This window comes from Streptomyces sp. NPDC059816 (genome assembly GCF_042732055.1).
In the GTDB taxonomy this organism is placed as follows: Bacteria; Actinomycetota; Actinomycetes; order Streptomycetales; family Streptomycetaceae; genus Streptomyces.
The window spans coordinates 1-52,106 of the sequence record NZ_JBHWIQ010000039.1 but is presented as its reverse complement, the minus strand read 5'-3'; the positions used below and the strand labels follow the sequence as shown (position 1 = coordinate 52,106).

Annotated in this window: 23 protein-coding genes and 2 pseudogenes; 6 read left to right on the top strand and 19 right to left on the bottom strand. The window is 70.6% G+C overall.

What is annotated here, in order from left to right; all coding sequences use genetic code 11:
* Positions 1-10,169, bottom strand: a 10,169-nt coding sequence (locus tag ACFV88_RS33430; RefSeq protein WP_385495893.1) for an amino acid adenylation domain-containing protein, incomplete at its 3' end; no start/stop codon positions are given.
* A 99-nt stretch (positions 10,170-10,268) separates the two neighbouring features.
* A pseudogene (locus ACFV88_RS33425) lies at positions 10,269-10,751 on the bottom strand (phosphopantetheine-binding protein); the annotation flags it as partial.
* Positions 10,752-11,054: 303 nt separating this feature from the next.
* Here ACFV88_RS33425 and ACFV88_RS33420 point away from each other — a divergent pair.
* Positions 11,055-11,342 (top strand): hypothetical protein, encoded by a 288-nt coding sequence (locus ACFV88_RS33420; protein ID WP_385495894.1) that lies wholly within the window; start codon positions 11,055-11,057, stop codon positions 11,340-11,342.
* A gap of 15 nt (positions 11,343-11,357) precedes the next feature.
* Here ACFV88_RS33420 and ACFV88_RS33415 read toward each other — a convergent pair.
* From ACFV88_RS33415 to ACFV88_RS33405, 3 genes and pseudogenes are all read right to left on the bottom strand, one after another.
* Positions 11,358-12,410: pseudogene (locus ACFV88_RS33415) on the bottom strand (AMP-binding protein); the annotation flags it as partial.
* Complete coding sequence (locus tag ACFV88_RS33410) at positions 12,299-16,435, bottom strand: amino acid adenylation domain-containing protein (protein ID WP_385495890.1); 4,137 nt, start codon at positions 16,433-16,435, stop codon at positions 12,299-12,301. The pseudogene ACFV88_RS33415 and the gene ACFV88_RS33410, both read right to left, overlap by 112 nt.
* A gap of 108 nt (positions 16,436-16,543) precedes the next feature.
* A complete protein-coding gene (locus ACFV88_RS33405; RefSeq protein WP_385495889.1) occupies positions 16,544-17,776 on the bottom strand; it encodes a cytochrome P450 in 1,233 nt (410 codons plus the stop codon).
* Between the two features lie 180 nt (positions 17,777-17,956).
* On the opposite strand from ACFV88_RS33405, the gene ACFV88_RS33400 reads away from it, so the two are divergent.
* Positions 17,957-18,847, top strand: coding sequence for a TIGR03621 family F420-dependent LLM class oxidoreductase (locus ACFV88_RS33400; RefSeq protein WP_385495888.1), 891 nt, complete (start codon positions 17,957-17,959; stop codon positions 18,845-18,847).
* Positions 18,848-18,925: 78 nt separating this feature from the next.
* Here ACFV88_RS33400 and ACFV88_RS33395 read toward each other — a convergent pair whose 3' ends face one another.
* The 12 genes from ACFV88_RS33395 to ACFV88_RS33340 form a co-directional block, all read right to left on the bottom strand.
* Positions 18,926-19,441, bottom strand: coding sequence for a hypothetical protein (locus tag ACFV88_RS33395; protein ID WP_385495887.1), 516 nt, complete (start codon positions 19,439-19,441; stop codon positions 18,926-18,928).
* Between the two features lie 22 nt (positions 19,442-19,463).
* Positions 19,464-20,612 carry a tryptophan dimethylallyltransferase family protein gene (locus ACFV88_RS33390; protein ID WP_385495892.1) on the bottom strand — a complete coding sequence of 383 codons (1,149 nt, stop codon included), beginning with the start codon at positions 20,610-20,612 and terminating at the stop codon, positions 19,464-19,466.
* 21 nt (positions 20,613-20,633) lie between these two features.
* Entirely contained in the window at positions 20,634-23,039 is a 2,406-nt protein-coding gene (locus ACFV88_RS33385; protein WP_385495886.1) for a nitric oxide synthase oxygenase, read from the bottom strand.
* Between the two features lie 365 nt (positions 23,040-23,404).
* Positions 23,405-24,493 (bottom strand): cytochrome P450, encoded by a 1,089-nt coding sequence (locus ACFV88_RS33380; protein WP_385495885.1) that lies wholly within the window; start codon positions 24,491-24,493, stop codon positions 23,405-23,407.
* 256 nt (positions 24,494-24,749) lie between these two features.
* Positions 24,750-25,583: an ABC transporter permease gene (locus ACFV88_RS33375; RefSeq protein ID WP_385495884.1), complete on the bottom strand. Its 834-nt coding sequence runs from the start codon at positions 25,581-25,583 to the stop codon at positions 24,750-24,752.
* Positions 25,580-26,590 carry an ATP-binding cassette domain-containing protein gene (locus ACFV88_RS33370; protein WP_385495883.1) on the bottom strand — a complete coding sequence of 337 codons (1,011 nt, stop codon included), beginning with the start codon at positions 26,588-26,590 and terminating at the stop codon, positions 25,580-25,582. The genes ACFV88_RS33375 and ACFV88_RS33370 overlap by 4 nt, the downstream gene beginning before the upstream one ends.
* A complete protein-coding gene (locus tag ACFV88_RS33365) occupies positions 26,580-27,065 on the bottom strand; it encodes a DNA-binding protein (RefSeq protein ID WP_385495882.1) in 486 nt (161 codons plus the stop codon). Before ACFV88_RS33365 ends, ACFV88_RS33370 begins: the two co-directional genes overlap by 11 nt.
* A gap of 171 nt (positions 27,066-27,236) precedes the next feature.
* The gene (locus ACFV88_RS33360; RefSeq protein WP_385495881.1) at positions 27,237-28,352 is read right to left on the bottom strand and encodes a histidinol-phosphate transaminase; all 1,116 of its coding nucleotides are present in this window, start codon (positions 28,350-28,352) and stop codon (positions 27,237-27,239) included.
* Entirely contained in the window at positions 28,349-28,585 is a 237-nt protein-coding gene (locus tag ACFV88_RS33355) for an MbtH family protein (RefSeq protein WP_385495880.1), read from the bottom strand. The genes ACFV88_RS33360 and ACFV88_RS33355 overlap by 4 nt, the downstream gene beginning before the upstream one ends.
* A gap of 51 nt (positions 28,586-28,636) precedes the next feature.
* Positions 28,637-29,395 carry a thioesterase II family protein gene (locus ACFV88_RS33350; RefSeq protein ID WP_385495879.1) on the bottom strand — a complete coding sequence of 253 codons (759 nt, stop codon included), beginning with the start codon at positions 29,393-29,395 and terminating at the stop codon, positions 28,637-28,639.
* Positions 29,385-43,673 carry an SDR family NAD(P)-dependent oxidoreductase gene (locus ACFV88_RS33345; protein WP_385495878.1) on the bottom strand — a complete coding sequence of 4,763 codons (14,289 nt, stop codon included), beginning with the start codon at positions 43,671-43,673 and terminating at the stop codon, positions 29,385-29,387. Before ACFV88_RS33345 ends, ACFV88_RS33350 begins: the two co-directional genes overlap by 11 nt.
* 79 nt (positions 43,674-43,752) lie before the next feature.
* On the bottom strand, positions 43,753-44,820 hold the full coding sequence (locus tag ACFV88_RS33340; RefSeq protein ID WP_385495891.1) for a cytochrome P450: 1,068 nt from the start codon (positions 44,818-44,820) through the stop codon (positions 43,753-43,755).
* Between the two features lie 271 nt (positions 44,821-45,091).
* Here ACFV88_RS33340 and ACFV88_RS33335 point away from each other — a divergent pair, with 271 nt between their 5' ends.
* Positions 45,092-45,895 carry an alpha/beta fold hydrolase gene (locus ACFV88_RS33335; protein WP_385495877.1) on the top strand — a complete coding sequence of 268 codons (804 nt, stop codon included), beginning with the start codon at positions 45,092-45,094 and terminating at the stop codon, positions 45,893-45,895.
* A gap of 142 nt (positions 45,896-46,037) precedes the next feature.
* Here ACFV88_RS33335 and ACFV88_RS33330 read toward each other — a convergent pair whose 3' ends face one another.
* Positions 46,038-46,970: a streptomycin biosynthesis protein gene (locus ACFV88_RS33330; protein ID WP_385495876.1), complete on the bottom strand. Its 933-nt coding sequence runs from the start codon at positions 46,968-46,970 to the stop codon at positions 46,038-46,040.
* Between the two features lie 735 nt (positions 46,971-47,705).
* Positions 47,706-47,993 (bottom strand): hypothetical protein, encoded by a 288-nt coding sequence (locus ACFV88_RS33325; RefSeq protein WP_385495875.1) that lies wholly within the window; start codon positions 47,991-47,993, stop codon positions 47,706-47,708.
* Between the two features lie 292 nt (positions 47,994-48,285).
* Here ACFV88_RS33325 and ACFV88_RS33320 point away from each other — a divergent pair, with 292 nt between their 5' ends.
* The 3 genes from ACFV88_RS33320 (at position 48,286) to ACFV88_RS33310 (ending at position 51,799) form a co-directional block, all read left to right on the top strand.
* Positions 48,286-49,446, top strand: coding sequence for a TetR/AcrR family transcriptional regulator (locus ACFV88_RS33320; protein ID WP_385495874.1), 1,161 nt, complete (start codon positions 48,286-48,288; stop codon positions 49,444-49,446).
* Entirely contained in the window at positions 49,443-50,075 is a 633-nt protein-coding gene (locus ACFV88_RS33315) for a transcriptional regulator (protein WP_385495873.1), read from the top strand. Before ACFV88_RS33320 ends, ACFV88_RS33315 begins: the two co-directional genes overlap by 4 nt.
* 77 nt (positions 50,076-50,152) lie before the next feature.
* On the top strand, positions 50,153-51,799 hold the full coding sequence (locus ACFV88_RS33310) for a pyruvate, phosphate dikinase (RefSeq protein ID WP_385495872.1): 1,647 nt from the start codon (positions 50,153-50,155) through the stop codon (positions 51,797-51,799).
* Positions 51,800-52,106: the final 307 nt, after the last annotated feature.

Sequence of the window (52,106 nt, the reverse complement as noted above, 5' to 3'; positions counted from 1 at the left end):
GACACCCGCGACCCCACCGGATCACTCGCCAACCCCCCAAGCGACCCCACCGAAACCACCGACCCCAACACATCCGACACCACACCCACACCCCCAGGGACCAACACCACATCCATCACATCCACACCACCAGAACCCACCGTCACCACCGCATCCCAACCCCGCGACCGAGCCCAAACACACACACCCTCCGGATCCACCCCGCCGCCTGCCCCACCCAACAACTCACGAACACGCTCAACCGGCTCGCCCGCGGCCACCGCCCGAGCCGCCGCAACCTCCCCCACCAACCGAGCATTCGGCACCCCCGACACCCGCACCGGCAACGACACATCACCCAACGCATCCCAATCGTCAACATCCCGACCCCACACCAGGACGGGTGTCCGAGCAAGAGAAAGCGGCTGGGCAGGAGCCTTGTGGAGGACCACGTCGAAACGGTGTCGGGTCAGTTCGTTGTGCGCCACACCCCGCTTCCACCGCACATCCACACCCACCGCCTCCGACCGCCCAGCCGCCCAAACAGCGAAGAAACCCGGATCAAGCAACAACTCCTTCTCCGTCACCACAGCCTGCTCAACCGCCGCACGCAAACGACCCGCATCCCCCACACCCACCTGACGAACCTGAACAGCAGTCTGGAAAGCCCGCAACAAACCCCGATGCCGCACATCCCCGACAAACAACCGACCACCCTCAGCCAGCAACCCGAATGCTTGATCCAACACCCGTTCCAAGTAACTCCAACCCGGAAAGTACTGCACAACCGAGTTGATGATCACCGTGTCAAACCCACCCGCCGGAAGCCCCGACACATCATCAGCGGCCTGGCACCGCACCACCACATGATCCCAACCCAACCCCGCCACCTGACCACGCAACCGCTCCACCACCGACGACGAAAAGTCCGTCGCCCAATACGACTCCACCTCCCCCGCCACGTGCCCCAACAACAACCCAGAACCAACACCGATCTCCAACACCCGGCGGGGCGCAAAATCCCTGATCCTCTCCAACACCTGGTCACGCCACTCCCGCATCTCCGGCAAGGGGATCGGCTCACCCGAGTACGAGCTGTTCCACCCCTCGAATCCCTCCCCCAGCACACTCGTCCCGGCCTCGCCGTCTTGAACGGCCTGGCCGTAGACCGAGTCGTAGATCTCCCGCCATTCGTCGACCTGCTCCCCGGTGGCACCGTCCGCGCCTGCCGACGAAGGGACGACGTAGGCGACGAGTCGGGTGTCGTCGTGGTGCGGGCGGGCGACCACCAGAGCCTGGGACACACCCGGCTCCGCCTCCAACGCCGCCTGCACCTCACCCGGCTCGATACGGAAACCACGAATCTTCACCTGATCATCAGCACGCCCCACAAACCGAAGCTGACCATCCACATCCCAACGCACCAGATCGCCCGTCCGATACATCCGCTCACCGGGACCACCGAACGGGTTGGCCACGAAACGATCAGCGGTCAGACCCGGTCGGCCCGCGTACCCACGCGCCAACCCGGGCCCGGACACATACAACTCCCCCGACACACCAGCCGGAACAAGCCCGAGACGTTCGTCCAGCACGAACAGCCCCGCCCCCGGTACCGCCCGGCCAATCGGAACACCCCCACCCACCACCAACGGATCACTGATCGCCGCAGCCACCGTGATCTCCGTCGGACCATACGCATTCACCAACCGACGACCAGAACCCCAACGGGCAACCAACTCCGGCGGGCACGCCTCTGCACCCACCCCCAAAGCCACCAAGTCCTCCAACCGCTCCCACGCACCCTCAGGCAACGTCGCCACCACCGACGGCGGCAAAAACGCATGCGACACCCCACCCCGCGCAAGAGCCTCCTCCAACTCCACCCCCGCCAAACCAGAACCCTCCGGCACCACCAACTCCGCACCCGAACCCCACGCCAACACCAACTCCAACACCGACGCATCAAAACTCAACGACGCCGTACGCAACACACGACCACCAACACCAACCCCCATCCGCTCCACCAAACCCGCAGCCAACCCCGCCACACCCGCATGCGTAACCACCACACCCTTCGGACGCCCTGTCGAACCAGAGGTGTAGATCACATACGCCGGATGCGAAGGCAACAACGGCACCACCCGCTCAGCATCAACGACCTCCGCACCAGACAGTCGATCCGTGTCGACCTCGTCCAGCAGGACAACGTCCACAGACAGGGCATCCGGCAAACTGCCCACCGCAGCACGCGTGGTCAGCACCAGACCCGGCTGTGCGTCCTCCAACAACCAACCGATCCGCGCCCCCGGATACTCCACATCCACCGGCACATACGCAGCCCCCGCCAACACCACACCCAACACCGCAACCAACTGCTCCACACCAGCAGGCACCGCAACCGCCACCACACCACCAGGACCCACACCACCATCGATCAACCAACGAGCCAACCGATTCACCCGCCCACCCAACTCCCCATACGACCATTCCTCTCCGCCACACACCACCGCCACCGCATCCGGGCACTCCCGCACCCGCCCCACAAACAACTCCGGCAACGTACTCAACACAGGCGCAACACCAGACGCCGACCAACCCAACAACCGCTCCCGCTCACCCACACCCAGGACCTCCAGCTCACCCACCCGCGAGCCGGTCTCCGCAACCGCACCGGACAACACCCGAACCAACCGAGCCCCGAACAACTCCGCCGTGTCGCGGTCGTAAAGGTCCGTCGCGTACTCGATGAACCCCGACATCCCCGCCGGGCGGCCATCCTCGTCGAAGACCTCCGACACACTCACCGTCACATCGAACTTCGCCGTCCCCGTCCCCACCGACTCCGTCCGCACACCGAGCCCCGGCAACTCAAACCGCGCCTCCTCATTGTTCTGCAACACCAACGCCACCTGGAACAAAGGATGCCGACCACCCGAACGCACCGGATTCAGCCGCTCCACCACCAACTCAAACGGCACATCCTGATGCGCAAACGCCTCCAAGCACCCCTCACGCACCCGCCCCAACAACTCACCGAACGACGGATCACCCGACACATCCGTCCGCACCACCAACGTATTGACGAAGAAGCCGATGAGGTCGTCCAAGCCCTCGTCCATCCGCCCGGCGACCGGCGAACCGACGACGACGTCCGATCCCGCACCCAGCCGTGACAGCAGGCTCGCGAGTCCGGCGTGGAGCACCATGAACAGGGTGACGTCCGCGGACCGCGCGAGGTCCCGTAGCCCGGCATGCAGGTCGGCGTCGACCTCGAAGCCGATCACTTCGCCCTCGTACGAGGCCGAAGCGGGACGCGGCCGGTCACCCGGCACCGTCACCTCCTCCGGAGCGCCCTCCAACTGGCCCTGCCAGTAGGCGAACTGTCCACCCAGCACACTCGACGGGTCGTTTGCGTCCCCTAGCACCTCGTGCTGCCACACGGTGTAGTCCCCGTATTGCACCGGCAGCGCCGGCCATGCCGGGGCCTCGCCGCCTGCGCGGGCCGCGTACGCCGCCACCAGGTCCCGGGCCAGCGGGCCCGCCGACCACCCGTCCCCCGCGATGTGATGCAGTACCAGCACCAACACCGCGTCGTCGCTCCCGGTGACGTCGAGCAGGTGGGCGTGGACGGGGACGTCACGGTCGAGACGGAAGCCGTGCTGGATGGTCCCGGCGATGCGAGGAGTGACCGCCGGCTCCGCGACCGACTCGACGGTGAGGGGCACCCGAGCCTCGTCCATCGACAGCACGTACTGGTACGGCCGGCCCTCCCTCTCGGGAAAGACCGTGCGCAGCGCCTCGTGGCGGGCCACGACGTCATTGATGGCGGCTTCCAGCGCGTCGTGGTCGACGCCGCCGGTGAGACGGAGGGCGAAGGGCATGTTGTACGTCGCCGAGGGACCCTCGAGCTTGTGCAGGAACCACAACCGCTGCTGGGCGTACGACAACGGCAACAACTCCGGACGCGACCGCGCCTCCAACACCGGACGCACCCGTCCCCCACCCAAATGCCGAACCAACCTCCCCACCGTCGGCGCCTCGAACAACACCCGCAACGGCAACTCCACACCCATGACACGACGAACCCTGCTCACCAAGCGCGTCGCCAACAACGAGTGCCCACCCAACTCGAAGAAACTGTCGTCCAACCCGACCGACGGCACCCCCAGAACGTCCCCGAACAGGCCGCACAGGATCTCCTCCTGCGGGGTGCGGGGCGCTGTCGCGTTGTGCCCGGCGTACTGCGGTGCGGGGAGCGCCGCCCGGTCGATCTTGCCGTTCGGGGTCAACGGCAGCGCGTCCAGCAGAATGACCGTGGACGGCACGAGGTAGCCCGGCAGCACCTCCTGGAGGTCCGCGCGCAGCGACGCGGGCGTGGTCTCGGCGTCCGGCACGGGTACGGGAACCGCGTAGGCGGCGAGCCGGGTCTCGCCCCCGTGGACGAAGGGCGCCACGACGGCCTGTGCCACCGCGGGTAGCCGCCGCAGTGCCGCCTCCACCTCGCCCGGCTCCACCCGGAACCCGCGGATCTTCACCTGGTCGTCGGCCCGGCCCAGGTACTCCAACTGTCCGTCCGTGTTCCAGCGGACGACGTCGCCGGTGCGGTACATCCGAGTACCCGGCGCCTCGAACGGGGACGCCACGAACCGCTCCGCCGTCAGACCTGGCCGGCGGACGTATCCGCGCGCGAGGCCCGGGCCCGCCAGGTACAGCTCGCCGGGTACGCCCGGCGGCACGGGCGCCAGGCCGCCGTCCAGGACGAACACGCGGGCGCCGACGACCGGTGTGCCGATGGGGGCGTTCGCCTCGGTGAGGGGCGGGCTGGTGGTGGCGTAGACGGTGGCCTCGGTCGGGCCGTAGGCGTTGACCATCCGGCGTCCCGCGGACCAGCGGGCGGCCAGGGCGGGCGGGCATGCCTCGCCCGCGACCACCAGGGACCTCAGGTCGAGCAGGGCGGACTCGGCGGCGGCCGGGAGGGTGGCCAGGACGGACGGCGGGACGAAGAGGTGGGTGGCCCGGTGGGTGGCGAGCGCGGCGGCGAGCTGGTCGCCGACCAGGTGCTCGGTGCCGGTCTGCACGAGCGCGGCGCCGACGGTGAAGCCCGTCAGGAGTTCCATCACGGACACGTCGAAGTTGGACGAGGTGAACTGAAGGGTGCGGCTGCCCTCGCCGAGGCCGAAGCGTTCGGCGGTGGCGGTCAGACCTGCGAGGCCGGCGTGGGTGACGGTCACGCCCTTCGGGGTGCCGGTGGACCCCGAGGTGTAGATGACGTACGCGGTGTTGGACGGGGACAGGGGTGCCGTGCGGTCGCTGTCCCGGGGTGCCCGCGTCGGCTGCCGGTCCCACGCGGCGGCGGTGGCGGGGTCGTCGGTGAGGAAGAGCGGCGCCCGCACGTCCAGGGGCCGGGTGGCGAGCACCAGCGCGGGCCGGGCGTCGGAGACCAGGTACGCGATCCGCTCGGCGGGATGTCCGGGGTCGATCGGCAGGTAGGCCGCTCCGGCCTTGAGGACGCCGAGGACGACGGCGATCTGGGTGCGGGAGCGGTCGACGGCGACGCCGACCGGGGACTCGGGGCCCGCGCCCCGGGTGATGAGCCAGTGGGCGATCTGGTTGGCGCGCGCGTCGAGTTCGGCATAGGAGGCCGTGCCGTCGGCGTCGATCAGCGCGGGTGCGTGCGGGGTGGCGCGTACCTGCCTCGCGAAGAGTTCGGGCAGGGTCGCTTCCGGCTCGGAGCGGGGCGATGTGCTCCAGTCGGCCAGGGTGTGCCGTTCGGCGGCGTCGAGGATGTCCAGTGCGCCGACACGGCGGTGCGGGTCCTCGGCGGCGGCGGCCAGCAGGCGGGTCCAGCGGGCCGCGAAGGCGTCCACGGTGGTGGCGTCGTAGAGGTCGGTGGCGTATTCGATCGTGCCGGAAAGCCCGGCGGGCCTGCCGTCCTCGTCGAAGCTCTCGACCAGGTTGAGGGTGAGGTCGAACTGTGAGCCGCCGGGGGCCGGGGCGAGGAGCCGGGTGTCCAGGCCGGGCAGTTCGAAGCGCAGGTCCGCGTTGTTCTGGAGGGCCAGCATGACCTGGATGAGGGGGTGGTGGGCGGTGGAGCGCTGCGGGTTGAGCTTCTCCACCAGGTACTCGAAGGGGATGTCCTGGTGGGTGTAGGCGGTCAGGCTGGTCTCCCTGACCTGCGCCAGCAGATCGATGAACGCGGGATCGCCAGAGGTGTCGGTGCGCAGGATCAGGGTGTTGACGAAGAAGCCGACCAGTTCGTCCAGGTTCTCGTCGGTGCGGCCGGCGATGGGCGAGCCGACCGCGATGTCGTGCCCCGCTCCCAGCCGTGTGAGCAGGGCCGCGAGGCCGGTGTGCAGGACCATGAACAGGGTGGCGTCCGTCGAGCGGGCCAGCTGGCGCAGCGCGGCATGCGTCGGGGCGTCGAGCGTGAATCCGGTCTCGGCGCCGCGCTTGGACGCGACGGGGGGCCGCGGCCGGTCCGTGGGGAGGCTCACGGCCTCGGGCAGGCCCGCCAAGTGCGCGGCCCAGTAGGCCGCCTGGCGGGAGAAGAGGGCGTCGGGGTCGGTGTCGTCGCCGAGCAGTTCGTGCTGCCAGAGGCTGTAGTCGGCGTACTGCACCGGCAGCGCGGACCACCTCGGCCGTTCACCCCCGCGGCGGGCGGTGTAGGCGCTCTTGAGGTCGTCGGCGAGCGGGCCGAGCGACCAGCCGTCCCCTGCGATGTGATGGATCGTCAGAACGAGGACGTGGGCGTCCGGGCCGGTGCTCAGCAGCCGGGGGCGAACAGGGATCTCACGGTCGAGCTCGAAGCGGTGGCGGACGCACTCCTCCACCCGTGCGTCGAGCCCGTCTTCGGGGACCGGCTCCGGTGTCAGTTCCAGGCGCGCTTGCGCGACGTCCCGTACGTGCTGGTAGGGCTGTCCGTCGGTGTCGGGGAAGATCGTGCGCAGCGGCTCGTGCCGTGCGATGACGTCGCCCAGCGCGGCTTCCAGGGCGGTCACGTCGAGGGTGCCGGTGAGCTTGAGGACGAGCGGCATGTTGTACGTCGCCGACGCTCCCTCGAACTTGTACAGGAACCACAACCTGCGCTGCGCGAACGACAACGGCAACACCTCCGGCCGCACCCGCCGCACCAACACCGGACGCGCACCCACATCCGACAACCCACCCGCAAGCCCCGCCACCGTCGGCGCATCGAACAACGCCCGCAACGACAACTCCACCCCCAACACCGCACGCACCCGACTCACCAACCGAGTCGCCAACAACGAATGCCCACCCAAATCGAAGAAGTCATCGTCCACACCCACCACCGGAACACCCAGGACGTCCGCGAAGAGGGTGGCGAGGATCTGCTCCTGCGGTGTGCGGGCGGCCCGCCTGGAGGTGCTCGTGAAGTCGGGGGCGGGCAGCGCGGCCCGGTCCAACTTGCCGCTCGGCGTGCGCGGGACGGCGTCGAGCACGACGAAGGCCGACGGCACCATGTAGTCGGGCAGCCGGTCGCGCGCCGCGTCCCGCACCACGGACACCGTGAGTTCGCTGCCCTCCTCCGGCACCAGATAGGCGACGAGTCGGCTCACGCCGTCCTGCTGTTCGTGGGCGGTCACCGCGGCCTGGGCGACACCCGGACGGCCGCGCAGCACGGCCTCGATCTCGCCGGGTTCGACCCGGAAGCCGCGGATCTTCACCTGGTCGTCGGCCCGACCGAGGTACTCCAGCTGGCCGTCGGCGTTCCAGCGGGCGAGGTCGCCCGTGCGGTACATCCGCGCGCCGGGGTCGGTGAAGGGGCAGGCGACGAACCGTTCGGCCGTCAGGCCGGGGCGGCCCACGTAGCCACGCGCCAGGCCGGCCCCCGACACGTACAGCTCGCCCCACACGCCCGCCGGGACCAGTTCGAGCCGCTCGTCGAGGACCAGCCCGGCCAGCCCGGGCAGGGGCCGGCCGATCGGCACCACTCCGGTCGACCGGCCGGCCGGGAGCGGGCTCATCGCGGCGCCCACGGTCGACTCGGTCGGCCCGTACGCGTTGATCATCCGGCGTCCCGGAGCCCACCGCGCGGCCACGTCGGGCGGGCACGCCTCGCCCGCGACCGCCAGCGTGGTCAGGTCGGGAAGCCCGTCCGGCCCGTGAGCGTCCTCCAGGGTGACCAGGACGGACGGGGGGAGGGTCGCATTGGTAATCCGCTCGCGGTGGAGCAGCTCGGCGAGCTCCCGTCCGGCGATGCCTGTCTCCGCGGGCACCACCAGGGTCGCCGCGGCGCTGAAGGTGGTCACCATCTCGGAGACCATGGCGTCGAAGCTGGACGGCGAGAACTGGAGCACCCTGTCCCCGGGGCGCAGCGCGAAGGCGGCCCGCTTGGCCGCTGCGAGCCCGGCGATCCCGGCGTGCGTGATCTCGACGCCCTTGGGGCGGCCGGTGGAACCCGACGTGTAGATCACGTACGCGGTGTACGCCGGGTCGACGGCGATGCCGGGGTCCGTGTCGGAGTAGTCCGTGAGGTCCTGCCGGACCCACGCGTCGTCGAGCACCACCGCCGGCTCCGCGTCTCCGAGCATGTACGCCCGCCGTTCCGCCGGGTAGTCCGGGTCCACGGGCACGTAGGCCGCGCCGGTCTTCAGTACGCCCAGCAGGGCGGCGAGCAGGCCGGGCCCGCGCCGCATCAGCAGCGCCGCCCGACGGCCCGGACCGAGACCACGGTCGGCCAGCAGCCGCGCGATCCGGTTCGACCAGGCGTCCAGTTCGGCGTACGTCAGCTCCTCGTCGCCGTGTACGACGGCCGGGGACGTCGGGGCGCGCCGCACGGCCTCGGCGAACAGACCGGGCAGGGTGAGCGGTTCGGGCCTCGCCGAGCCGGGCACGCCCGACCACCCGAGCAGCTGCGGACGTTCTTGCGGGGCGAGCAGGTCCAGGGTGTCGATCGGCAGGTCAGCGGCGTCCGCGGCGGTGTTCAGGAACCGTACGTACCGCGCCCCGAACGCCGCGACGGTGTCGGGGTCGTAGAGGTCGGTGGCGTACTCGACGAAGCCGGTGATGCCCGCCGGATCGCCGTTCTCGTCGAAGGTCTCACCGATGTTCAGCAACAGGTCGAACTGGGAGCTGCCTTGCCCCGGGTTCTCCAGCCGGGCCTGGAGCCCGGGCAGGTCGAAGTGCACCTCCGCGGTGTTCTGGAGCGTGAGCATGACCTGGACGAGGGGGTGGTGGGCGGTGGAGCGCTGCGGGTTGAGCTTCTCCACCAGGTACTCGAAGGGAATGTCCTGGTGGGTGTAGGCGGCCAGACTGGTCTCCCTGACCTGCGCCAGCAGATCGACGAAGGACGGCCGCCCCGAGGTGTCGGTGCGCAGGATCAGGGTGTTGACGAAGAAGCCGACCAGTTCGTCCAGGCCCTCGTCGGTGCGGCCGGCGATGGGCGAGCCCACCGCGATGTCCGTGCCGGCACCGAGCCGCGACATCAGCCCGGCTAGCGCCGCGTGGAGCACCATGAACAACGTCGCCCCGTGGGCGCGCGCCAGCTCACACAGGGTGGCATGGGTCGGGGCGTCGATCTCGAACGGCAGCATCTCGCTGCTGTGTGAAGCCTCCGACGGCCGCGGTCGGTCGGTGGGCGGGCACACGACGTCGGGCAGACCGCGCAGGTGCTCGGTCCAGTAGGCGGCCTGGCGGCGTAGGAGGCTGTCGGGGTCGGTGTCTTCGCCGAGCAGTTCGTGCTGCCAGAGGCCGTAGTCGGCGTACTGCACGGGCATCGCGGACCACTGCGGGGACCGGCCCTCACGGCGGGCAGCGTAGGCGGTGACCAGGTCCTCGGCCAAGGGCGCCATCGACCAGCCGTCACCCGCGATGTGATGCAGCGTCAGCATCAGCATCGCCTCGTCGGGCCCCGTCGTCAGCAGCATCGCGCGCAACGGCATTTCCCGGTCCAGCTCGAATCCGTGCCGTGCCATGTCGTGCACCAGCCGATCCCGCCGCTCCACCGACCGCGCTTCTTCCACCGGGAGGGTGAGGTGGGCTTCGGTGGGGGTGAGGACGTGCTGATACGGCTCGCCGTCGAGGTCGGGGAACACCGTCCGCAACGGCTCGTGCCGGGCGATCACATCATTGAGAGCCGCCTCCATCGCCGACACATCCAACTCACCCACCAAACGCAACACCAACGGAATGTTGTACGTCGCCGAAGCACCCTCGAACTTGTACAAGAACCACATACGACGCTGCGCAAACGACAACGGCAGACGTTGCGGACGCGCCCGCCGCTCCAACACCGGACGCGAACCCACCCCCGACAAATGCCGCACCACACCAGCCACCGTCGGCTCATCAAACAACACACGCAACGCCAAATCCACACCCAACACCACCCGAATCCGATTCACCAACCGCGTCGCCAACAACGAATGCCCACCCAAAGCAAAGAAATCGTCATCCACCCCAACCCCCGACAACCCCAACACCTCAGCAAACAACCCACACACAATCTCCTCCTGCGGCGTCCGCGCCACCCGCGACACCGCAAACACATACTCCGGAGCCGGCAACGCCCCCCGATCCACCTTCCCCCCCACCGTCAACGGCAACGCCTCCAACACCACAAACGCCGCCGGCACCAAATACGACGGAAGCCGCTCCGACAGACTCCGACGCAACACAGACACCAACTCACCCGACACCCGCGACCCCACCGGATCACTCGCCAACCCCCCAAGCGACCCCACCGAAACCACCGACCCCAACACATCCGACACCACACCCACACCCCCGGGGACCAACACCACATCCATCACATCCACACCACCAGAACCCACCGTCACCACCGCATCCCAACCCCGCGACCGAGCCCAAACACACACCCCCTCCGGATCCACCCCGCTGCCTGCCCCATCCAGCAGCTCACGAACACGCTCAACCGGCTCGCCCGCGGCCACCGCCCGAGCCGCCGCAACCTCCCCCACCAACCGAGCATTCGGCACCCCCGACACCCGCACCGGCAACGACACATCACCCAACGCATCCCACCCATCAACATCCCGACCCCAGGCGAGCACCGGCACACCAGAGAACGAGAGCGGCTGAGTAGGGGCCTTGTGGAGGACGACGTCGTAGCGGTGTCGAGTCAGCTCGTTGTGCGCCACACCCCGCTTCCACCGCACATCCACACCCACCGCCTCCGACCGCCCAGCCGCCCAAACAGCGAAGAAACCCGGATCGAGCAACAACTCCTTCTCCGTCACCACAGCCTGCTCAACCGCCGCACGCAAACGACCCGCATCCCCCACACCCACCTGACGAACCTGAACAGCAGTCTGGAAAGCCCGCAACAAACCCCGATGCCGCACATCCCCGACAAACAACCGACCACCCTCAGCCAATAGCGCAAACGCCTGGTCCAACACCCGCTCCAAATAGCCCCAACCCGGGAAGTACTGCACAACCGAGTTGATGATCACCGTGTCAAACCCACCCGCCGGAAGCCCCGACACATCATCAGCGGCCTGGCACCGCACCACCACATGATCCCACCCCAAACCCGCCACCTGACCACGCAACCGCTCCACCACCGACGACGAAAAGTCCGTCGCCCAATACGACTCCACCTCCCCCGCCACATGCCCCAACAACAACCCAGAACCAACACCGATCTCCAACACCCGGCGCGGTCCGAAGCTACGGATGCGCTCCACGACCGCATGGCGCCATTCCCGCATTTCCGACAACGGGATCGGCTCACCCGAGTACGAGCTGTTCCACCCCTCGAACCCCTCCCCCAGAACCTCCGACTCGGCCTGGCCGTAGACCGAGTCGTAGATCTCCCGCCATTCGTCGACCTGCTCCCCGGTGGCACCGTCCGCGCCTGCCGACGAAGGGACGACGTAGGCGACGAGTCGGGTGTCGTCGTGGTGCGGGCGGGCCACCACCAGAGCCTGGGACACACCCGGCTCCGCCTCCAACGCCGCCTGCACCTCACCCGGCTCGATACGGAAACCACGAATCTTCACCTGATCATCAGCACGCCCCACAAACCGAAGCTGACCATCAGCATTCCAACGCACCAGATCGCCCGTCCGATACATCCGCTCACCGGGACCACCGAACGGGTTGGCCACGAAACGATCAGCGGTCAGACCCGGTCGGCCCGCGTACCCACGCGCCAATCCGGGCCCCGATACGTACAACTCCCCCGACACACCAGCCGGAACAAGCCCGAGACGTTCGTCCAGCACGAACAGCCCCGCCCCCGGCACCGCCCGCCCAATCGGAACACCCCCACCCACCACCAACGGATCACTGATCGCCGCAGCCACCGTGATCTCCGTCGGACCATACGCATTCACCAACCGACGACCAGAACCCCAGCGGGCCACCAACTCCGGCGGGCACGCCTCCGCACCCACCCCCAAACCCACCAAATCCTCCAACCGCTCCCACGCACCCTCAGGCAACGTCGCCACCACCGACGGCGGCAAAAACGCATGCGACACCCCACCCACAGACAGCGCCGCCTCCAACTCCTCACCCGCCAGCCCGAACCCTCCGGCACCACCAACGCCGCACCCGAACCCCACGCCAACACCAACTCCAACACCGACGCATCAAAACTCAACGACGCCGTACGCAACACACGACCACCAACACCAACACCCATCCGCTCCACCAAACCCACAGCAAACCCCGCCACACCCGCATGCGTAACCACCACACCCTTCGGACGCCCCGTCGAACCAGAGGTGTAGATCACATACGCCGGATGCGAAGGCAACAACGGCACCACCCGCTCAGCATCAACGACCTCCGCACCAGACAGTCGATCCGTGTCGACCTCGTCCAGCAGGACAACGTCCACAGACAGGCCATCCGGCAAACTGCCCACCGCAGCACGCGTGGTCAGCACCAGACCCGGCTGCGCGTCCTCCAACAACCAACCGATCCGCGCCCCCGGATACTCCACATCCACCGGCACATACGCAGCACCCGCCAACACCACACCCAACACCGCAACCAACTGCGCCACACCAGCAGGCACCGCAACCGCCACCACACCACCAGGACCCACACCACCATCGATCAACCACCTAGCCAACCGAGCAGCACGCCCACCCAACTCCCCATACGACCAAGACTCTTCACCACACATCACAGCCAACGCATCCGGGCACTCTCGCACCCGCCCCGCAAACAACTCCGGCAACGTAGTCAACGCAGGCAAGACACCAGACGCCGACCAGCCCAACAACCGCTCCCTCTCACCCCCACCCAACACATCAAGTTCACCCACCCGCAAACCAGGCCCCGCAACCGCACCGGACAACACCCGCACCAACCGCGCCCCGAACAACTCCGCAGAACCCCGGTCATACAAATCCGTCGCATACTCGATGAACCCGGACATCCCCGCCGGGCGGCCATCCTCGTCGAAGACCTCCGACACACTCACCGTCACATCGAACTTCGCCGTCCCCGTCCCCACCGACTCCGTCCGCACACCAAGCCCCGGCAACTCAAACCGCGCCTCCTCATTGTTCTGCAACACCAACGCCACCTGAAACAAAGGATGCCGACCACCCGAACGCACCGGATTCAGCCGCTCCACCACCAACTCAAACGGCACATCCTGATGCGCAAACGCCTCCAAGCACCCCTCACGCACCCGCCCCAACAACTCACCGAACGACGGATCACCCGACACATCCGTCCGCACCACCAACGTATTGACGAACAGGCCGACCAGGTCGTCCAAACCCTCGTCCATCCGCCCCGCGACCGGCGAACCGACGACGACGTCCGATCCCGCACCCAGCCGCGAGAGCAACGCGGCCAGCCCTGCCTGCAACACCATGAACGGTGTCACGTCCGCGGACCGCGCGAGGTCCCGTAGCCCGGCATGCAGGTCGGCGCTGAGCTCCAGGGGTACGAGTCCGCCTTCGTACGACGCAGTAGCGGGACGCGGCCGGTCCCCCGGCACCGTCACCTCCTCCGGAGCACCCTCCAACTGGCGCTGCCAATAGGTCAGCTGACGGACCGCTTCACTGTCGGGGTCGTGCGCGTCTCCCAGTACCTCGTGCTGCCATACGGTGTAGTCCGCGTACTGCACCGGCAGCGCCGTCCATGCCGGGGCCCCGCCGTCGGAACGGGCCGCGTAGGCAGTCACCAGGTCCCGGGCCAGCGGGCCCGCCGACCACCCGTCCCCCGCGATGTGATGCAGTACGAGGAGCAGGACGGTGGCGTTCGGGTCGTCCTCGGTCCGGAAGAGCCACACCTTGGCCGGGATGTCGGCCGCGAGGTCGAAGGGTCGCCTGGCCGCGGTGCGGATCTCGGCTTCGAGGCGCTCCTGCTCTACGGTGACGGTGCGCAGGGCCAGGTGTGCCCGGTCCGCGGGCAGGACGCGTTGGACGGGCCCGTCGGCGGTTTCGGAGAAGACGGTGCGCAGCGGCTCGTGCCGAACGACCAGATCGTTGATGGCGGCTTCCAGCGCATCGTGGTCGACGCCGCCGGTGAGACGGAGGGCGAAGGGCATGTTGTACGTCGCCGAAGGACCCTCCAGCTTGTGCAGGAACCACAACCGCTGCTGGGCGTACGACAACGGCAACAACTCCGGACGCGACCGCGCCTCCAACACCGGACGCACCCGTCCCCCACCCAAATGCCGAACCAACCTCCCCACCGTCGGCGCCTCGAACAACACCCGCAACGGCAACTCCACACCCATGACACGACGAACCCGACTCACCAAGCGCGTCGCCAACAACGAGTGCCCACCCAACTCGAAGAAACTGTCGTCCAACCCGACCGACGACACCCCCAGAACGTCCCCGAACAGGCCGCAGAGCACGGCTTCGGTCTCTGTGCGGGGTGTGCGGGACAGGAGGCCGGTGCCGTCGTACGCGGGGGCGGGGAGCGCGGCGCGGTCGATCTTTCCGTTCGGGGTCAGCGGGAGGGCGTCCAGCATGACGACGGCGGACGGCACGAGGTGGTCGGGGAGCACCTCCTGGAGGTCGGCGCGCAGTGAGGCGGGGGTCACCTCGGCGTCCAGGGCAGGGACGGCGTAGGCGACGAGCCTGGTGTCGCCCGTGGTGTGCGTGAGGGGCAGCACGACGGTCTGCTGCACCGCGGGGTGTCGGCTCAGCGCCTCCTCCACCTCGCCCGGCTCCACCCGGAACCCGCGGATCTTCAGCTGGTCGTCCACTCGGTGCAGGAACTCCAACTGTCCGTCCGTGTTCCAGCGGACGACGTCGCCGGTGCGGTACATCCGAGTTCCCGGCGCCTCGAACGGGCACGCCACGAACCGCTCCGCCGTGAGGCCCGGCAGTTCCACGTATCCGCGTGCGAGGCCGGGGCCGGTCACGTACAGCTCCCCTGCCGTGTCGGCGGGCACCGGGGCCAGCACGTCGTCCAGGACGAACACCTGGACCTCCGCCACCGGTGTCCCGATCGGGACCTGCGCGCAGTCGCCGTCGAGTGCGGTGAGCGGTTCGGTCAGGGTGGTGGCGACCGAGCATTCGGTGGTGCCGTAGCCGTTGACCAGCTCGTGGTGGGCGGACCACCGGCGCACCAGGTCGGGCGGGCAGCTTTCGCCGCCGATGTGGACCCGGCGCAGGTCGGGCAGCGTGGACTCGGTGCCGACGGGGAGGGTGGCGAGCACCGGGACCGGCAGGGTGATGTGGGTGATCTGCTCGTCGGCCAGCACCTCGGCGAGTTCCTCGCCAAGGAGATGACCGTGTTCGGGGATGACGAGGGTGCCGCCTCCGGCGAAGGTGGTGAGCAGGTCCCAGATCGCCACGTCGAAGGTGGGGGGCGCCAGTTGGAGCACCCGGGAGCCGGCGTCGGTGGTCTGGTGCCGGGCGGCCGTGGCGACGAGGGCGGCGAAGCCCGTGTGCGGGACGCCGACCGGTTTGGGGGTGCCGGTGGAGCCCGAGGTGTGGATGACGTAGGCGAGGTCCCTCGGGAGTAGCGGCCGGGTCCGATCGCCGTCGTGGGGCGCGGTGGCGGGGCAGGCGGCGAGGGCGGTGTCGGTGGCGGGTGCGTCGAACAGGAGCGGTCGGGTGTCGCCGGGCGGCAGGCGGTGGGCGAGGTCGCCGTGGAGCAGGACGGCTTTGGGCCTGCTGTCCCGCAGCAGTCGGGCGAGGCGTTCGGTGGGCTGCTCGGGGTCCAGCGGAAGGTACGCAGCGCCGGCCTTCATGATGCCGAGGAGGGCTGCGACGTGTTCGGCGCTGCGGGGCAGGGCGACGGCGACCCGGTCGTCGGGTCCCAGGTCGTGGCCGATGAGCCACCAAGCGATGCGGTTGGCGCGCGCGTCGAGTTGGGCGTACGTCCAAGTGGTGGTGCCGGCGCTGACTGCCAGGGCCCGCGGGGTCAGCGCCGCGCGGGTCCCGAAGATGTCCGGCAGCGTGGTGGGGTCGGGTGCCGCCCCCTGGTGCCCGCTTCCGTCCGTGGACCGTCCGCTCGTGTTCGACTCGTCAACGTATCGCATGTGAATTCTTCTGCCCCTGGGTCCGAGTGGTGCGCGACGCGGCGGAGTTGTGGTGGACGTGGAGGTGGAGGCGGGCGGGGAGGTGGGAGCCGTCGGCGGTGGTGACCGTCAGCCTCGTGCGACGGCTACGGGGAAGGACCTGAGTCCGGCGATGCTCGGGTTCCGGTAGTACTGGAGGGGGCCGTCGGTCCGCTCCAGTACGGGGAACCGTCGCAGCAGCGCCGTCAGCGCGATCCGGAGCTCGGTGCGGGCCAGGGGCGCGCCCAGGCAGTAGTGCACGCCTTGTCCGAAGCCGACGTGCTGGTTGTGCTGCCGGTGGATGTCGAAGCGCTCGGGGTCCTCGAACTGCCGCTCGTCATGGTTGGCCGACAGTGCGGAGAGCGACACGAACTGCTTGGCGGGGATGGCGACTCCGCCCAATTCGGTGTCACGTGTGGTCAGTCGCAGGCTGTTCGGCACCGCGGGGCGGTAGCGGACCGACTCTTCGACGGCGGCCGGTATCAGGCCCGGGTCCTGCCGTACGGCGGTCAGCGCGTCGGGGTGGCGCAGCAGCTCGAAGACGAGGCTGGCGAGCGAACAGGCGGTCGTGACGTGCCCGCCGATGAGCAGCAGTTTTCCGATGTTGATCACCTCCTCCTCGGTGAGCCGTTCGCCGTCGACCTCGGCCTGCGCGAGCCTGCTGAAGAGGTCGTCCTTGGGGGCGGCGCGCCGTAGCCGGTAGTGCTCGCGCAGGTAGTCGAGCAGTTCGGCGCCCGCCGCGTCGATCGCGTTGACGAGGTCTTCGCCGGCCAGGTCGCCCGCTTCGAAGGAGAGCAGCCGGTCGGCCCAGCCCCGCAGCAACTCCCGGTCTTCGAAGGGGAGTCCGATCAGTTCGGCGATCACCATGACCGGCAGGGGGTCGGCCAGATCGCGGGCCACGTCGATCTCGGGGCTGCCGTCCACGGCGTCCAGCAGGCGTTCCACGGTGGCTTCGATCTCCGGGGCGAGGCCGGCGACGGTCCGTTGGTTGAACGCCTTGCCGATCAGTGCTCGCAGCAGCCGGTGTCTGGGCGGGTCCATCTCGGTGAGTCGTCCCTGGCCCCAGGCGTCTCCTTTGCCCCACTCGGCGGGGTAGGCCCGCCACAGTTCGGAGGAGTACGTGGCATGGTCCAGGCTGGCGGTGACGACGTCGGCGTACCGGAGCACCATCCAGGCGCCGGTCACGGGGTCCTGGTGGACGGGGTGTTCGTCCCGCATGACGCCGAACCAGTCCTGGAGCGCTTTTCCGTCGTCCTCGGAATAGGGCGGGGCAGGTGTCGTATTCCCCACGGTGGTTCTGGCGTGTTCTTGCTCTGGGCGCACGAAAAACCCCTTCTCCCCGCACTACGAAGGAAACAAGGCAAGTGACATTCGTCCCGAGACTCGATCACGGACCTTGCCGGTGTCAAGGTTGCTGAATTTGAACAGCCGCTGCCGGAATACTGGTCGTGGACGAAAGGCGCGTTCATTTTCGGGTTCCGGATCCGCTGCTAACGTCGCACCATGACTCTTCCCGAGAATCGGCCGTTCCGTTTCGGCGTCAATCTCGTCACGCCTGCGCCGCGGCGTGAATGGGCAGAAAAGTCCCGCAAGGTCGAGGCCCTGGGGTTCGATGTGCTGGGCGTGCCGGACCATCTGGGCGCGCCCGCCCCGTTCCCCGCTCTGGTGGCGGCGGCGGAGGCCACCGAGCGGATCAGGGTGACCACTTTCGTCCTCAACGCCGCGTTCCACAACCCGGTGCTGCTGGCCCGGGAGGCGGCCACCGCCGACCTGCTGACCGACGGCCGCCTGGAGGTGGGGCTGGCGGCGGGCTCGATCCGGGAGGGCACCGGTTCCGACGGGGTGCCGTTCCCGTCGGCCGGTGAGCGCGTCAGCCAACTGGAGCGCACGGTGAAGGAGTTGCGCGGGCTGATGGTGAACCCCGATCACGCACCGCAGCCGGTGCAGCCCGGCGGTCCGCCGTTGCTGGTGGCCGGCAACGGCGACCGGGTGCTGCGGCTGGCCGCCGAACACGCCGACATCATCGGCTTCACCGGCATCTTCCTGGGGCGCGGGGAGTTCCCGCAGCTGGCGAGCCCTGAGGAGTTGGGCGAGCGGGTGGCGTTGGTCCGCGAGCAGTTGGGTGCCCGGATCGCGGAGGTGGAACTGAACCTGCTGGTGCAGCAGGTGATCGTCACGGACGATCCGCGGGGCACCGCCGAGGAGTGGGCGCGGCATCCGCTGGCCCACTTCACCCCTGAGCAGCTGCTCGCGACACCGGCCTGGCTGATCGGGTCGCAGCGGGAGATCGCGGATCGGCTGACGGAGTACCGGGAGCGGTTCGGCCTCAGCTACATCGTGGTTCTGGAGCCGTGGTTGGAGGCGTTCGCACCGATCGTCGAGATGCTGAAGTGACGGTGCGGTCCAGGTGCCGGGCGGGTGGGCTCACCGCCCGCCCGGCAGCGTGTTCGTACCGGCCCGGACGCCGCGCTTTCAGCGCCCGCCGGGTTCCGTACCGTCCGGCTCCGAGCCGTCGCCGCCCGCCGCGAGCACGTCCGCGGCGCGGCTGATCTTCTCCAGGGCCTCGTCGCGGAACTCGAGACCGTGCCGGTAGTAGGCGCCCTGGCCCTCGGGGTGCTCGTGGAGGACGTCACGGACGGCGAGGAGGCCGGCCGGCCGGACCGGTTCGAGACAGGGCAGAGGGCCGCCCACGGTGCCGTTGAGCAGGTCGACCGTGCGCCAGCCGAAGAAGTAGAAGGCGTCGGTGTACACCGACGCCCAGTCCCATGCCCGAAGGAATTCCCGACGTTCGTCGGCGGCGGTCTGCTTTTCGTCCGTCGATGCCCATGACGAGTCCAGAACCGACACGATGGATTCCATCAGCATGTCGAGCTGTCCGAAACGCGTATGGATTTCTGCCAGCACCCCCGACGAAACCCGCCAGGGGGTGCCGGGCCTGTCCACCAGTCCCGAATACCGTTTCCACACGTCGACCACGGGCTCATACACGAGGCCCGATTATGGCATGCGGTCAGCGACGGGGCAGCCCTTTCGGCGGGCTTTCCTCACCGTCGAGGGCGTACCGCGCCTTCGGGTCCGTGTGCCGCAGTTCGGGCGAGAAGTAGGCCTTGAGCCGGGGACGGCCGGGACCCGGCCGCCAGGCCACGTAGTTGTGGATGCCCCGGCCCGCGGCGAGCGGGCGGGACGCCACCTCGCGCAGCGTCCGCTCGTAGAGGCCGGAGGAGCGGTCGCAGGCGGCCAGCGCTGTCGTCATCCGGCGGCGCACCGCTTCGTCGTCCGGGGCGTAGGTCCACATGGGGAGGTAGACGGTCGCCCCGCCGACCCCGGTGGGAGCCGCCCCGGTGAACGACAGGCAGGTGACCGGGGGTTGGGCGGAGAGGTCGGCGGCAGCCTCGGGCAGCATCGTCTCGCAGAACCGGCGCACGGGGGCCGCCGTGAACCCCGGGTACGGCGCCATGAGTTCGGCCAGGCCGTCGGCATCGGTGGCGTAGTGCCGGAAGTACAGCTTGACCCGCGCCTCGGGGTCCGCCGAGAGGTCGAGCGAGAACATCACCGGCCGGTCGAGGCGCTCGCCCCGTGCCATGTGCGCGGTCACCGCGGGCCAGGCCGCGCCGAGGCCGACGGCGGCGAGGCCCCGTTCACACAGCTCCGCGGCCCGGTCGGGCCCGCCGACGGCGGGGTAGAACCAGACCTTGAACTGGGCGTCCCCCTGCCGTCGCACCTCGGCGCCGAACATCGCGACGTGCTCGACGGCCGGCTTCTCGGGCAGGAACAGGTCGGCGACCTGCGCGAACCGTCGCCCGTCCGTTCCGTACCTGCGGACCAGGCCGGCCATCGTGGCGCGGGCGGAGACGACCCGGTCCACCAGGCCGTCCCCGGGGCGCAGGGCCTCCACCGCGAACTGCAGCGCGGGGTCGTCGTCGAGGCCGATCGCGAACTCCATCGGCGACCCGTCGGACGACACGTCGGACTCGGGCAGTTGCGCGGCCTCGGCCGTGCCCCAGGAGCCCGTCATGGCGCCGAAGGCGTCCACGCACACGCCGCTTCGGCTACCGAGGCCGAGGCCGGACGCCAACCGGGCCAGGCGCACCGCGCCCGCGACCCTGGCCGACGGGGCCGGCCCGGGGTCCGCCTCGCTGCTCCCGCTCACCTTCTCCATCGCCACCGCCACTCCTTCGGGTCAGCCGAGTGCGAGCGGTAGCCGGGTCAGGCCGCGCAGCGTGCCGTTGGGCCGCACCACCGGTTCGCCCGCCGCGTGGAGACCGGGGTGCCGCAGCAGGGCGTCGAGCGTCACCCGTGCCTCGATCCGGGCGAGGTTGAGGCCGAGGCAGGAGTGCGCGCCCCGGCCGAAGCCCAGGTGGTTGTTGGGCTTGCGGTCCAGCCTCAGCGTCTCGGGGTCGGGGAACCGTTCGGGGTCGCGGTTGGCCGCGCCGATCAGCGCGGTCACCACCTGGCCGCTCCTGATGGTGACCCCGCCCAGTTCGGTGTCCTCGGTGCAGGCGCGGGCCAGGGCCTGCACCGGGCCCACGTACCGGATCAGTTCCTCGACGGCGGTGTCGAGGTCGACGTCGCCGCGTACCAGGGACTCCCACGCGCCGGGGGTGGCCAGCAGGGCAGCCACGGCGTTGCCGAGGAAGCGGCTGGGGACCTCGAAACCCGCGTGGAAGAAGGCGCGTACGGAGTTGACCAGTACGTCGTCGGCCTCGACGCCGGAACCGGGCAGGCGGCGCACCACCTCGGGCAGGACACCGTGCGGGCCGGGGTCGGCGAGCCAGGTGCGGACCAGGTCGTTGAAGTGGGCGCGGGCGCGCAGTCCGGGTTCCTCCGCGTCGGGGTCGAGCTGCGCGTCCATGCTGTGGTCGAGGTCGTCGTTGAAGCGGGCGAACGCCTCGTCGGTCTCGGGCGGTTCGACGCCGATGAACCGGGTGATGGCCCGCAGGGTGAACACGTCGGCGTAGTCGTGGATGAAGTCGAAGGACGGCCTGCCCGCCAGCTCGTCGAACAACTGGTCTGCGAAGGTGCCGAGTTCCTTGCGCAGCGCGTCGAGGTCCTGCGCGCGGACCGCGTCGAGTCCGAGGTGGCGCAGCGGGGTCTGGTCGGGCGGGTCTAGGGTCTGGAGGCTGAGCAGGGTCGGCGGGGTCGGGATGCCGATCTTCCGGAAGTCGGTGCTGAACCGGACGGAGTCGCGCAGGATCGCCGTGCAGTCGGCGTGCCGGGTCATCAGCCAGGAGTCGATGCCCGCGTGCCAGTAGACCGGCTGGGCTTCGCGCAGCCGCCGGTAGACCGGGTAGGGGTCGGCGAGCACCGCGGGGTCGAGGGGGCTGAACAGGGGGTCGGTGGCCTCAGGGGCGGGCGATACGGTCACGGCTGTCTCCGGTGTTGGCGCCGACCCCGCTGACGGGCGGCTGTGGGTCCGGTCCGTGGGCCTCGCGGCGGTCGTCGGAGCGCGTCCGGTGACCGGGCAGCGGCCGGGGGCCGGTGCGTGCAGGAACGAGGGCGACGACTGGTGGTCGTCGTAGTAGCGGTGGAAGACGGGGGTCACTCCGCCCGAGAGCGGGGGCACGATCCAGGACCAGTCGGCGGGCACGGTGCGGCCGGCCTTCTCCTCGCGACGCAGGTGGCGCAGGAACCGTTCCGACTCGGTGTGGTGGTCGGTGATGGTGATGCCGTCCCGCTCGAACGACCAGAGCACCGCCACGTTCAGCTCGACCAGCGCCCGGTCCTTCCACAGGGTCCTGTCGCTGGTGCGGTCCAGGCCCAGCCGGTCGGCGATCTCGGGCAGCAGGTCGTAGCGCTGGGTGTCGACGAGGTTGCGGGCGCCGATCTCCGTGCCCATGTACCAGCCGTTGAAGGGGGCGGCGCCGTACCGTACGCCGCCGATCTCCAGCACCATGTCGGAGATGACGGGCAGCGCGTGCCAGCGCAGGCCGAGGTCGGCGAACCAGTCGTGGTCGGGGTGGTGCAGCGGTACCTCCCGCACCGCGTCGGGCGGGAGGTCGAAGAGTCGGGCCGCTCTGCCCGGTTCTTCGACGAGCAGCGGCAGGACGTCGAAGCGGGTGCCCGGGCCGCCGGGCCAACCGAGGGCGCGGACGCGGTCGGTGAGGTCGGCGGACGCGGGGTCGCCGGTGACGCGGCCGTCGGGGCCGCGGTAGCCGGCGTAGCGGATGAGCTGCGGGTTGTGGATGCGTGGTCCCGTGCCGTCGGGTCCGTCGGCGGCGAAGACGCTGATCGTGGGGCGGATCCGGCCGCCGTTGAAGGCCGTTCGCAGGTGTTCGACGCACGCGCGGTGGATGTCCTCGGCCGTCCGCAGGTGTCGCAGGTCGCGTACGACGAGGCCGGGCCAGTACAGGCGGCCGATGCAGCGCCTGCTGTTGCGCCAGGCGACCTTGGCGCCGAAGGCCAGTTCGCCGGTGGTGTGCGCATAGGTGCCGCGCCGGTGTATCTCGCGGCGTATCTCGGCCATGCGGTCGGCCGGCGGGCGGTCGACGGCGTTCTCCGAGCTGTACAGCCGGATGAATTCATCGGCGCGTGCGATCAAGCCCGGTATGTCGAGGTCCGCTGTGTCGATGTGTGCGGGCCCTGCCATGCGCAACCCCCGTCAACGGTGCCGTAGCCCGGCAGGTGTGACCATGCCGGGCTACGGCCATACGCTCTCAGCTCTGCTTTCAGTGCAGGTAACGCATATCGGTTCACCTCCCCGCATGGTCCGCTTCTCCACGGCACCTCCCCGCACTCTCAGGAATCTCGGGAGTGCTGCATTCAATTGTTTATCAGGAGGCGGGTAATTCGGGCAGTCGTCAATCTATGGTTCGGCCCGGCTGTCGTCAACAAAGCACTCGAACACTTGGGCAGTGCGTCATCGACCAATGCTTCGTCGAGTGATTTCGTGAGCCGATTTCCGCGGAGGCTCGGAGGGGGAACACTCGGGGCGAAGGGCTCGGGGCGAAGGGCTCAGAGGGTGACCGGGAGCGCGGTGAGGTGCCAGCTGCCGGGGTTGGGCAGCCGCGGCACCTCCTCGGGCGGGACGGCGAGCGCGAGGTCGGGGAAGCGGCTCAGCAGGGCGTCGAGCGCCGTCTCCGCCTCGACGGCGGCCAGGGAGGCGCCGATGCAGTAGTGCGCTCCGTGGCCGAAGCCGAACTGGACCGCGGCGCCGGCGGGCCGGGTGATGTCGAGCGTGTCGGGGTCGTCGAAGACGCGGGGGTCGCGGTTGGCGGAGGCGATCACCGCCACCACGGAGTCCCCGGCGCGCACCTGCGCGCCGCACAGCTCGAAGTCCTCCAGGGCGTAGCGGATGGCGGTCAGCAGCAGCGGGGGCCGCCACCGCATCAGCTCCTCCACGGCCCGGGGCAGCAGGGACCGGTCGGCGCGCAGGGCGGCGAGCTGTTCGGGATGGGAGAGCAGGGCCACCACGGAGTTGGCGATGAAGTTCGCGAGATTGTCCTGACCTGCGAAAACGGTGTGCCACACCATGGTGATCAGCTCGGTGTCGCTGATCCGGTCCGCATCCTCGTCCTGAGCCCGCAGAAGGTCGGAGACCAGGTCGTCGCCGGGCTCCTCGCGTCGCAGTGCGACGACCCGTTTGGCGCCCTCGATGGCATCGCGCAGGGCCTCGTCGTAGCTCTGGCCCCCGGAGCTGATCCGGGCGACGTAGGCGCGCCACAGGGGTCGGTCCTGCGCGGGGATGCCCATGACCTCGCCGACCACGAAGGTGGGCAGCGGCTGGGCGAAGTGTTTGAGGAGGTCGACGGTGCCGTCTTCGGCGAGGCCGGGCAGGGTGTCGAGGAGCCGGTCGGCGCTCTGTCGGATCATGTCGCGGCGGGCGGCTGCGCGACGGGCGGTGAAGGCCCGTACGGCGAGCTTGCGCAGCCGGCCGTGGTCGACGCCGTCCATGTGCGACATGGTCAGCATGTAGGGCCGTACGTCGTCCGGGATCCGCTGGTTCCAGCTGTCGGCGGTCATGGCGAGGCGCGGGTCGCTCAGCACGGCCTTGGCGTCGCTGTGGCGGGTGACCGCCCATATCGATCCGAATCCCGGCGCCATGAGGCGCACTATGGGGGCCTGTTCCCTCGCCCTCCCATAGGCGGAAATCGGATCGCTGAGTACCTCGGGGTCGATCATCGCGATCTCGGGGACGTCGACCCGGGAATTATCACTGTTGAGCACGGCGCTCCCCCAATAAAATTTGGACGATTTCCGGTGCGGTGGAGACGATGTTATCCACGGTCTCCACCGGCGGCAAACGTTCAAAAATTACGAGGGGAACGCCGTTTGGCGGGCTGAATTACCGCCGGCTCGGCTACTCGCTCTTGTTGTAGCGCAGCAGGCTGAGCGGCACGAACACGATCAGCAGCACCGCGCAGGAGATGAGGGCGGGAGCCAGGTCGGCCGTGCCGTCCCCGTTCATGAGGGAGCGGCTGGCGGTGACCACGTACCCGATGGGGTTGATGTCGACGAACGCCTTCAGCCAGCCGGGCATGGTGGCCGGCTCGGCGAAGATGTTGCTGGCGAAGGTCAGGAGCGACAGCAGCAGCATGCCGAGCGCGGAGACGGCCTGCGGGGTGCGCAGCACCAGGCCGAGGAACGTCCAGATCCAGGAGACGCAGAAGCCGAAGAGGACGGCGAGGAGCACGCCGCCGGTGACGCCGAGCAGTCCGCCGTCGGGCCGGAAGCCCAGTGCGAGCCCGACGGCGACCACGACCACCGACGAGATCAGATAGCGCACCACGTCGCCGATCAGGGCGCCGGTCAGCGGGGACGGCCGCCAGATCGGCATCGACTTGAAGCGGTCGAAGATGCCCTGCTGGAGGTCGGTGGTGAGGGCGACGCCGGTCTGCGTGGAGATGAACAGCACGCCCTGCACGAGGATGCCGGGCAGCAGGAACTGGAGGTACTCGCGGCTGCTGCCGGAGATCGCACCGCCGAAGAGGTAGGTGAAGATCAGCGTGAACATCACCGGGGTGATGGTCGCGTTGAACAGCTGTCCCGGCGAGCGCTTGATCTTCACCAGCGCCCGCCAGCCCATGGTGAGGGACGTGGACAGCGCCCCGGGGCGCTGCTGGGGGCGGGTGTCCTCGCCGAGGACCCGATGCAGCCTCTCCTCCGCCTCGATCGGGCGCGCGGCGGTCGTCATCGGTTCTCCTCGTTCGTGGCGGGCTTGCGGCCTGACTTGCGGCCCGGCTTGCGGGCAGCGGGCACCTCGGAGGTGGGGGGCCGCCCGGTCAACGCGAGGAACACCTCGTCCAGGCTCGGGCGGTCCAGGGCGAAGTCGTCGACCTCGATGGTGCGGGTGAGTTCGCCCAGGGCGCGCGCCACGCTGCGGGGGTCGGTGCCCCGCGCGGTGAGTTGGGCCGGGCCGGTGGTCTCGGCGGGCACGCCCAGGGCGCCGACGAGGATGCGGCTCGCCTCCGGCAGATCGCCGGGGTGCTTCAGCTCGACGCGCAGCGAGCCGCTTCCCACCGAGGACTTCAGCTCGCCGGGGGTGCCCTCGGCGACCAGCTTGCCGTGGTCGATGACGGCGACGCGCTGCGCGAGTTGGTCGGCCTCTTCCAGGTACTGGGTGGTGAGCAGGACGGTCGTGCCGCGCTCGACGGTCGCCCGGATGATGGCCCAGACCTCGTTGCGGCTGCGGGGGTCGAGTCCCGTGGTCGGCTCGTCGAGGAACATCAGCTGGGGTCGGACGATGAGCCCGGCGGCCACGTCCAGCCGGCGGCGCATTCCGCCGGAGTAGCCGCGGGCCGGGCGGTCGGCGGCCTCGGCCAGGTCGAACGCCTCCAGCAGGTCGCGTGCGCGCTCCCGGGCGGCCGTGGAGCGGTATCCGTGCAGCCGGGCGAGCAGCAGCAGGTTCTCCATGCCGGTGAGGTCGTTGTCGACGCTGGCGAACTGGCCGGTGAGGCTGACCCGTTCCCGTACGCGGTGTGCTTCGCGGACGACGTCGTGACCGAAGACCCGAGCGCTGCCCGCGTCGGGGGCGAGCAGTGTCGCCAGGATGCGCAGGGTCGTGGTCTTGCCCGCGCCGTTGGGTCCGAGGACTCCGTAGACGGCGCCGGCCGGGACGGACAGGTCGAGGCCGTCGACGGCCTTGGTGGTCCCGAAGGACTTCACCATGCCGACGGTCTCGACCGCGAGTTCAGTGCTCACATTCACCCTTGGGGTCGCTCGCGGCTGGGGTATGGGGCCGCAACGGTGGGGTCTGGCCCGTGCTCTGGGTACCGCGTCCGGCCCGCTTCTGCGCCGCCTGGGGGGACCGGAGGCCGAGGCCGTGGGCCACGTCCTGCCAGGTCAGGCCCATGTCCCGGGCGACGAACAGGAGGCTCGCCTCCAGTACGTCCAAGTCGGCGCGGGCGCGCGGGAGCAGCGTCAGGGCCGCCATGATGTCGGTCCTGTCCATCTCGGGCGCATCGGCGGCCCGCCCGCCGCCGGCCGCCCAGGAGGCGATGCGGTGGACGGCCTCCTGAGCGGTGAGACGAGCCGGCGGATCGGTCGGCTCCGGCCGCTCGACGTCGGCCAGGCGCTCGGCCACGTGCCGCAGCGCCACGTGCTCCCGACGGGCACGGGCATGGTCGGGATCTTCGGCGCGGTTCAGGGCGTCGAGCCCCTCCGCATGATCGGTCATGGGAGGAGACTGGCGACTTCAACCAATGGTTGTCAACCAGAAGTTGAAAACCAGCGGATGAAGTCACCGGAACGGAGGAACGCAGGACACGCGTCGCCCGGGGGTCGGACCGCTTCGCCCCCGGATCCACGACGCGTCTTTTCAACCGAGCGGCGTCGGCCGGGCGGCTCCCTACGTGTCAGTGGGGACGAAGCGTGCCGCCGCGGCCAGGAAGGTGTCGTTCTCGGTGGCCGTGCCGACCGTCACCCGCACCCCTTCGCCGGGGAAGGCCTTGACCAGGATCCGGTGCTCACGACAGTGCGCGGCGAAGCCCTCTGCATCCGAACCGACCGGTAGCCAGAGGAAGTTGGCTCCGCTGACCGGCACGCCCCAGCCTGCGTCGAGCAGAGCGGCCCGGACCCGCTCCCGCTCTTCGACGAGGTACCGGCAGCGCTCCCGCACTTCCCGCTCGCAGTCCAGCGCGGCGACCGCGGCCCGTTGGGCGAGGTCGCCGACCGCGTACGGCACCGCGACCCGGCCCAGCAGTTCGGCCACCGGCGGGGCGGACAGGCAGTAGCCGATCCGTAGCCCGGCCAACCCGTACGCCTTGGAGAAGGTGCGCAGCGCAACCACGTTGGTACGCCCCTGCCGCAAGCGCTCGCGCACCAGGCTGAACCCGTCGAGCGGGTCCGCCTCTTGCTCGGTGAACTCCGCGTACGCCTCGTCGAGGACCACCAGGACGTCCGGCGGCACTGCGGCGAGGAAGCGCTCCACGGCCGACCGGGACGCGGACGCCCCGGTCGGGTTGTTGGGCGAGCACACGAAGACCAGCCGGGTGCGGTCGGAGATCGCCGCGGCCATCGCCGGCAGGTCGAGGGCGTGCTCCGCGGTCAGCGGGACGCGGCGCACCACCGCGCCCGCCGTGGCGGCGAGGGACGGATAGACCTCGAACGAGCGCCAGGGGACGATCACTTCGTCGCCCGCCGCACAGGCGATCTGGATCAGCTGCACGCACAGACCCACCGACCCCGGCCCCAGGCGGAGGGTGGCGGGCGGCACGCCGTGGCGCTCGGCGAGCCGGGCGACGAGGTCGGCGGATGCGGCGTCGGGGTAGCGGTTCAACCCCTGGACCGCGCCGGACAGGGCGGCCTGCACGGCGGCGGGCGGCGCGAACGGTGATTCGTTGCAGTCCAGACCGATCATTGCGGCTCCGGCGGCGCTTCCCCGGAAGAGCGGCAGGCCGTCCAGGTCCGTCCGGACCCGCGGCCCGGCCGTGGGCGGACGGTCCGGGCCGGACGGGGCGATCATTCGGTGCGGTCCTCGGGACCGGCCACCGTGCTCATCGCGTCCACCAGGCTCTTGGGACGCATGTCCGTCCAGTGCTGGTCCACGTAGTCCAGGCACGCGGTCCTCGGGGCCTCACCGAACACCACGTGCCAGCCGTCGGGAACGTCGACGATCACCGGCCACAGCGAATGCTGGAGTTCGTCGTTGATCAGTACGACGTACTCGGCGTTTTCATCCTCGAACGGATTCGACATCGCCTCTCCGATTCTCTTCGTGCTTTCTTTTCGATGGCGTCGAAAAGGCTCTCACGGGTGTGGAGGCATCACAAGGCTGAACTGCACGAGGTCCAGCAGTTCCGCGGCGTTCTCATCGAGAAAGAAGTGACCGCCGGGAAAGACCCTCAATTCGAAGGCGGCGTCGGTGTGCGACCGCCAGTGGGCGGCGTGCTCCGGCCCCGCCTTCGGGTCCTCGCGCCCCACGAGCACGGTGAGCGGCACCTTGACGCGCGCGCCCGGAGAGGGCCGGTAGGCGGCCAGCGCGCGGTAGTCGTCCCGCAGGGCCGGCAGGGCCTGCCGCAGCGCCTCCCCGTCGGAGATCAGCCGGTCGCCGGTGCCGCCCAGGACGCGCAGTTCGGCGATGATCCGCTCATCGGTCCAGCGCGCCCGCTGATCCTCCTCGCGCGGGCGGGACGGTGCGCGACTGCCGGAGGCGAAGAGGTGCCCGACCGCTCCCGGGCGCTCCCGCTGCCACAGCCGTACGGTCTCGAAGGCGACCAGCGCACCCATGCTGTGGCCGAGGACGGCCGTCGGTAGGTCCCGCTCGGCCAGCAGTGCGTCGGCCGCGCCGCGTGCCAGTGCGCGGATGTCGGTGACGGCCGGTTCCGTACGGCGCCACTGTCGTCCCGGGTACTGGACGCCGACCACCTCCAGGCCGGGCGGCGCGGCGCGCACCAGCGGGAAGAAGGAGCCGGCGGAACCGCCCGCGTGCGGAAAGCACACCAGGCGGAACCGTGCGTCCCGGCCCGGATGGAAGGACATCGTCCAGCCGCTCGCATCAGTGCTCATGGTCCGCCCCCCGCAGGTCGCCGATTATCTTTCCGTCATCGATTCCCATGGCCTTTTCGTTTTCCGTTCCCTGACGGTTCCCCATTCCGTTCGTATTTCCCTTTCCGTTCGGGGGGAGGTCGCCGTCGGTCCAGTCCGGGAGTTCCTCCCGCAGATGGCCCGCCAATGCCTTCGGGGACGGGAAATCGTAGATGAGGGTGGACAGCAGCGGCACGCCGGTCGCAGCGACGATGCGGTTGCGCAGTTCGATCGCTTCGAGCGAGTCGAAGCCGAGCTGGGGGAAGAGCGCCTCCGGCGCGACGTCCTCCGGTGAGTCGTGTCCGAGCACCGAGGCGGCTTCCGCCCGCACCAGTTCGAGCAGCGACCCGTGGCGGACGGCCTCGCGCGGCCCGGCACCGTTCGTCGCCGCCGTGGTGATCCCGTCCACCGACGCGCCGGTGTCCGACCCGACGGCGGGCGCGGGCGTGGTGAGGCGGACCGCGACCGCGACCGGTGCCGCGAGGGCGAGGGCCTCGTCGAAGAGGGCCAGTCCCCGCTCCGCGGACAGTGCGCGGATGCCCTGACGGGCGAGCCGGTCGTGGTCCTCGACGCGCAGCCGCCCGGTGATGCCGCTCGCCGGCTCCCACAACCCCCAGGCGATGGACAGCGCGGGCAGTGACCGGGCCCGGCGGTGCTCGGCCAGGGCGTCCAGGAAGGCGTTGGCCGCAGCGTAGTTGCCCTGGCCTGCCGAGCCGGTCACGCCGGCCACCGAGGAGAACAGGACGAAGGACGAGAGGCCGAGGTCCGCGGTCAGCTCGTGCAGGTTCAGGGCGGCGACCGCCTTGGCCCGGAGCACCTCGGCCAGGGCGCCCGCGGTCAGCGAGCCGATCGGCGCGTCCCGCGTCAGGCCCGCTGCATGCACCACCGATCCGATGCGGATGCCGCGCCCGGACAGCTCGCCCAGGAGCGCCGCCAGGGCTTCCCGGTCGCCCGCGTCGCACGCGGCGACGGTGACCCGGGCCCCCGATCCGCGCAGCTCTTCGACCAGTTCGGCGCTGCCCGGGGTCGCCTCGCCGCGTCGCCCGATCAGTACGAGGTCCCGCACCGCGTACCGCGTCACGAGATGGCGGGCGACGAGCGCGCCCAGTGTGCCGAGACCGCCGCTGATCAGCACCGCGCGGTCGGTGTCGAAGTCGCGGACGGTGAGGACCACCTTGCCCACGTGCCGTGCCTCGGCGAGGTACCGGTAGGCGGCCGGGGCGTCGCGCACATGGCGCACCGTGAGCGGCGGAGGCGTCAACGTGCCGTCCTCGAAGAGCGGCAGGAGGTCGGCCAGCATCCGCTGGATGCCGTCGGGCCCGGCCTGCCGGATGTCGAAGACGGTGTACGCGGCGCCGTCGTACGCAGTGGCCACCTCGGCGGGGTCGCGCCGGTCCGTCTTGCCCATCTCCAGGAACCGGCCGCCCGGCGCGAGGAGCCGCAGGGAGGCGTCGGTGAGCGGTCCGGCGAGCGAGTTGAGCACCACGTCCATGCCCGCCCCGTCCGACGCGGTACGGAAGGACGCCTCGAAGGCGTCGTCGCGGGAAGAAGCGATGTGGTCGGCGCCGATGCCCGCGTCCCGCAGCACGGGCCACTTCGCCGGGCTGGCGGTGGCGAAGGTATCCGCCCCCGTGTGCAGGGCGAGTTGGCGGGCCGCGAAGCCTACCGCACCGGTCGCCGTGTGGATGAGCACGCGTTCTCCGGCGCGGAGCCGGCCGAGCTCGACGAGGCCGTGGTACGCGGTGAGGAACGCCACCGGCACGGCGGCCGCCTCGGCGAACGACCAGTGCGCCGGGACGGGCGCGAGCAGCCGCTCGTCGGTGACCGAGACCGGTCCGATCCCGTCGAAGAGGCCCATCACCCGGTCCCCGGGACGCAGTCGGCCGGCTCCCGGGCCGACCTCGACGACCACGCCGGCGCCCTCCACGCTCTGCCGCTCCTCGCCCTCGGGCACACCGGCGCCCGGCTCGACGACGCCCAGCGTCAGCAGCACATCGCGGAAGTTGACCCCGGCCGCGTGCAGCGCCACCCGGACCTTGCCTGCACCGAGGGGTGCGTCGGCGTCCGGCCACTCCACGAGGGCCAGGTCGTCAGGGGTGCCGCGGCCGACGAAGTCCAGCCGCCAGCTTCCTTCGCCGGACGGCGCATCGAGCAACCTGCCGGTCGTGGGGGCGAGCTCCGGGGTGAGCCACTCACCCTTCCTGAGGGCGACCTGGGGGAGGCCGGACCTCAGGGCCCGGGCGAGCGACTGCGTCGACTCCCCGCTCGCGTCGATGTCCACCAGCTGGATCCGTCCCGGCTCCTCCTGCTGCGCGCACCGGGCGAGTCCCCATACGGCGGCGGCCACGGCGTCCGTCACCGGGTCGTCGGCGGCAGTGCCGACCGCACCGCTGGTCACCAGGGCGATCCCGCACCGGGCCAGCGCCGGTTCGGCCAGTACCTCCTGCACGACGGCCAGCACGCCGGCGGTCACCTCGCGGACCTCGTTCATCGTGCCCGCCGGGCAGGGGATCACCAGCGTGCCGGGTACTCCCCCGGGTGCCCGTCGGACCAGTTCGGCGACGTCGACACGGTGCTCGGCGTCCAGGGCGGACAAGGCGTGCTGAGGCTCACGGGTGGTGACGCCGCCGGGAACGATCACCGCGAGCCGGTCGGACCGCTCGGAGTCGTCGGGCTGCTCCCCGGTCTCGTCACCGCCCTCGTCCCCGGAGCGTCGGTCGACCGTCGTCCAGCGCAGGCGTCGCAGCCGGCTGTCGTCCGCTGCCGACGGCGAGCGCAGGGCCAGGCCACCGACCGACAGGACCGGGTTGCCGTCCGTGTCGGACAGCTCCAACGCGACCTCGTCCCGGCCCACGGCCGTCAGCCGAACCCTCACCCGAGGAGTGCTCGGGCGTGCGTGGTGGGTCATGTCGCGCCAGGTGAAGGGGACACGAACACCCGAGGCACGGACACCGGACTCGGGGGACCCGCCCGCGAGCCCGAAGAGTTCGATCGGGTGCAGGGCGGCGTCCAGCAGGGCGGGGTGCAGGCCGAACAGCGTGGTCTGCGAGGCGATGGGCGCCGGCGCCGCGAGTTCGGCGCAGATGCCGTCGGCCGTGCGCCACAGGGCGCGCAGTCCCCGGAAGGCCGGCCCGTACGCAAGCCCGCGGGCGACGAGGCGGGCGTAGTCGCCCTCCTGGTGCAGCGGCAGGGGCTCGGCGTGGGGCGGCGGCCAGGTCGCCGACGGGACCGGGGCGGCGGAGCCGTCCGGGGCGGCGGCCAGTACGCCGGTGGCCTTGGGCTGCCATGCGGGATCGGGGTCGTCGGACGTGCGCGCGTGGACGGTGAAGGGGCGACGTCCGGAGCCGTCCGCGGCGCGGGCCACCACGCGGAGTTCGACCGCCGCCCGGTCGGGCATGACGAGAGGGCTGACGAGGACCAGTTCCGCCACCCGGGGGCACCCCGCCTCACGGGCCACCCGGCAGGCCAGCTCGGCAAGCACGGCGCCCGGCACCAGGGCCTGACCGGCCACCACATGTTCGGCCAGCCACGGGAGTTCGGCCGGGTCCAGCCGCCCGGACCAGACCAGTTCGCGGCTGTCCGGCAGGTCCAGCGGGCGGTCCAGCACGGGGTGGTCCGTGGCGCGCGAGGCGGCTGCTCCCGCCGACGGAGTCGGGTTGAGCCAGTACCGCCGGCGTTCGAAGGGGTAGGTCGGCAGCGTGGTCAGTTCACCGCCCCAGGCGGTGGCCACGGCCGGCCAGTCCACGTCGAGGCCGGCGGTGAATCCGGCCGCGAGTCCGTCCGCCACCGTCCGTGCCTCGTCGCGGGCGCCGCGCAGGAGCGGCACCACGACGGCACGGCCGTACTCCTCGTCCCGCTCGGGGTCCTCGGGGAGGTCGGTGAGGACCGCCGACGCCATGGACGACAGCGTGCCGTCGGGGCCGACGTCCACGAAGTGACGCCCGCCTTCCGCACGGGCGGTGGCGATGCCGTCGGCGAAGCGGACCGGGCGCCGTACGTGGTCCGCCCAGTAGTCGGGCGACATCAGCTCCGCCGCCTTCGCCATCCGGCCGGTCACGTTCGAGACGAGCGGCAAGACCGGCCGCCGGTACGTCAGCCCCGCCGCGATCTCCCGGAACTCGGTGAGGATCGGCGTCATGAGGGGTGAGTGGAAGGCGTGGCTGACCGTGAGCGCCGTGGTCCGGTGCCCGGCGGCCCTCAACCGGGTGACCACGGACGACACCGCTTCGCTCGCACCGGAAACGACGACCGACCGGGGGCCGTTGACGGCCGCGATCCCCACCACGTCGTCCAGGGAGGCGAGCAGCGGTTCGACGTCCGCGAGGCCCGCCCGTACCGCGACCATCGCACCGCCCGACGGCAGCGACTGCATCAACCGGCCGCGGGCCGCGACGAGTTCGGCGGCATCCGCGAGGGAGAGGACGCCCGCGACGTGCGCGGCGACCAGCTCGCCGACGGAGTGTCCCAGCACGATGTCCGGCCGCACGCCCCAGGACCGCAACAGCTCGGACAGTGCGTACTCGGTGGCGAAGAGCGCGGGCTGGGTGAAGGCGGTGCGGTGCAGTTCCGCCGCCCCGGCGCTCGCGTGCTCCGCGAAGGTGACGGGGGCCAGCGGCCGTTCCAGGTGCGGGTCGAAGGCGGCGCACGCCTCGTCGAACGCCTCCGCGTACGCCGGGAACCGCTCGTACAGCTGCCGGCCCATGCCGGGCCGCTGGGTGCCCTGCCCGGCGAACATGAAGACCCGGCGTCCGTCGGCGGGGCCCGCCACACCCCGTGACACAGCGGCTGCCGGGCGGTCCTCGGCCAGTGCGGCGAGGGCGTCGAGGAGAGCGGTCCCGTCCTCGTCGACGATCGCCGCGCGGTGGTCGAAGCCGGACTGGACACGGGCGGTGGTGTAGGTGACCGCCGCGACATCGGGGGCGGTCGGGGCGTCGTCCGGCAGGTGCGGCGACCCGGACGGCCCGCTCAGCAGGTCATGGAGGCGGCGGGCCTGGGTGCGCAGGGCCGTCGGCGTCTTCGCGGACAGCACCAGCGGCAGGGCGCCACCTCGGCGGCCGGTTGCGGAGCGGTCGCCTGCGTCCGTGCCCGCCGGGTCGTTCCGCAGGTCCGTGCCCGCGAGGTGGCTCCGCAGGCCCGTGCCCGCGGGAGGCGACACATCGGCAGGGGGTTCTTCGAGGATGACATGAGCATTGGTCCCCGAAATCCCGAACGAAGACACCCCCGCCCTTCGCGGCCTCCCCTCCACCCCCTCCCACGCAACCTCCCGCGTCAACAACCGAACCCCACCCCACTCCACCCCACCCACCGGCTCCACCACATGCAACGTCCGCGGCAACACCCCATGCCGCAACGCCTCCACCATCTTGATCACACCACCCACACCCGAAGCCGCCTGCGCATGCCCCACATTCGACTTCAACGACCCCAACCACAACGGCCGACCCACCGAACGCCCCTCACCAAACACCCCCACCAACGCCCCCACCTCCACCGGATCCCCCAACACCGTCCCCGTCCCATGCCCCTCCACCACATCCACCTCCGACGCCAACACCCCCGCATCCACCAACGCCCGACGAATCACCCGCTGCTGCGCCACCCCAGAAGGCGCCGTCAACCCATTCGACGCACCATCCGAACCCACCCCACTCCCCGCCACCACCGCCAACACCCGATGCCCCAACCTCCGCGCCACCGACAACCGCTCCACCAACAACATCCCCACACCCTCAGACCACCCCGTCCCCGAAGCATCCGAAGAAAACGACCGACACCGACCATCACCCGACAAACCACCCTGCCGAGAAAACTCCACAAAAGCACCCGGCGTCCCCATCACCGTCACCCCACCCACCAACGCCACATCACACTCACCCGACCGCAAAGAACCCAACGCCAAATGCAAAGCAACCAACGACGACGAACACGCCGTATCCACCGTCAACGCCGGACCCTCCACACCCAACACATACGCCAAACGCCCCGACAACATCCCCCCAGCAGAACCCGTCAACAAATACCCACCCGACCCCCCACCCCCCTCCCACAAACGCGGCCCATACTCATAACCCATCCCACCAACAAAAACCCCCACCCCACCACGCCCACGCAACGAACCCCGCCACACCCCAACCCGCTCCAACACCTCCCACGACACCTCCAACAACAACCGCTGCGCAGGATCCATCCCCGCCGCCTCCCGAGGCGACACACCAAAAAACCCCGCATCAAACAAACCCACACCCTCAACAAACCCCCCCACCCGCACCCCACACACCTCACCCGACAACACCCCCACACCCCAACCCCGATCCACCGGAAAACCAGACACCACATCACCACCCGACACCACCACATCCCACAAACCCTCCGGCGACACCACCCCACCAGGAAAACGACAAGCCATCCCCACAATCACCACAGGATCATCGGATGCATCCGAATTCCCCTTTGTCGTGCGCGCCGGTGAAACAGCCGGAACCGCTGCGGCCGACGGGGTATCGGGCGGCGGATCCGCGAACAAACGGCCCAGGAACGCGCTCAGGGCGAGCGGTGTCGGATGGTCGAACACCACGGTCGGCGGCAGCCTCAGTCCCGTCACTTCACAGAGCCGGTTGCGCAGTTCCACCGCCAGCAGCGAATCGAAGCCGGCGTCGCGGAACGCGAGGCCGCCGTCGAAGCCGCTCCCGCCCAGCACCTCGCCCGCGACCGACATGACCAGGCGACGGCTCTCCGCCGTCCGTTCGCCCTGCGGCAGTTCGGCCAGCCGTCGTGCCCACGGGGTCCCCGTCCGATCCGCGGCGGGGGCGGCGGTCGGGGCGGCGGCGGGAGCCGTGACCGGAGCGAACGCCGGGACGAACCCCGGGTCGAGTGCCGCCGCCACCACGGTCGGCAGGTCCAGGGCACGGACGGCGTCGTACATGCGCAGACCGCGGGCCGCGTCGAGCGGCCGCAGCCCGGTGCGACGTCCGAGGCGTTCGACGTCGTGCGCCGTCATCCGTCCGGCCATCCCGTCCGGCAGGTCCCACAGGCCCCAGGCCAGGGAGCGGGCCGGGAGGCCGACGTCGGCGCGGTGCTGGGCGAGCGCGTCGAGGAAGGTGTTGGCCAGGGTGTAGTTCCCCTGTCCGGCGGCGCCGAGCGTGCCGGTGGCGGAGGAGAAGAGGTCGAAGAAGGCCAGCGGGGCGGCGCGGGTCAGCTCGTGCAGGTTCCACGCGGCCTCGACCTTCGGACCGAGCACCGTGTCGAGCTGCTCGAACGTCAGCGCACGGATGGTCGCGTCCTGGACGACGCCCGCGGCATGGACCACACCGGTCAGCGGGTGATCGGCGGGGACGGCTTCGAGCACCGCGGCGAGTGCCTCCCGGTCCGCGCAGTCACAGGCGGCGATCCGCACCTGGACGCCCCTGCCCCGTAGTTCCCGCGCCAGGTCGTCCGCTCCCGCGGCACGCGTGCCGCTGCGGCTGGTCAACAGCAGGTGCCGGACGCCGTGCCGGGCCACCAGGTGCCGGACGATGTGCGCGCCGAGCGCACCCGTGCCGCCGGTCACCAGGACGGTGCCGTGCGCACCCACCGGCGAGGCGGCGGCCTCGACGGGGCCCGGCGTCCCGTCCGGCCGGGGCACGGACGTCGGCACGGGTACGGGTACGGGTACGGATGACAGTCGCGGTACGAGCAACGTGCCGTTGCGTAGGGCGAGTTCGGGTGCTCCGCCGGTCGTCACGGCGGTCAGCACGTCACGCGTCAGACGGGTCTCGTCGAGGTCCCCGTCCAGGTCGAGGAGGACGAAGCGATCCGGGTGCTCCGATCGCGCGGTGCGGACCAGCCCCCACAGCGGTGCGTGGGCGAGGTCCACCGGTACCTCGTCAGGTCCCGTGCCCGTGCGCACCGCCCCCCGGGTCACGAACACCAGTCGGGTGTCGGCGAACCGGTCGTCGTCCAGCCAGCTCTGGAGCAGCGTCAGCGTTCCGCGGGCCGCGCGGCGCACGCCGTCCGGCACACGGGCTTCCCCGCCTTCGACGGCCGACGGCAGGCAGGGCACCAGCACGGCAGCAGGCGCCGGGGCACCGGCGTCGAGACGCGCACCCGCCTGCGCCACGTCGAGGACGGCGGTCAGGCCCGGAAGCGGGGCGGACCCGAGCACCCAGCACGCGTCGGCGTCGGGGGCCGGTTCCGGCACGGTGGCGTCGGCCAGCGGGCCCCACGTCACATGAAGGAGTCCGTCGTCCGCGGGACCGCCCGGAGCGGCCCGCAGCACCAGCGAGTCCACGGCGGCCATCGGCGTTCCGTGACGGTCCGTGATCCGCAGCGCCACCGCGTCCGGGCCGACGGGGGACACCCGTACGCGCAGCTCCGTCGCGTCACCGCCGTACATCCGCACGCCGCTCCACGCGAAGGGCAGCCGTACGCGGCCGTCGGACGCGGCCTGCCACACGGTCGCGTGCAGCGCCGCGTCCAGCAGTGCCGGGTGCAGGCCGTACCCGGACGTGTCGGTTCCGAACGGTAGCCGTACGTCGAGGCACAGGTCTTCGCCGAGCCGCCATGCTGCCTCAAGGCCACGGAAGGTGGGGCCGTACGCGTATCCGGCCCCGGCCAACTCCGCGTACATGGTGCTCAGGTCCACGGGTTCTGCGCCCGGCGGCGGCCAGGCCGCCTGGTCGAAGTCGGTCGGTGTCCGGGGAGCGCGCGGTGCGAGGATCCCGGTGGCGTGACGGGTCCAGTCGGCGGCCCGCGCCATCTCCCGGGCACGGCCGGGACGCGCGTACACGGTGAAGGGCCGCTCCCCCGTTTCGCCGACCGCGCCGACGACGAACTGGACCTCGACCGTGCGACCGTCCTCGGGGAGGCGGACCGGTGCCTCCTGGGTCAGCTCGGTGACGGTCGCGGCACCGTCCAGTGCGGCGATGTGCGCGGCCAGGTCGACCAGGGCCGTTCCCGGCAACACGGTGTGCCCGTCGATCCGGTGATCGGCCAGCCAGGGGTGCGTGAGGGTGGACAGGGTTCCGGTGAGTGCCTGCGCGTCGCGGTCCGCGAGGGTGACGGCGGTGTCGAGCAGCGCATGCTGCCCGCTGTGCGGCGGGCGCGGCGCGTCGGCGTTCAGCCAGTACCGCCGCCTCTCGAACGGGTAGGTCGGCAGAACGGTCAGGGGCCGTCTGGGGATGACGGCCTGCCAGTCCACCGGCAGGCCGCGCACATAGGCGGTGCTCAGCGCCAGCAGGAGCCCGGTGGCGCCGGGGCGGAGCGCGTCCAGTGGCCGCGGGAGGTCGACCGCCTCGGCACGGCCGGGTGCACCCGGATGGTCGGGCGCATCCGGGTGAGCGGGCGCATCCGGGTGAGCGGCTGCGTTCGGGTGGGCGGCGCCCCGGCCGTGCGGTGTCGCGGCGACGAACCCGGAGGCGGCCGGCATCGCCACGAGGGTGCGGCGGCCGTCGTCGCCCAGGTGGCGCAGCGCCGCGTCGAGGTCGGCGGGTTCCCGTACGACGTGCAGCCAGTGCTCGGCGGTCAGCTCCCGTACGGCGTCGAGCGGCATGCCGGTTCGTGACGAGCAGAGGTCGGCCTTCGTGCGGCGGGGGGTCACTCCGGCCGTGGCCGCCCGCAGTTCCTCGTCGGAGCCTCCGCGCACGTGGGCCGCGCACAGGCGTGCCGCGTCGTCCAGCGTCAGCGCCCCGGCGACATGGGCCGCGACGATCTCTCCCACGCCTTGCCCGAGTGTCGCGTCCGCTCGCACACCGCACCGCTGCCACAGCCGCGCGAGACCGGCTCCCACCACGAACGCCACCGCCTCCGGCGGGTCGGCAGGGGTCAACTCGTGGACGTTGCGTCCGAGATGGATCGCCAAGGCAGCCGCGGACTCGCGTACGTAGTCGGCGAACGCGGGGGATGCAGCGAGCAACTCCCGGGCTGCGGTGGTGAAATCCGGTCCACCACCGTCGGTACCGGCACCGAAGACGAAGACGGCCCGGGCGCGCCCGCTCACGATCCCGGTCGAGAGCAGCGTGTCCGGCATCCCGGTGGCCAGGGCGTCCAGCGCCCCTCGGTAGTCGCCGTCCGCGTCGGGCAGCACGGCGGCGCGGTGGTCGAACCCGGACTGGATGCAGGCCGCGGTGTACGCGACGGCGGACGGGTCGACAGGGCCGTCGTGCGCGGGCCCGGGCTCCGCACCGCCGGAGAGGAAGTCATGGAGGCGGCGGGCCTGGGTGCGCAGGGCCGTCGGCGTCTTCGCGGACAGCACCAGTGGCAGTTCCACGGGCGGCCCGGTGAACTCATCGCCAGCGCTGCTCCGGTCGCCGGCTACGGCGGAGCGGACGCCCGGGAGGCCGGAGGCGGTCTGCGGGTCCCGAAGGATCGGTGCCGGGCCCTCGGCGGTCCCGTCCGCTCCCCCGGTCGCCGTCTCGGAGTCGCTGAACTCAGGGGGTTCTTCGAGGATGACATGAGCGTTGGTCCCCGAGATCCCGAACGAAGACACCCCCGCCCTTCGCGGCCTCCCCTCCACCCCCTCCCACGCAACCTCCCGCGTCAACAACCGAACCCCACCCCACTCCACCCCACCCACCGGCTCCACCACATGCAACGTCCGCGGCAACACCCCATGCCGCAACGCCTCCACCATCTTGATCACACCACCCACACCCGAAGCCGCCTGCGCATGCCCCACATTCGACTTCAACGACCCCAACCACAACGGCCGACCCACCGAACGCCCCTCACCAAACACCCCCACCAACGCCCCCACCTCCACCGGATCCCCCAACACCGTCCCCGTCCCATGCCCCTCCACCACATCCACCTCCGACGCCAACACCCCCGCATCCACCAACGCCCGACGAATCACCCGCTGCTGCGCCACCCCAGAAGGCGCCGTCAACCCATTCGACGCACCATCCGAACCCACCCCACTCCCCGCCACCACCGCCAACACCCGATGCCCCAACCTCCGCGCCACCGACAACCGCTCCACCAACAACATCCCCACACCCTCAGACCCCCCCGTCCCCGAAGCATACGAAGAAAACGACCGACTCCGTCCATCCCCCGACAAACCACCCTGCCGAGAAAACTCCACAAAAGCACCCGGCGTCCCCATCACCGTCACCCCACCCACCAACGCCACATCACACTCACCCGACCGCAAAGAACCCAACGCCAAATGCAAAGCAACCAACGACGACGAACACGCCGTATCCACCGTCAACGCCGGACCCTCCACACCCAACACATACGCCAAACGCCCCGACAACATCCCCCCAGCAGAACCCGTCAACAAATACCCACCCGACCCCCCACCCCCCTCCCACAAACGCGGCCCATACTCATAACCCATCCCACCAACAAAAACCCCCACCCCACCACGCCCACGCAACGAACCCGGCGCCACCCCAGCCCGCTCCAACACCTCCCACGACACCTCCAACAACAACCGCTGCGCAGGATCCATCCCCGCCGCCTCCCGAGGCGACACACCAAAAAACCCCGCATCAAACAAACCCACACCCTCAACAAACCCCCCCACCCCCACCCCACACACCTCACCCGACAACACCCCCACACCCCAACCCCGATCCACCGGAAAACCAGACACCACATCACCACCCGACACCACCACATCCCACAAACCCTCCGGCGACACCACCCCACCAGGAAAACGACAAGCCATCCCCACAATCACCACAGGATCATCGGAGTCGGATGCCCGTGACGTCCTTTCGCCGGCCCGCACGGAAAGGGTGCCGGTGGAACCCTCCTGCGAGGGACCCTCCTGAAGAGTGGCCAGGAAATCACCGAGGGCCAGGGGGGTCGGGTGGTCGAACACCGCTGTCGACGGAATGTCCAGGCCGGTCACCTCGGACAGCCGGTCCCGCAGTTCGGCCAGCATCAACGAATCGAAGCCCACGTCCCTGAGGGCCGCTCCGCCGTCGAAATCACCGCCGCCCAGCACGTCGCGGACCACCGAGAAGACGGTCTCCTCGGCAGAGGCCCCCGAGCGGGGCTCGGGTCCGGACCCCCGCGCGTCGGCCGCTTCGGTGCCGGTCTCGGGCCACCAGTACGACTCCCGCTGGAAGGCGTACGTGGGCAGCTCGACGACCGTGGGCCGGGTGCCGGCGAAAGCGGGGCTCCAGTCGACCGGCACGCCCCGCACGTACAACTGCGCGAGGGCCGCCAGGAAGTCCGGCTCGGACGGCGCACCGTCCGGGGTGCTCCAGGATCCCGTTTCCGGCGTCCACAGGCCGAGCCGTCCCGTGGCGTCCAGCCACAGGGTGTCGGCGGCGGCAGGGCCGGCGAACTCGGCGTACCGGGAGGTCACTTCGCCGGTGGCGACGAGGCGAGCACCCTCCTGCGGTGTCAGCAGGCCCCGGACGACCGCTGCGGCAACCGTGCCGGGTCCCGCCGGGGCACTCACCGCGTCCGGCCGGACCCCGTACGCCTGCCAGACCGCTGCGAGCGCGAGCGTGACGGCGAACACGCACGCCGCGGAGGTCTCCGACCCGGGAGCCTCGGCCTCAGCTGCGCGCAGTGCATCGGCGGCGGACGGCAGACCGTGGGGCGCGAACACCTCGTCGTAGGTGGCGAGGGCCGCCTGGAACTCGGCCGAGCGGGGCAGCAGCGCCCGCCCGGCGTCAAGGCATGCGTCGGCCGTACCCGGGAACACGAGGGTCAGCGGCTCCCTCGGCTCCATGACTCCGCCGGTGGTGACCGCGCCCGTCGCCGTGCCGAGAGCCAGGGCGTCGAGAGCCGCCACGAAGTCCTCATGGGCCGCCGCTACGACAACTGCCCGGTGGGCGAAGGCGGTTCGTGTGGTGGCCAGTGAGGAGCCGATGTCCTCGGTCCGGGAGTCGGGGTCCGCCCTCACCTGGTCCCGCAGCTTGAGGGCCTGGTCCCGCAGGGCCTGGGCAGTGCGTCCCGAGAGCACCCACGGCAGGGACGCCGGACGGCCCGGGACGGCGTCGTCGGCCGGTCGGTCGGGCGTGGTCGATGCACCGACCACGTCAGGTGCGGCCGACACGACCACATGGCAGTTGGTGCCTCCCATGCTGAAGGAGGAGACCCCGGCCAACCGCTCGGTACCCTCGCGCCCGGGCCACCGCTCGGCCCGCGTCTGTACGCGCAGGCCGAGCGCATCGAGGTCGATCTCGGGGTTGGCCGACTCGAAGTTGAGGCTCGCGGGGACGACCCCGTGGGCCAGGGCCAGGGTGACCTTGAGCAGGCCGGCAATGCCCGCCGCCGCCTCCAGATGGCCGATGTTGGTCTTGACCGAGCCCACCCGGAGCGGATCGCGGCCACTCCGGCGGCCGCCGAACACCGAGCCGAGGGAGTCCGCCTCGATCGGGTCGCCCACCTTCGTGCCGGTGCCGTGCAGTTCGACGTACTGCACGTCCGCGGGGGCGACCCGGGCCTGGCGGTGGGCCGCGAGCAGGGCGGTGGCCTGCGCCTGCGCGCTGGGCACGGTCAGTCCCGCGCCGCTGCCGGCGTGGTTGACGGCGCTGCCCCTGATCACCGCGTGGACGCGGTCACCGTCGGCCAGGGCCCGGGCCAGCGGCTTCAGCACGACGAGACCGGCGCCCTCGCCCCGGACGAACCCGTTGGCGCGCGCGTCGAAGGCGCGGCTGCTGCCGTCCGGGGACAGCCCGCCGAACGCCTCTGCCAGTTCCGCGCCGTCCTCGGCGATGTTCAACTGCACGCCGCCGGCCAGGGCCAGGGACGACTCGTTGCCCCGCAGACTGGCGCAGGCCAGGTGCACGGCCACCAGGGACGAAGCCTGGCCCGCGTCGACGGTGAGGCTCGGACCGTGCAGATCGAGGGCGTACGAGACGCGGTTGGCGATGACGCTGCGGTGGGTCCCCGCCATGGCGTGGTGCGAGAGCGGCGCCGCTCCTTCGCGTCGGACGACACCGGCGTAGTCGTTGGCCGAGACGCCGAGGAAGATGCCGGTGTCGCCGCCGCGCAGTGCGGCGGGGAGCAGTCCGGTCGACTCCAGGGCCTCCCAGCTCAGTTCCAGCGCCAGCCGCTGCTGCGGGTCCATGGCGTTCGCCTCACGCGGCGATATGCCGAAGAAGGCGGCGTCGAACCGGTCCCGGTCGGGCAGCGTCCCCTCGTACCTGCCGGTCTCGGGCGAGCGGCGGATGGCCGAGCGGCCGTCGTGCAGCAGGTGCCAGTAGTCGCCCGGCGCGGGGGCATCGGGGAAGCGGCACGCCATGCCGATGATCGCGATCGGCTCGTCCTGCGCCGTCTCCTGCTCCGCCGTGCCGTCCGCCACGTGTGCAGCCACTGTCGGTTCCCTGCCCCTTCTGATCCCACTGGTTCTGCCGGTCCTTCTGGTTCCGGGTCCTACGGGTGCCGGCGAAGGCTCACCACGTCACCCGCAACGAGCTAAGGCCCCGGGTGATCAGTCCGTCCTTCCACACGACGGCGGGCGCCGCGGGCCCGTCCTCGGCCAGCCGCAGTGCGGGAAAGAACTCGAACAGTTCGAGGAGCGCCGTTCGCACCTGGAGCCGTGCCAGGGGCGCTCCGAGACAGCGGTGTATTCCGTGTCCGAAGGTGAGGTGGGCCGCCGACCTGTCGTCCCGCAGGACTTCCGGTTCGGCGAATGCCCTGTCGTCGCGATTTCCGTGCAGCAAGGAGACGACCACCGCCTCGCCCGCCCGTACACGGATATCACCGAGTTCGACGTCCTCAAGAGCCACCCGCGGAAAGCTGATCGCCGTCGACGGGGTGAGACGGAGCAATTCTTCGACCAGTGCGTCCGCCCGCGCATCGTCCTTGACGAATTCCCGGGGAATCTCCTCCTGGAGCACGGCGAGTGCGGCGAGGCCGATCTGCCCGACCGTCGTCTCGTAGCCGGCGGTGAGCAGCGCGAGGCCGAGGCTCACGAGTTCGGCCTTGGAGAGGGCGTCGCCGTCGTGGGCCCGGATGAGGTCGGTGAGGAGGTCGTCGTCGTCCCGCAGTCGCTTGCGGTCGATCAGGGTGGACATGTAGTCGACCAGCTGGAGCCGCTGCCGACTCTTCTCCAGATCGCTGCTGGCGGTGATGTCGAAGAGCACCTCCACCCAGGAGTCGAAGATCCCCCGGTCCTCGACGGGCACCCCGAGCAGGGTGCCCAACACGGCCACCGGCAGTGGTGCGGCGAAGGAGGAGACCAGGTCGGCGGGGCTGTCGAGGCGGCTCATGCCGGTCAGCAGATCGGCTGCCGTCCGCTGCACCAGCGGGGCCATGCCGGTCATCTTGCCCGTGGTGAAGGCGGCCGCGACGATCCTGCGCAGCCGGGCGTGGTCGGTGCCGTCCAGGCTCATCATCGAGGTGGGGGACGGCGCCGCCGAGTTCAGCCGTGGGGCGCCCGGTGCCACCGCGGCGGCCCTGCTGAACCGCCGGTCGGACAGCACCCGGCGTCCCAGCGCGTAGTCGCTCACCAACCACATCTCGTCACCGGGCGGCGTTCGTATGCGCTTTACCGGAACGGTGTTGGCACCGGTCATGAATTCCGGTAACGGACCCAGGTGATGTGGACGCAGTACGGCGGACAATCCTGACACCTCGCCTCTTCTTCTGAAACCAGCTCGGCGACCGACTCGCTTGCTCCGTGCGATATTTGGTTGCCCCGGTCCGGACGTCAGCGTAGCGGCGCACACGAGATGTGACCACGAACGCTCGGAAAGCCTGATCGAGTACGAAGAATACGAGAGGTGACCCATGGATATCGCGACCAAGCAGGGCACATTCAGCACCGGCCTGCCTCATCTCGCCTTCGGTTCCGGAAAACCGCTGGTCTGCCTGTCCGGATTCACGATGACGCACACGGTGCCGCCGCCCGGTGCGCAGCGGCGCCGAGCGGCCCGGCTGGTGGCGCCGTTCGTCGCCGCCGGGTACGAGGTCTTCTGGACCAACCGGCGCCCCGGCATGCGGGTCGGCGCGACGATGGGTGAGGTGGCCGCCGAACACGCCGAGGCGCTGCGTGCCCGGTTCCCCGGTGCCGTGCCCGTACTCGGGCACGGCACCGGCGGCTCGATCGCCCTGCAACTGGCGGTCGACCACCCCGACGTGGTGGACCGGCTGGTCCTGGCCGGCGCCGCGTACGCCCTGGGGCCGGTCGGCAGGCGCTTCCACCGGGATCTGATCGCGGCGGCCGAGCGGGGCCGCTCCGGCATGCATCGAGCGGCCCCCGCGCTCGCCCGCAACCCGGCACTGCAACGCCTGCTGATGGTGCCGCTGTGGCTGGCGGGACGCCTGAATCCGCCGCCGCGTGACACTTCCGACATGAGGGCGACCCTGCTGGCCGAGGACGGCTTCGATGTCCGGGACCGGCTGACCGAGGTGCGTGCGCCCACCCTCGTGCTGTGTGGTGGCCGCGATCACTTGTGGCCGCAGGAGATGTTCGACGAGACCGCGGCGGGGATAGCGGGCGCCCGGCTGGTGCGCTACCCCCGTCGCGGTCACAACCTCCTGGGAACGCCGGAGTTCGCCCGCGACGTCCGCATGTTCCTCGACGCGCCCTGAGCCCGGGGACCGCCTCCGCGCCGTACGCACGAGCGCGTGTGCACCCGTCGCCACCCCGGGACCCGGCCGCGCGGGGCGGTCGGGCCCCGCCGCTGTTCCCCACGTCCCGCTCGGCCCACGGACGGCGGACCGGGGGGCCGGTTCACCCCGCCTCGGTCGAGGTGTCGGTCGTCCGTTCCGACAGGCGGTCCGCGAGGAACTCCCATGCGCCCGCGCACTCCCGGGCGAGGCGGGCCACCACCTCCTGGCGGTGGGGTGGCACCGCCTCCACGATGCGGGCCCAGCCGTCCGCGTCTACCGAGCAGACCCGCAGTGCGCGCAGCAGGATCTTGCCGGCCATGGTGAGCCGCAGCGAGGGGTCCTTGCTGAGGCTCACCAAGAGGACGTCGCTGGCCGGGCCGTCGGGGCGAAAGGAGCGTCGGGCCATGGTCCCCGAAGGGCTCTCCCGTACCACGGCCTGCCGTTGTTGCGGCGTGACCAGTGGCTCACCCCGGTTGAGCCGGGCCCGGACATCGCTGGCGGTGGCCGCCGAGATCCCCGCGAGCCTGGCTATCTCGCGCAGCGAGGCCTCCGGGTTGGCCCTCATCAGCTCCCCCGCGCGCAGCCGTCCCTCGGCTCCGTTACGGGGGCGCACCCGTCCGTCCCGGCCGATGCTGGCGTTCGGCTGCTCATTCTGCGCAGTCGAACGCTGTCGTACGGCCCCCACCGTGTTCGCAGCCAGCCCCACGACCTCGGCGATCCTGCGGTCGGACCACTGGGGGTGCGAGGCGATGATCCGGGCCGCGGCGGTCTTGCGGTCGGAGAGCGAAAGCGGCAGGCCGTGCTCGCTGTTGAGCTGGACGGCGAGGACGAAGGCGTCCGCCTCCGCGCCGTCGAAGTAGCGGACCATGATGTGGTCGTCGCCGCGCAGGAGTGCGGCGCGCAGTCGGTGCGCACCGTCGATGACGCGCATCGTGGGGCGGTGCACCACGATGGGCGGCAGTGGTGTGTGCAGCGCCGCCAGCAGGTGGACGTGCTCCGCGTCCTCCCCACCGGTGCGCGGACCTCCCGACGCCTGTAGGGCTTCGAGGGGCACGCACTCGGCGGCCGGGCGCGGTGCGCCCCCGGCGGCCGAAGCCGTGCCCCTGCCGCCGCCTCGTCCCTGGACATCAACACCGGACACCTCCGTTGTCCGAACGGCATGGGCTTTTAACCTACCGATCATTGATCAATCACCTCGGGTGCGTGGTTTGGGGGCCGGAGGGCGATCGTGCGTCGGTGGACATGGGCAGCCTGATGGGACCGCTGCTGCTGTGACGGGTGCTTCCGGTGTGGCTCAGCGGCACATCATGCCGAGCAGGCGGAGGCGATAAGTCGACAGAACGGCCACGGTTCAGCGGCGGGCCCGGGCACCACGAAGGCACACCACTTCACCTTCGTTTCGGCGTCATTACGCCGCGCTAATTTCCCACAAAGGAAGAAGACGAAGGTTATCGTCGTGACGTTTGAAATGAGACCGCAGTCCGCACACCCTTCGCATACATACATCGTCCCCCGTTGCACAACGTCCCCGTCCATCGGATTCCCTGCTCGCCCCTCGGTGACGAAAGACCGCAGCACTGTGCAAATTTGATCGCTTTCAGTCGACGCCTGTCAAGGCGAAGCAGAAGAAGAGACCGTACGGAACATTCGGGCAGACCACTTGCAGACTGATGGTTTGAACCAGCACGGACGCCTCGCAAGCCTGATACCGCACAGGTGGCGCGGTGGCGACGGAGGTGCGAACCGGACGCATCGTCCGGATAGTCCGAGACGGAGAAACATACGGTCATCACGTACGGAGGGTGGCATTCCGATCACGACGGCGCACCTCGGCGATCAAATCCGGCCAGTTGAACTGGGCGCCGCCATGGGACCGATGAAGGCGACGCAGCAAACGCCGACGTGCCAGCCGGAATACCATTGCGCACACGACCAGCGTAATTCCGGGCACGACCGCCATGAACGAAAGCCCGAAGGTGTATCCGGGGTGCGGTCTGTACGCGCCGAGGACGGCGCATCGGGCAATGTCTTCGATATCGTCGCGACTGAGTAGTTCATAAGGCGCTCGTTCACCCATCGATCGAGCATCCCAACCCGCGGGAAATCGGGCAAGGATTCATCGAGGGCAATTCGACAGGAGGGTTCCCCGCGGACCACGGAAACCAGTGACCGAAAAGTAAACATACGATTTTCGGGCTGGTCCGGGGTCGCTCTGTCGACTTCGCCCGGCCGCCCGCGCGGGTGCCATCCGCACTCAGATGTTCTCGCCATCGGGATGTTGGGTGTATCTTCTGTCGGGAGCGGAGGCGCGTGAACAGCCGAACTGGACGGCGCGCACGACAGCGGCGTACGAACGGAAGGAGCGGCGGATGGTCCGGTTGACCCGAGCCCAACAACAGGAGCGCACCCGCGCCGCCGTACTGACCGCGGCGAAGGCCGAGTTCACCGAGCGTGGCTACACGGCGGCGAAGGTGGACCGGATCGCCGAACGAGCCGAACTGACGCGTGGCGCGGTGTACTCGAACTTCCCGGGCAAACGCGCCCTCTACCTGGCCGTGCTGATCGACATGTTCGAGCGCACCGCCGCCGCGGAGCACGGCGACGCGGGCAGGATCAGCGTCTCGGCAGCGCCCGCCCGTACCTCCAGCACCGAGGCGCTGGGGGCCTTCGCCCGCATCTGGCTCGAACGACTGCCGCTGTCCGAACACAGCCCCGCCGCCGGCCGGGTGCACCTGGGCTCCCTGACCGAGGTGCTCGACGACGAACCGATCCGGGCCGCGTTCGGCCAAGTGACCCGGATGGAGGCGCTGTTGCTGGCGCTCGCGCTGGAGTCACTGGACTCGCACGCCGGCACCGACACGCCGCCCGCGCGACAGGTCAGGCGGGCTCAGCTGGTCCTGCGACTGCTGGACGGTCCCGGCGCCTCGACGGATCCGGCCCTCGGGTTCGGCGACCCCTTCGACATCGCCCTGGCCTGCGCGCACCTGGACGGGCTCGCCCTGGCCGACACCTGGAACCCCCCGTACCTGCCCTACGTCCCGCCCGCGCGGGCCTGCCGCGACCGGTGGGACCCGCCGCACGAGCTGCCGGACCTGCTCAGCCGGCGCATGGTCGGATTCACCGGGGACGGCCTGATCACGCTCCTCGGAACCCACCGTCTCGAAGCCGCGGAAGAGGCCGTCCGCAGCGCGCGGGCCGGTGATCTGATCACCGTGGCCGTCACCACGGCCGACCCCGCCGAGATCGGACGCCTCGTCCGACTGAGGATCGGCGACTTCGCCCGCTGCCTGTGGCGCGTGTTCGCCCCCGACAGCCGGCCGCGCCTGCGCCTCGTCCTCGACGACCGCGGTCTGCTGGCATCGGCCGTCGGCGTACCGCACGCCGACGACACCACCGAGTACGCGGTCCGCGTACGGCACGACGCGATCGTCACCCGAGCCCAAGGACCGGGTGCCGCGCACGCCGCGGCCACCCTCGACCTCACCACCGCAGACGTTTCCCACACCACACCCAATGGGGCCGCGCCATGACCCAACCCGTTTCGTCTCACGCCACCAGCACCGACCTGCTGGTACTCCACACCCTTCGCTGCATCGGCTTCTCGGGGCTGTCCGCAGTGGCCGGGGCGACAGGACTGCCCGAGTCCGACGTCGAGTCCGGACTGATCGACCTCGCCGTCGCCGGGCTCGTCACGCGCACCCCGGGCGGCTTCGGCGGCTGGGGCCTCACGGACGCAGGCCGCGCCGCGGACGCCGAGCGGATCGCCGACGAGGTGGCGACGGCCGGTGTGCGCCCCGCGCTCACCGCGGCCTTCGACCGGTTCCTCGTCCTCAACCCCGAGCTCCTCGACCTCTGCACGGCATGGCAGACCCGTACCGTCGACGGCGCCATGACGATGAACGACCACAGCGATTCCTCCTACGACGCCCGTGTCCTCGACCGGTTCACGGAGTTCCACCAGCGTGCCGAGCCCCTGTGCACGGAGCTGTCCGCGGCCCTGCTCCGGTTCCAGCGCTACCCCGTCCGGCTCGCCGACGCGCTCGTCCGCGCGCGGTCCGGCGCCCTGGAGTACGTGACGGACAGCACCGCCTCGTACCACACCGTGTGGTTCCAGCTGCACGAGGACCTGCTCGCCACGCTCGGCATCCCCCGCCACTGAGCCCACCGGCCGCCGCCCACGGCAGCCCCCCTCCCCCGCAGCCGAAGCAACAGAGGCGACGCAGAGATGACAACGCGATGACCTGGATCCACCCGCTCTCGGCAGAGGTCGAGGAGACAGCGGACGTCCTCGGCGGCAAGGCGCACGGACTCGTCGTGCTCCGACGTTTGGGGCTGCCCGTGCCACCGGGGTTCGTCATCGGTACCGAGGCCTGCCGCGCCTACCTCCGCACCGGGCGACTGCCCCACGGCCTCACCACCGAACTAGCCTTTGCTGTAAAGGAGTTGGAGGAGGCCACGCATCGCGAGCTCGGCGGCTCGGAGCGTCCGCTGGCGGTGTCGGTCCGCTCCGGCGGCAAGGTGTCGATGCCCGGCATGATGAGCACCGTCCTCAACCTCGGGCTCACCTCCCGGGCAACGGCCGCGCTGGCCGAGGAGAGGGGCGAACCGCGGTTCGCGCTGGACTCGCGACTGCGGTTCCTCACCAGCTTCGCCTCCCAGGTCGTCGGCGTGGGCGAGGAGAGCCTGGCGAGCGTCGACCGGGCGATCGCCGGGCGCAACGGCGACCCGAGCGCCCTCGAAACGGCGATCCGTCACGTCGAGCGGCTCATCCACGAACAGAGCGGCGAGCCCGTTCCCGAGGACGCGGCCCGACAGTTGGAGCTCGCCGTCGCAGCGGTGTTCTCCTCGTGGGACACCCCGCGCGCGAAGACCTACCGCGCCCTGCACGACATCCCCGGCGACCTCGGCACGGCGGTGACCGTCCAGGCGATGGTGTTCGGCAACCGCGACGGGCGCAGCGGGACGGGTGTCGCCTTCAGCCGCGACCCCAACACCGGTGAACACGTCCCGTTCGGTGAGGTCCTGTTCGGCCGTCAGGGGGAGGACGTCGTCTCCGGCAGCTCGCTGACCGGACCCCTGCACGAGCTGGCCGACCGGGAACCCGCCGTGTGGAGCCGCCTGTTGAGCGCCCTGGACCAGCTGGAGGAGCACTACCGCGACGCGTGCTACGTCGAGTTCACTTTCGAAGCGGGCGAGCTCTGGATCCTCCAGGTGCGTCCCGGGCGCTTCGTCGGGCGCGCCGCGGTACGGGTCGCGGTCGACCTCGCCGAGGCGGGAACGATCGGGCGCGACGAGGCGCTGTTGCGCGTCTCGCCGCAGCACCTCGCCCAGGTGCGCACACCGCGGATCGCGGCGATCGACCCCCGAGACGTCTTCACCCGGGGACTCGGAGCCTCTCCCGGAGTCGCCGTCGGCCGGGTGGCGACCACCGCCGACAGCGCGGCGCGGCTGGCGGCGGGCGGCCCGGTCGTCCTGCTGCGCCCGGAGACCTCCCCGCTCGACATGCACGGCCTGGCCGTCGCGACCGGGGTCGTCACCGCACGCGGCGGGCCGACCAGCCATGCGGCCGTGGTGGCACGGGCGATGGGCAAGCCCGCCGTCGTGGGGGCCACGGGTCTCACCGTCGACGCCGCCGACGGCTGCGTCCGGGCGGGCGGGCGCACCCTGCCCGAGGGCACGCTCATCGCGGTCGACGGAACGGGCGGTGAGGTCGTCGTGGGTGAGCCCCGTATCGTCGCCGCCGCGACCGACCCCCATCTGCACCGGTTGCTCGATTGGGCCGACGACGTCGTGAGCGGCGCCGACCGCGACCGTGACGAGAGGGAACGCCTGGCCGCGGCGCAGGCCGTGCTGCGTGATGCCGACCAAGGGACGCTCCGCTGACCCCGCGGGGCTCCGGTGGGGGCAGGTGACCTACCGGAGACGGGTGAGGGTGGTGTCCCGGTGGGGCGCCGGCCGGCCCCTGCGCTGCGGGGGCCGGCAGTTCGCGTGACGTCACCCCAGGTGACGGCGGTGCGGGCGCGTACGGCGAAGGGGCGGGACCGGGATACGGCGGGATCCCCGGCGCCTCACGCACGAGGCGCCGTGGATCCCGCCGGTCCTTGCCAGCCCCCACGGCTGTCTCTTATAAACAACTGAAGCAGCCGACGATGTAGGGTGTGGAGAACTAGGAGGTCGGCGGAGCATAATA

What these genes read in the sequence shown, in the direction of transcription:
- ACFV88_RS33410 (WP_385495890.1), bottom strand. Translation starts at nt 16,435, where the DNA reads ATGCGATACGTTGACGAGTCGAACACGAGCGGACGGTCCACGGACGGA.
- ACFV88_RS33400 (WP_385495888.1), top strand. Translation starts at nt 17,957, where the DNA reads ATGACTCTTCCCGAGAATCGGCCGTTCCGTTTCGGCGTCAATCTCGTC.
- ACFV88_RS33390 (WP_385495892.1), bottom strand. Translation starts at nt 20,612, where the DNA reads ATGGAGAAGGTGAGCGGGAGCAGCGAGGCGGACCCCGGGCCGGCCCCG.
- ACFV88_RS33385 (WP_385495886.1), bottom strand. Translation starts at nt 23,039, where the DNA reads ATGGCAGGGCCCGCACACATCGACACAGCGGACCTCGACATACCGGGC.
- ACFV88_RS33380 (WP_385495885.1), bottom strand. Translation starts at nt 24,493, where the DNA reads ATGGCGCCGGGATTCGGATCGATATGGGCGGTCACCCGCCACAGCGAC.
- ACFV88_RS33375 (WP_385495884.1), bottom strand. Translation starts at nt 25,583, where the DNA reads ATGACGACCGCCGCGCGCCCGATCGAGGCGGAGGAGAGGCTGCATCGG.
- ACFV88_RS33365 (WP_385495882.1), bottom strand. Translation starts at nt 27,065, where the DNA reads ATGACCGATCATGCGGAGGGGCTCGACGCCCTGAACCGCGCCGAAGAT.
- ACFV88_RS33360 (WP_385495881.1), bottom strand. Translation starts at nt 28,352, where the DNA reads ATGATCGCCCCGTCCGGCCCGGACCGTCCGCCCACGGCCGGGCCGCGG.
- ACFV88_RS33355 (WP_385495880.1), bottom strand. Translation starts at nt 28,585, where the DNA reads ATGTCGAATCCGTTCGAGGATGAAAACGCCGAGTACGTCGTACTGATC.
- ACFV88_RS33350 (WP_385495879.1), bottom strand. Translation starts at nt 29,395, where the DNA reads ATGAGCACTGATGCGAGCGGCTGGACGATGTCCTTCCATCCGGGCCGG.
- ACFV88_RS33340 (WP_385495891.1), bottom strand. Translation starts at nt 44,820, where the DNA reads ATGTGGTTGGTGAGCGACTACGCGCTGGGACGCCGGGTGCTGTCCGAC.
- ACFV88_RS33335 (WP_385495877.1), top strand. Translation starts at nt 45,092, where the DNA reads ATGGATATCGCGACCAAGCAGGGCACATTCAGCACCGGCCTGCCTCAT.
- ACFV88_RS33325 (WP_385495875.1), bottom strand. Translation starts at nt 47,993, where the DNA reads ATGGGTGAACGAGCGCCTTATGAACTACTCAGTCGCGACGATATCGAA.
- ACFV88_RS33320 (WP_385495874.1), top strand. Translation starts at nt 48,286, where the DNA reads ATGGTCCGGTTGACCCGAGCCCAACAACAGGAGCGCACCCGCGCCGCC.
- ACFV88_RS33315 (WP_385495873.1), top strand. Translation starts at nt 49,443, where the DNA reads ATGACCCAACCCGTTTCGTCTCACGCCACCAGCACCGACCTGCTGGTA.
- ACFV88_RS33310 (WP_385495872.1), top strand. Translation starts at nt 50,153, where the DNA reads ATGACCTGGATCCACCCGCTCTCGGCAGAGGTCGAGGAGACAGCGGAC.